Source organism: Microbacterium sp. NPDC055502 (assembly GCF_053643635.1).
In genome coordinates this window covers 1,015,604-1,070,420 of record NZ_JBSHKJ010000002.1, presented here as the reverse complement: position 1 = coordinate 1,070,420, position 54,817 = coordinate 1,015,604, and the positions used below count along the sequence as shown (strand labels likewise).

The window sequence follows — 54,817 nt, the reverse complement described above, 5'->3', positions numbered from 1 at the left end:
GCAGGAGACCGAATGACCGACACGACGAGTGCGCCCACGGCGCGGAAGACCGGTGCCGTGGCGCCGCGTCTGTCCGGCACCGTCCGCATCGTCGGTGCCGGCCTGCTCGGCGCGAGCGTCGGTCATGCGCTGCGGGCCAAGGGTGTCGATGTGGCGCTCACGGATGCCTCCCCGGCGCAGCTGCGACTGGCGGTGGACTACGGCGCCGGTCGACTCGCCGCCGACGACGACGCCCCCGCGCTGATCGTGGTGGCCGTGCCGCCCGACGTCACGGCCGACGTGGTGCAGGCCGAGCTGGAGCGGTACCCGCACGCGGTCGTGACCGACGTCGCGAGCGTCAAGCTCGAACCGTTCCGGACGCTGCGCGACCGCGGCGTCGACCTCGCGCGCTACATCGGCTCGCACCCGCTCGCGGGGCGTGAGCGCGGCGGCGCCATCTCCGCCCGCGCCGACCTCTTCATCGGGCGGCCCTGGGTGGTATGCCGCGACGAGGACACGAAGGCCACGGATCTCGCGCTGGTCGAGGCGCTCGCGCTCGACGTGGGCGCGATGCCGCTGGAGATGACGCCGGAGGAGCACGACCGATCGGTCGCGCTCACCTCGCACGTGCCCCAGGTCGTCGCGAGCCTGCTGGCCGCGCGGCTCGCGGGAGCCGAGGAGGGCGCGCTGCGCCTGGCGGGTCAGGGTGTGCGCGACACGACGCGCATCGCCGCCTCCGCCCCCGAGCTGTGGGTGCAGATCCTCGGCGCGAACGCGGGGCCCGTCGTGGAGATCCTCGACGCGCTGGCGGCCGACCTGGGCGATGTCGCGGAGGCGCTGCGGGCGCCGGCGGCCCCCGGCGCGCGCCGTGTGATCGCGGAGACCATCCGGCAGGGCAACGACGGCGTGGAGCGCCTGCCGGGCAAGCACGGCCAGAACCGGCGCTTCGAGACGCTCGTGGTGATGGTCGACGACACCGCCGGACAGCTTGGCCGCCTGTTCGGCGAGCTCGGCGAACTCGGCGTCAACGTCGAGGACCTGCGTCTGGAGCACTCGCCCGGCGCACAGTTCGGTCTGGCCGAGATCAGTGTCGACCCCGCGGCGCTGCACGGCGCGATCACCGGGCTCCAGGAACGCGGCTGGCGCATTGCAGGGAACACGAATGACTGACACCTCCACCGTCTCCGCCACGAAGTTCATCGCCATCGACGGGCCGGCCGGTTCCGGCAAGTCCAGCGTCTCCAAGGCGGTCGCGCGCCAGCTCGGCTACGGCTACCTCGACACCGGCTCGGCGTACCGGGCGCTCGCCTGGCATGTGCTGGAGCAGGGCGCCGACACCGATGACGCGGCCGCCGTGCGCGCCGCCGCAGCCGACTTCCCGGTCCGTCTCGGCCTCGACCCCGACGACCGCACGGTCCGGGTGGGCGACACCGACGTGACCGACGCCATCCGCGAACCGCGGGTCTCCGGCGCGGTGAGCGGCGTCGCCCGCGTGCCCGAGGTGCGCGCGCAGGTGAACGAGCTGTTCCGCGCGCTGGTCGCCGACGCTCCGTACCCCGCCGTGGTCGTAGAGGGACGTGACATCACGACCGTGGTCGCACCGGATGCCCCCGTGCGCATCCTCCTGACCGCCGCGCCCGAGGTGCGCGCCGCACGCCGTGCCGGCGAGCTCGCGGGGGAGAACGCCGCCGCCGTCGCCGCGGCCCTGCACCGGCGCGACGCCTCCGACAGCGCCGTCGTCGACTTCCTCAACGCCGCCGAGGGCGTCGAGGTCGTCGACTCGACCGAACTCGACTACCCCCAGACCATCGACGCCGTCCTCACGGTGATCGAACGACTCCGAGGAGCACACCGTGGCTGACGACGAATACGAAGGCGGCCCCGACCAGCTCGCCGAGAAGATGGAGAACCTCGACGAGCACCTCGCCGAGCAGCGCGCCGAGACCCTGCGCGCCGGTCTCGCCGACTACGAGCTGGACGACGAGGATGCCGCGCTCCTCGCGGGCGTCTCGCTGGGCGAGGACGGCATCGAGTTCCTGCCCGCACTGCCGGTCGTCGCGATCGTCGGACGGCCGAACGTCGGCAAGTCGGCGCTCGTGAACCGCATCCTCGGTCGTCGTGAGGCCGTGGTGGAGGACACCCCCGGCGTCACGCGCGACCGCGTCACCTACAAGGCCGAATGGAACGACCGGCGCTTCACGCTCGTCGACACCGGCGGCTGGGAGCCCGACGCCCGCGGCATCGACCGCTCGGTCGCCGCGCAGGCGGAGGTCGCGATCGACCTCTCCGACGTGGTGCTGTTCGTGGTCGACGCGATGGTCGGCGCCACCTCGACAGACGAGCACGTGGTCAAGCTGCTGCGCAAGAGCGGCAAGCCCGTGTTCCTGGTCGCGAACAAGATCGACGACGCCCGGCAGGAGCCGGAGGCCGCCGCGCTGTGGAACCTCGGTCTCGGTGAGCCCCACCCGGTCTCGGCCATCCACGGCCGCGGCGTGGCGGATCTCCTGGATGCCGTGCTGAAGAAGCTTCCCGAAATCTCGGCGGTCGCGAAGCAGGAGATCGGCGGGCCGCGACGTGTCGCGATCCTCGGTCGCCCCAACGTGGGCAAGTCCTCGCTGCTGAACACGGCCGCGGGGGAGGAGCGCGTCGTCGTGAACGACCTGGCGGGTACCACGCGCGACCCGGTCGACGAGGTCGTGGAGCTCGGCGGCAAGATGTGGCGTCTGGTCGACACGGCCGGTATCCGTCGCCGCGTGCACATGGCGCAGGGCGCGGACTTCTACGCCTCGCTGCGCACGTCGGCCGCGCTGGAGAAGGCCGAGGTCGCCGTCGTGGTCCTCGACGTGTCGGAGACGATCAGCGAGCAGGACGTGCGGATCATCGACCTCGTGCTGGAGTCGGGCCGCGCGCTCGTCCTCGCGTTCAACAAGTGGGACCGCCTGAACGACGACGACCTGGAGAACGCCGACCGCCGCCGGTACCTCGAGCGCGAGATCGAGCAGGACCTCGCGCACGTGGCGTGGGCTCCGCGGGTGAACATCTCCGCGAAGACCGGGCGACACCTCGACAAGCTGGTGCCCGCGCTGGAGACGGCGCTCGAGAACTGGGACCGCCGCATCCCGACCGGCAAGTTCAACGCCTTCCTCGCCGAGCTCGTGGCCGAGCACCCGCACCCGCTGCGCGGGGGCAAGCAGCCGCGCATCCTGTTCGGCACGCAGGCCTCGACGCGTCCGCCGACGTTCGTGCTGTTCACGACTGGGTTCCTCGACCCGGGCTACCGCCGGTTCATCCAGCGGCGCCTGCGCGAGCTCTACCCGTTCGAGGGGACGCCGATCGTCATCAACATGCGCGTGCGGGAGCGCCGCCAGCGCTGACGCGTTCCGGCGTGTGTCGCCGGGTGGCGCCGCGACCCCGATGCTGTGAAAAGCTGAGGGGGTGACAGTCGTACCCCCCGCGCCCGGCGAACCGCGTCGCCCCGAAGGACCGCGCAACCCTGGCGACGCCTGGGTGGTCGCAGACACGGGGGAGCGCTACTGGGGGCGGTTCGGCGCGGCCGGTCTGCTCGCGGTCGACACGACGCGCGGGATACTGCTGCAACACCGCGTGTCGTGGAGCCACTTCGGCGGCACGTGGGGGTTGCCCGGCGGTGCGCTGCACGAGGGCGAGTCGGCGATCGTCGGAGCGATCCGGGAAGCGCAGGAGGAGGCGGGCGTGCCGGACGGTGCCGTGCGTCCGCGCTTCACGAGCGTGCTCGACCTCGGCATCTGGTCGTACACGACGGTGGTCGCCGATGTGCGCAGCCCGTTCGACCCGGTGATCAGCGATCCGGAGAGCGTGGCGCTGGAGTGGGTCCCGGTCAACCGCGTGGACGAGCTGCCGCTGCACCCGGGGTTCGGGGCGGCGTGGCCGATGCTGCGTGCTCAGCTCGATGTGTTCCCGGCCGTGGTGGTCGACGGGGCGAACGTGGTCGGGTCGGTGCCCGACGGCTGGTGGAAGGACCGAGCCGGTGCGGCCGCGCGCTTGCGTGACCGGCTGGCCGGGCTGGCGGTGCCCGCGGACGACCTGGGGCTCGACGGAGACGACTGGTACCCGGAGGTGGCGCTCGTGGTCGAGGGTCGTGCCCGCGACATCGGGACCGAGGCCGCGGAGACCGGTGCCGCCGAGGCCGGAGTCGCGGAGCCGGCGCTGGCGGTCGTGCGGGCCGAGGCCGCGGGCGATGATGCGATCGTGGCCGAGGTCGAGCGTCGGGTCGCGGGGGCGCAGCGGGTGCTGGCGGTCACGAGCGACCGGGAGCTGCAGGCGCGGGTCGAGGCCGCGGGCGCGCAGGTGCGGTCGAGCGGGTGGCTGCGGAGGCTGCTGGACGCCTGACGCGTGCGGACGAGCGGATGCCGCGGGGTCAGTCGGACGGGGTGTCCCGGCCGCGGAGGCGGTCGATCTCGCGGCGCTCGCGTTTGGTCGGGCGACCGGCACCGCGGTCGCGCAGGCCGAGCGCGGCCTGCGGTTCGCGTTCGGGGGTGCGGTCTTCGTAGGCGAGGGCGGCGAGTGGGGCGCCGACGCGTTTGACGAGCAGCTGCCGGACGATGAGGATGCGGTCGAACCCCGAGATGCGGATGCGCAGCTCGTCGCCGATGCGGACCGTCTGGGCGGCCTTGGCCTTGTCGCCGTTCACGCGCACATGCCCCGCACGGCATGCGGTGGTCGCGGCCGACCGGGTCTTGTACACGCGGACGGCCCACAGCCAGCTGTCGACGCGGACGCTGTCGACCATCACGCGGCCTTCCGTGCGAGGACGACCAGGGTGCCCGCGATGAGGAGCCCCTGTCCGAGCGTGTAGGTCGCCATCACGGCGGGGCTGCTCCAGGCCGGGAGGGCATCGGGGAGGAAGAGCCGGAACGCGAGGATCGTGTCGCTGGCGAGGAAGAACGCGCCGCCCACCGCGACGAGGGGGTGGCAGCGGGCGGCCATCGCGGCCGTGCCGCCCAGCAGCAGCCCGTAGGCGGCGACGCCGATCAGCAGGGGGCCGGTGTGCGGCCCGAGCATGAGGATCATCGCGACCCACCACGCCGCGTACACCAGCGTCCACCAGGGCAGCCGACGCCGGGCGAGGTGCCTCGCGAACAGCACGATGTACGCCACGTGCGCGAGGCCGAAGAACCCGAGCATGAGCGGAAGCTCGGGGGCGGCGGGGAACAGCGCCCCCGCGCCGTCGCCCAGCCAGGAGAACAGCAGCGCCGCGAGCGCGAGCACGAGGGCGGAGCGCGGCCGGAGGCGTGGGGCGGCCACGAGCACCGGTACCGCGAGCAGCGGCATGAGCAGCAGCTTGGTCGGAGCGGCCAGGTCGTGGTCGAGCGCGAGCAGCACGACGTGCAGCAGCGACACCGCGACGTACGGCGCGAACGCCCACACGATCGGGCGGGGGAGGGTGCGGCGGCGCATCCCCTCATCGTATGGCCGCGGCGGTATATCCGGGGGCGCGGGGGTGTGCCGCGGGGTGGTGGTCATGCGTCGGTGCGGGAGGACAGGTCGAGCGTCACGAGAACCCGTCCGGGCTTCATGACCGTCTGCTCCGTGAAGCCTGCGCCGAGGAAGGTGTTCAGCGTGCCGTGGAACAGGTCGTTCGCGCGCTGCTTCTCGCCGCGGGTGTCGACCGGGTACCCCTCGACCAGACGCGCTCCGGAGGCCGCGGCGTAGTCGACCGCCGCCCGCAGCAGTGCCGCGTTGAGTCCGGTGCCCCGGTGCTCGCGGCGCACCACGAAGCACGTCACCGCCCACACGGACGGGTCGTCGAACGGCTCGGCGGACGACGCGGCGATGATGCGCGTGCGGGGGATGCGGGCCTGGGCGGTGCGCGGTCCGATACGGATCCAGCCCGCGGCCTCGCCGTCGACGTAGGCCACGAGCCCGGGCGGTGGACCCTCGTCGATCTCGGCCCGGAACATGTCGGTGCGCTGCGGCGTGGTGGTCGTGTTCCAGTCCTTGTTGCTCAGCATCGGCCAGATGCACTGGCAGCTCGCACCGTCGCCCCCGCCCGTGAGAGCGTGCTGCACGTCGTCCCAGCGGTCGGACGTGGCGAGTTCGGTGGTGATCGTCGGCATGACCGCGACGGTACGCGGTGGCTCCGACACCCCGCAACGCCCCGGTTCGCGAGAGGGCCGCGGGTACGGCTAAGATAGGGGAGTTGCCTGCGCGAGAGTGCAGAACAACGGGCTGTGGCGCAGCTTGGTAGCGCACTTGACTGGGGGTCAAGTGGGTTACGGCGGCGCAGTAGCTCGAAAACTAAACAACGGGATGTGGCGCAGCTTGGTAGCGCACTTGACTGGGGGTCAAGGGGTCGCAGGTTCAAATCCTGTCATCCCGACGGAAAAGCCCTGATGAGAAGCGATTTTCATCAGGGCTTTGTCATGTCTGGCGACGGGTTTTCGTTGGTCCCCCTCTGGTCCCCTCGCGATGGTATCGGCGCCAGCCCGTGTACGGCGGAGGCGTCGCTGGCTCTCTGGAAGTCGTCGCCTGTGGATAAGGGGACCAAAAGGGGACCAGAGCATCTGATCGTGGCTTCTGGCTACCCGTCACAGCGACCTCGACGCCTCGCGCCGGCTCGGTCTGCTTGCCTTGGAGGATCGGGCCAGGAAGGCGTTGGCTTGCTCCGCTGCTGATGCGAGGTGCCGGTCGTCGGGGTGCACGTATCCGCGGGTGGTCTCGACGGAGGCGTGGCCGAGGATGTCCTGGAGGACGTGCAGCGGGATGCCGGCGTCTGCCATCCAGGTCGCGCCGGTGTGCCGGAGGCCGTGCCGAGTGAGGTCGGGCAGGCCGAGATCACTGACGATCTGGTCCCAGTTCGTCGCGTCCCGCACGGTCGCCGTCGTGAGAGCGCCGCCCTTCGGGCCGACCAGCAGCCGGTCGTCGGGCTCCTTGCCTTCCGCGAGGCGTTCCAGGATCGGGCGGAGCGGGTCGAGGATCGGGACGCGTCGCTCTCTGCGGCCTTTGGTCTGCTTTTGTGATGAGCCCGCCTTTGCCGGGGTACGTCTGCCGGGCGATCACCACGATGTTCTTATCGAAGCGGACGTCACCGGCCTGGAGACCTGAGACCTCGGAAGAACGCGCGGCGAGGAGCGCTGCGAGCATGACGAAGTCGGAGTACGACTGGTGAATCTTCCCGCAGGCTTCCGCGAGCTTCGTCAGCGTGCCCATGTCCGGGATCGCATGGGCGCGTGGGGAAGCATCCTCCGCAGGCTGGAGACGGAAGGCGTTGCGGTTCAGGCTGCGCTTGGCACGGTTCTTCGCGGGGTTGATCGGGATGAGCCCATTGCGCACTGCTTCGTCGAGGACCCGCACGAGCGGGGCGATCGAGTTCTTATGGGGCATCCCCGTGATGCTCCTCGCCGTGCCGTACTTCCTCGCCGCGAACTACTGCCTCACCCTGATCGAGGACGGCGGCCCCGGCTGGCTGAACCTCTTCGTGCTCCTGTTCTGCTGGAACGCCGTCAAGTTCCTCATCATGGGCCCGATCAGCGTTGTCCTCCTCATCCGCGCTCGCCTTGAGGAGTCGGCAACCCGACGCCGCGACCGCCGTACACATCGGCCGATTGAGCCTGCTGAACCGGCAACGGCGCGCATGCCATAGGAACTGCATCGCGACCTCGCCCGCACCGTTCGAACAGCGACGCCGCAACGTCAGGCGCTGATTCGCGTGTCAGGCGGCGGGCAACTCGACGGGGGAGCAGGGCGGGAGAACAGACCCCGTCATCTGTCCTTCGAGACTGGAAGGATGAATCAACACCAGTCCAGCCCGCACGGCCCGGAACCGCTCCTGAACATCGATGAACTCGCCGACTACCTCGGCGTCCCGGTCCCCACCGTCTACGACTGGCGCACCAACGGCAAAGGCCCCGCGCCTACCGCTTCGGCAAGCGCATCATGTTCGGTATCACCGACATCCGCGCCTGGATGGACGCCATGCGCGAGCCCGCCGCCTCTATCGGGGCTGCCACCTTTCCCGAAGCAGGGGAGGGCGCGCGGGGGTAGGCCCCGCACACCCATCGGCACCTTCGGGATCATCGCCACCCGCGCCCAGCCGAACGGCAACCATGTGGCCCGCGCCCGTTACCGGGACTGGGACGGCACCAACCGACTCGTCCAAGCCACGGGCTCCTCACGGGCCGCCGCGGAGCGCAAGCTCAAGCAGAAGCTCGCCGAACGCTCCCTCTACCAGCCCGGATTCAACGGGATGAGCGCCGACAGCTCGTTCCCGGAGCTCGTCGCCTACTGACTGGAAGACCTGGAGATAGAAGACCGCCTCTCCCGAACCACGAGGAATCTCTACGAGCGTGACATGCGCGCCCTCGTCCTCCCCGCGTTCAAAGACCTCACCCTCCGGGAGATCGGGGTCGCCCGCTGCGACTACTTCCTCAAGCAACTCGCCAGACGCAGCTACAGCCGCGCCAAGCACGCCCGCGTTGTCCTCCGCCTCGCACTCGCACTCGCAGTCCGCCACGAGATTCTGCCCCGCAACCCGATGGATCACGTCTCCCGGCTCCACCGGACGAAGACCATCCCCGACGCGTTCACGATCGGCGAGGTGCAGGACATCCGGGCGGCGATAAAGGCTTGGGAGTCCCGGCGGGTTCTGGCGGGACCGAGGCCGGATCGGCAGTTCGGGCAGATCGTCGAAGTCATACTCGGCACCTCTGCGCGCATCGGCGAAGTCCTCGCCATCCGACTCCAGGATCTCGACGTGGACGGCCTGATCCCGACAGCGAGGATCGCCGGGACGATCATCAGTCGCAAGGGTGAGCCGACGCACCGGCAGGATCATCCGAAGACGGATCGCTCGGTTCGCCGCGTCGCGCTGCCGTCGTTCGCGCTGCAGGCGATCCGCTCACGCCTTCTCCGTACAGGAGACACAGAACCGGGTGCGCTCCTGTTCAGCACGCGGGTCGGGACGCCGCACACGACGAACAACATCCGCCGGCTCCTTCGCGACGTGATGGACGAGGCCGGGATCGAGAACGTCACCCCGCACCGATTCCGCCGCACCGTCGCGACCGTCGTCAACGACGCACAAGGCGCGCTCCTTGCCTCCGAACTCCTCGGGCACACCGACCCGAGGATCACGATGCAGCACTACATACAGCGCAACGAGACCGTGAACCCCGTCACGGCTGAGCATCTCGAGCGGGTGTTCGGGAGGGCTGGATGAGGGGAGGTCGCGAACGGGTGTGCCACCGTCAGAGTTGCTGCGGAAGTCGTCTGAATGTGTCGTTCTCGCGTAGTTGAGCGGGGCAGGAGTATGCCAAGGGCGCGGACGGCGGCAGAGCACCTACAAGGTGACGGCCCAGCGATCCTCCTGGGCTTGACCCGATGGAGGTGCGTGGGAGTGAGCGAACAGCCGAGTGTGCGACTGATGGTCGTTCCGATCTCGCTCGCTGATGCGAACGCATTCGTTGAGTCCCATCACCGGCACCACAAGAAGGTCGTTGGGCACAAGTTCTCGATCGGCGTTGTCGATGAGTCGGGCGAGATGAGAGGTGTCGCCATCGTCGGGCGTCCTGTCTCTCGGCATCGTGACGATGGATTGACCCTTGAAGTCACGAGGCTCGCAACTGACGGGTGTGCGAACGCGCCGTCATCGCTCTACTCGGCTGCGTGGCGGGCAGGTCGCGCGATGGGTTACCGACGAATCGGGACCTACACGCTCGCGACAGAACCCGGAACCAGCCTGCGTGCCGCGGGCTGGCGCATCGTGCATGAAGTGCGCGGAGCGTCGTGGAATCGGGACGGGAGGCCTCGCACCGACAAGCATCCCACCGTGGACAAACGTCTCTGGGAGCCGGATCTCCAACGACGATCCTCATCGTCGAGATCGATCGGCGCTCGAAGGAGTCTCTAGTCTTCAGCGCCGAGTGCTGCCACGCCTGCCGCTGTGACGTGCAGTTCGTTGGCATTCGGGTGGTCCGGGTGGTTACGGCGCTCCAGAAGGCCTTGCGCTTCGAGCGCCTCGACCTGACGCCGCGTCATGGCTGGCGTAGTGCGCAGCAGACGCGAGAGCTTGGATACCGCGATGCCAGGGCTGAGCCGCACGTAGGTCAACAGCCGGACCTGTTCCTCGTCGATCGACTCCATGCTCCTCAGCGTACCGACCGGGCTTTTTCCTCCTGTCCGGATGATCGGTGCGAGCCGTGACCTCTAGACAGTGAGGGCAGCACGATCTCCGCAAGGTTCATCGACTCTGTCGGAGGCCGCTGCTATCCTCAGACCTACAACTACAGACCAAGAGAGCCTTGGGTCCGAGCCGGCCAACAGCGCCGTCACGAACGCATCCTGAGACTTAACCTCTGTCGCGGCACCCGCCGTGAGGCTCTCCTTCCAACGAAAGGATTGAGCCCCGTGGGTGAAAACCATCATTTCGGCGATCTGACGATCGCTGACATCAAAAAGCTGTGCGCCATCGTGAAGCGCAAGTCGAATCGACTTCTCACCCGAGAAGACCGCGAAGACATCGTCTCCAAGATCCTCGAAGATGCCGTTCGAGGAAGTCGCAAGACAGGTACTCCGCTCGTGAAGCTCGCCTTCACCTACAGCCAGTACGCGAGCTACTACACACGACCGCTCAACGGCGTCATGGACGACATTCGCAACCAGCAGCCCCTCGTCTATGACGAGCACGGCTACCTTCTGGAAGAGATCGACGCTCCGGACAGCCGCATCGACTTCACGGGTCCGATCGTGACCGACCTGCTCAACAAGATCCCTGTCGCTGAGCGGTCCGCCTTCAGCCCCGTGCTCGACGGTGCGAGCGTCTCGGAGGTCGCTGCGGAGACCGGGATCTCCACCAGCACTACGCACGACCGGATCGTCCGCGCTCGTGCCTCACTCCGCCAGCTCTGGCTCGCGGCATAGATTTCACATGCCTGGGCCCAAGCCCAGCCCACGCGGCGCAACCGTCGCCGCGCAACAGAGAGAAAAGGAACACCATCATGAAGCAGCCCCTGAACACCGCAGCAGAGCATCTGGCAAGCCAGCGCGAGTACGTCAAGAAGCGGCATCTTGAAGACCAGAAGGCCGCCGCCCAGACCGGCGGCACCGCTGGCCTCGTCGACGAGAAGATGCTTGCCGAGTCCATGCGCTCCGTCCGTTACGCGGATGAAGCGCACGCCGCTGGCGACATCATCGACAACGCCATTGAAGCCGGCGCCTCACAGGTCCACCTCGTCTACCGCACCGAGGGTGCGAAGATCACCGAGATCGCGTTCATTGACGACGCGGCCGGCATCGACCCTGCCTTCCTCCCACACGCGGTTAAGTGGGGCGGCTCCTCGAACGAGGGCAAGCGGAACGTCTTCGGACGATTCGGCTTCGGCCTGCCTAGTGCCTCCGTCAACCGCGGACGCAAGTTCAGCGTCTATTCCCGCACGGGCGACGGCCAGCTCTTCGCCAAGGTGGCTGTCGATCTCGATAACCTCATCGTGGAAGGGCAGACCGTGCAACTGCCCGCCGTTACCGAGGAGCCGCTGCCGGGTTGGGTCGTTCAGTACATCGACTCCGGCAAGGTCGTTGACGGACAGGATGCGGTGCGTACCGTGGTCGTGTGGAGCACTCTCGACCGGCTCACGTGGCCGAACGTCCAGCAGTCCTCGGGACGCTTCCGGGAGCAACTGGGGATCACCTACGCGGGCTGGCTCGACGTATGCAAGCTCTACATCGACGGTGACCCGGTGGAGCCGGTCGACGTTCTCTTCACCACGCCCGGATACCGCTACTACGACATCCCCGGCTCTCCGAACGCTGAGTCGCACAGCCCTATCCGTTTCACGGCGAACGATCCGGACGGCAACGAGCACACAGTCACGGTCAGGTTCTCTCTGCTGGGTACCGCCGCTTACAAGGCCGCGGTCAACACCGGCGGCAAGGGTCGCCCCGCGCACGTGCGCCAGCGCATCCGCACTGCGTACAACGGCTTCTTTGTTACCCGGAACGGACGATTCATCGAACTCGCTCGCCCCGACGTCATCACCTGGAACAACTATGCCCGTCAGGTGGGGGTCGCCATCGACTTCCCGCCTGAACTGGATGAGTTGTTCGGCGTCACGCCTGACAAGCAGACGATCATTTTCACCGAGCGACTCGAGCGGATGCTCGACGCCGCAGGCGTGATTCGCGCGCACCGCGCCTTGGTGCGAGAGATCGATTTGCAGCGCAAACAGGAGAAGGCTGAACGCGACGCCGCCGCGAACGATGGCGAGGCCACTCGTGCCTCTGAAAAGACGATCGCCAAGGCCGTCGAGAAGGAGGTTCGGCGCACTCGCAAGGCGAGTAAGGAGTCGCAGGAGGAAGCTCAGCGAAACTTTGACGACACCGTCAAGCGACTCGCGAAGGAGACCGGCGTCGACGAGAAGGAGGTGGCCAAGGCTCAGGAGCGCAAGCACCGTGAGAAGCCGTACAGGGTGGAGTTCAGTACTGACGCCGAGGACGATCCGTTCTACACGCCGCTGATGGTCGGCAGCCAGACTGTGCTTCGCATCAACCAGGCACACGCCTGGTACCGCGAGCTCTACAGCAAGCTGAACGACGACCAGGCCGAGTTGCGCTCCGGACTCGAACTGATGCTCTGGGTACTCGCGACCAACGAACTGGATGCCACCGGTGATCAGAAGATCTTCTACCGCGCGGAGCGCCGGGCCTGGTCGCGGCAGTTGTCCACTGCGTTCGACCTTCACCCGGCCGTTTTTAACAACGCGACCTCCCGAGAGGATGTCGAGGAGGATGACCCGGCCGCGTGGGTCGAAGAAGAGTTCTCTGACGACGACGAGTTCGCCGACGACTTCGAGTCGGAAGACGAGGCCAAGTAGATGACGGAAGCAACGCCGGGCGGCGCAAGCTGCCCGGCGCAGCCCCGACTCGCCTATCCACCCTCCTACGCTGAAGAGCTCAAGCACCGAGTGCTTGACGAACTAGCGATGGTGCAGGGCCGGATCAAGGTCGCAGAGACCCTGGACCCGAACATGGCGAAGGAAGAGTTCCGGAAGGCGCACGGCAGCCAACGCGGCGCCCGCCTGCAGTCAGCTCGAAAGTGGCTGCTCGGGCGCGAAGACGACCTTATGCAGAACTTCGCGAACGGTGACGAAATCGATCCCGCTCGAATCGACCCGGTGGTCATTCCCGTCCGAACTCCGCAAGACGTCGACGTGTTCAAGTACGCCACCCTGCAGTGGTCAGTACCAGTCTCAAACGGGTACGGACGCCGCACTCGATTCCTCGTGAGGGACCGGCAGAACGGCAAACTCATAGCGATCTTCGCCCTAGGAGACCCAGTTATCGCCCAATCCGCACGCGACACCACCATCGGATGGAACACGGAGCAGCGAAACAACCGGCTCTACAACGTGTACGACGCATTCGTTCTCGGTGCCGTTGAGCCCTACCGGCAACTGCTGGGAGGAAAACTCGCCGCACTTCTGACGATCTCAAACGAGACCCGCGACTTCCTATTCCACAAGTACGACGGGCAAGAGACCGGCATCCGAAAGCAGATCAAAGACCCCACACCCGTCCTCATCACGACGTCCTCAGCACTCGGCAGGTCATCTGTCTACAACCGCATCACCTTCGAGGGTGCACTGATGTTCCGCTCGGTTGGCTTCACCAAGGGCTACGGTCACTTCCAGTTCTCTGACGAACTCTTCGTAGAACTGCGCGACTACGTCCGCGACGTCGTGCTCGACGACCCCAACGCGAAAGTCGGATCAACCGTATACGGAAGTGGTCCCAACTGGCGCTTCCGGATCATCCGTACGGCACTCACGCAACTGGAGATCCCCGCCGAGAACTTGCAACACAACATCAAGCGCGAAGTCTTTCTCGCCCCGACAGCAGTCGGGTGGGACGCCTACCTCCGCGGCGAGACCAACGAGATCGAGCCCTTCGACCTACCCACCGAACGAATCGGCGAGTACTACCGCAACCGCTGGGCGATCGGCCGCGCAGAGCGTCGACCCGGATTTGCTCTCTGGAACCGCGAAGAAGCCAGGCTCCTGCCCCGGGCCTCCCTAGGCTTCACCTCATCGGCAACTGCTCCGACTCCTGGGCGAGTGGACATGGGCGCGTACTCGCTCGCAATCGGCACCGCAGCTCGCGTTGTCCACGGTCGCACCCCTGCCGGGGCGGTCTCAGATGGTGTTGCCTATATCAGCCGTCTTGAAGGCCCCGGCCTCGCGATCAGCGCGGCCGACATTGCATGGGCCAATGGCGAACGCGAAGTACGAGGCTGGGACCGCCACGATTCCGATCCAGTGCTGGAAGACGTGATCGGCCGACTCCGAATCGGCATACATCCCGCCGAACGATTCAAGGCCCAGTCCGTCATGGAGCTACGTGCAGCGGTCCGCAAGACTGGAGTGCAGTCCAATGTTGCCAAGACCACCTCGGACGAACTCTCGGAATCAGTCGGTTTCGATGTCGCCTCGACGCTCGACAAGGTGACCGAAGCGATGGTCGGCACGCGCGAGTCCCTTCTCAAGGACACGGGCACGAGGCGTGGGCAGCTCTGCGTAGTCTTCGACAACTCAGACCGCGTCACGCCGGTGCTTGCATGGGCAATCACGAGACCGCTCAGTCTCTTGCTGTCTGACGGCCGGGAGAAGCCCACAGCTCCGGTGTTGCAGAGGAAGCCGCCCCGCTTGGAGGACATGAATGTCGACAGAAGCGCGATGGGCCCGGCATGACCTCCCTCTTCGGCTTGCGGTCATACGCCGCGATAGTTATGCATGTAACCACTGCGGGAACGTTGGCACGCTCTAGGAAATGGAAGTCGATCACATCCTCCCATGGTCGTGGGGTGGGTCCGACGAGTTCGACAATCTGCAGGCGCTCTGCGGACCGTGTATTCAGTGAAAGGGCGCTCGATACGAGGGATAGCCTGAGACGTTTCGGACGTAGGGTGGTGTTGTCAGATGCCTAGTTCACAGATACATCGAATCGCGATACTGCCATCAGTTCAGAACCGGGTATGGGCTCGTTCTGCAGGCCGTTGCGTGCTCTGTGCTGCCTACCTCATTGACACTAGAAGCTTCTTCCACTCCCGCTCCGTTGCAGAACTCGCCCACAACGTCGGAGCCACTGATGGCGCCAAATCGCCGAGAGGCAAGTCGTCTTTGTCGTTGCGAGAACGCTCGGCCGAAGAGAACATCCTTTTGCTCTGCCACGAATGCCATCGACGGATCGATGATCCTGAAATGGTCGGGTTCTTCACTGCCGAGTATCTCCGCGATGCGAAGATGACGCACGAACGCCGTGTCCGAGAAGTTACTGAGTTTGCGACCCTACGACCGGCTGCCGTCCTTAAAGTCACCGGGAAGATACGAGGAACGCTCGCTCCAGCTTCTGCCAGGCAGATTGCCGAAGCGCTCCACCCGCTCCATCTGACGGGCTTCGGCGAGGCCACCCGTACGGGTATGTACGAAGTCATGCTTGACGATCCTGAAGACGCCGACTGGTCGTGGACGAGGGGCATTCAGCGTATCGATCAGGCCGTAGATTCGCTTCAGGCCGCGATCGAGGCCAGCGACGTCGAGGTGGCAGCGGTGTTCGCGCTCGCCCCGATCCCTCTGCTCGTACACCTTGGCTCCCGCCTCGACGACAAGAGCGAAACTGTCCTCTTCCGCCGTGCGAGATCCGACGACGCGCGAGCATGGGCTTGGGCCACTGACGATGCGCATTCGCCCGCGTATGACGTGTCCACAACCAACAACGACTCAGCCACACAACCGTTCGACGAGATTCTCTTGACCGTGAACGTAACCGCGGACGTCAAACTTGACGAGATCCCTCCGCGGGTTCGCGGCCTGCCCCGTGTAGCGCTCAGTCTTGCGACTGAAACGCCCGGCCCCAGCGTGATCGACACCAGGGCCGCGCTCGACCGGTTTTCGGACGGCTGGCAACGAACTCTTTCCCTCGTGGAGAAAGAGTTCCCGACAGTCTCTCGCGTCCACGTCGTTGCAGCTGTCCCGGCGCCAGCGGCGATCCAGATGGGGCGACTCCACATGCGCGACGCCCAACCCGAACTAGCCATCTATCAACGAACGAGCGCACAAGGCTACGTGAACGCGCTCACGGTGCACTAAGAAACAAGGGAGGTCGCATGGAACTCGAGAACTACTTCACCGCCTTTCTTCAGAACACGGTGAACCTCAAGCAGTGGAAACTGAATCAGCTCGACGGTCGGGTGATCGCCATCGTGGATGCTCTAAAGAAAGACACGGTGATTGGTGCTCTCTACCAAGACCACATCCCGCAGGGATCATGGGCCCACGAGACGATCATCACGCCCGTCGGAACGCTAGACGAGTTCGACGCCGACTTTCTTCTCCACATCGAGGAAGTTCCTGAGTGGTCAGAGAGCCCAAAAGAGTACCTGCGAGAGGTGCGAGCCGCTTTCAAGCGGAACACGACCTATCAGTCGATGCTCCAGAGAAAGAATCGGTGCGTCCGGATCGACTACGCAAATGACTGCCATGTCGATGTGGTCCCATACCTCGTGCGCGATGACGGGTCACAAGTCATCGTCAACTACAAAGAGAACAAGTTCGAGGACACCAACCCCGCGGGGTTCACGTCATGGATGAAGGAAAAGGATGACATCACGAACGGAAACCTCCGTCGAGTCATCCGCCTTCTGAAATACATCCGGGACTACAAGAACACCTTCGACTGTCCGTCGGTTATCCTCACAACACTTCTCGGCGGACGAGTCCAGGCCTTCGACACTGAGGCTCGGTACGCCTCAGTCGGTTCAACTCTGGTCGCCCTTCTCGAAGACTTGGACTCTTGGCTGCGCTGGCACGAGCAGATGCCTGTCCTCGAAGACCCGAGCTGTCTTGGGACCTACTTCAACCACCGATGGACCCAGGAGAAGTACGCAAACTTCCGCGTGCAGGTACAGCGCTACGCCGAGTGGGCGAGAGAAGCGCTTGCCGAAGACGACGAAGACACGAGCGCCAGTCTTTGGCGCAAACTCTTCGGCGACACGTTTGTTGCTGAAGAGAACGTACGACTGGCGAAGTCGCTTGCGCACAGCGGACAGGAGAAAGCTCTCGTTCTTCGAGCTCCCGATGAGGAGTTCATTCACGAGCACTACGCATATGTTGGCGGCCATAGCGCGCGGATTGATGCTTTCGTACTTCGGGACTCTGGACGCGTGGCGCGCTCGCTCCGCGTCGACGGTCGAGTCCAGAAGAACCGGGACCTCCTCTTCCGAGTAGTGACTGATGTTCCTGGAGAGTTCGATGTCATCTGGAAGGTCCGCAACACAGGAGAAGAGGCAGAAAGAGTTGGGCAGCTCCGGGGGCAACTCCTCGAAGCTGACGGCACTCAGAGTGTGGAACATCGCGAATCCACCAGCTACGCAGGGAATCATTTCGTTGAGGTGTATATCCTGCAAGGTGGACGTGTTGTCGCCTCGGACCACCATGCAGTCGTCATCCGGTGAGCGAACCTCGCGCCATTGCCGGTGCGGTTCGCCTAGTGATCTCGCAAGTGGAGACTGTGGGGGCTGCGTGCAGGCGCGTCCTTGTCGCGCACGCCGATCCCGATCTTGGGACTCATGGGTCTGCGCCGCCTGCGGCGTAGTAGGTAGTTGTCGAGGTGGCGATCAGTCTGTGCCGGAACGGGGTGAGTTGGATTGCGGGCGCGTCAGCGCCTAGGACACCGAACAGACGATCTCTCCAGATCGCTGCCGAAATGTCAGACGCGGTCGCTACCCTTGAAGCATGACAGTACGGGCACCAGCGGAGACGGGTCTTGCCGAACTCACGGTCGCGCTGCGCAACGCGTGGTCGGCCGACACATCCGTTACTCCTGAAGCCTGGACGCCCTCACTTCCGTCGCAAGGGCAGTGTGCGGTCACGGCACTCGTCCTGCAGGACTACCTCGGTGGGGAACTTCTTCGGGGAATAGTGGACGGTGTCAGTCATTACTGGATCAAGTTGGCCTCGGGGAAAGAGATTGATTTGACTCTTGATCAGTTCCCAAACCCCACAATTACTTTGACTGGTGTTCGAGAACGCGACTATCTTTTGTCGAGCGCGTCGACCAGCCGTCGTTACAAATTTCTCGCTGACTCTGTAGCAAGACAGGTCCGTGAACATGGGCACGTCTGACCGCACCCTCTTTCTCTACACCTCTAACATCCGGGAGCGATACGTTGCGGACGCGCTCGCAGCCGTCGCGCATCCGAACGGTGCACGGATTCGGTTCCGCTATGACCGTCGGCATGTCTCTGAAGAGTTGCGCAGTGAATGGTTGCGCTCAACAGGATTGGGTGCGCTGATACACCTTTCGCTTCAGCACCCGCAGCGGTTTCATGAGTCTGCGTTCATCCCGTTGAGGTTAGCGACGGTAGTGGGCGCATCTGAACATGGTGAGATTCTGTCTATCGATCTCGAACTGGGGGATTACTTCACCTTTCTCGGATTGCCGGTCGGTGCCGAGCCCGACAAGACTCAACGGTTGGAACTTGGCCACCGAATTCGCGAGTACTCGAAATTGCTCAGAACGTCTAGTCAGTATCCATCACCCGACGATGATCTACCCCACTCAGCAGGCTTTGGTCCAGCAGCTTCATCATTCACTAATGACCTAGAGGAAGCGAAGCTCCCTCTGTCGTCTGGCAATGACGCTGCCTTCCGAGCGATCGTTGACTATCTTTCGTCCACGCTCACCAATCCAGAAAGGTTCTACTTTCGAGTTGTCGGAATACGTGACATCAGCACCGGTGAGTTCGTGGGTGCAAAGGATGGCGAGTTTTGGCTGACGACCGGGCACAGCTACATTCTGGAGATCTTCCACCGTCAGGAGAGCCTTGGGATGATCCCCGCGGAGCTAAGGCTCGCCGTGGGTGAAGGCCTGAGTGCTCGTGATGTTGAGAGCCTGACCCTCACATCAGCGTACGACGCGTTCTCAGTTTTCATTGATGTGCCCAACCGTCCTGACGTGACCCGCAGCTACCTGGAAGTTGGGCCCCGTATTCCCTCGGAGGCCGCATCAATCCGCCTGAACGTTGTGCTGACCCCCTCCAACGCGCAGAAGTACGCGATTCCAGTAGCCGGAGCGGTTGCTGCTGGCGCTGTGGCCTTCGCAGCGACCGATCTTGTGCCCAAAGATGGCTGGGGAGCTGGGTTTTCCGTTGCACTTGCTGGAGCGGTATTCGGGCTAGGGCTATGGCAGACGAAGCGCGGCCTAAAAATCCTTCCCTAAGTTCGAGGGGGACCAAAAGGGGACCAAAATCAAGCAAACCATGCATCTCGTGACGTGCTCTGCATAATCTGATCCGCGGAATCACGCGGTTTTCGGTGAGATTTGAATCCTCTGGACGCCTGGGGGTCAAGGGGTCGCAGGTTCAAATCCTGTCAGCCCGACCAGAAAGCCCCGGTGAGAGCATCCTTCTCACCGGGGCTTCGTCGTTTCCGCACGCGATCGCTGCGAGCTCTTCGTGCGCGGTGGCTCGGGCGTTGTGCTCGTGTTCGCGCTGTCAGCTCCTGCGACGGTGGCTCATCGTCTGGATGCCCCAGGCGATGAGCCCGCCGACGGCGCCGATCACCGTTCCGACGAACAGCCCGCTGGGGATGGCCGCGATGCGTGGGACCAGGCGCGCCCCGGCACCGTCGCCGAGGGACGGCGGAGTGCCGCGGTAGGCGACGTCCCAGAGGAGTTGATGCGTGATGACGAGCATCACTCCGAAGATCACCCCGATGACCAGCACCGTCAGGAACGGCTTGGGGACGCGCGCTACGACAGCGACGACGATCCACAGCACGACCGGGCCTATCGCGAGCACCCACGTGATCGGGCTGCCCTCTTCGATCACATGCAGGTCGTGGAGGATGACCCTGATGAGGGCGACGGCCGCGAGTCCGACGAGTGCCAGAGCCGACAGCCCGAGAGGGTTTCGTCGTGCGGTGGGAGAAGGAGGAGGTGGGTTCTCGGAGATCATGCGCCAACGGTAGGGGCGGGTGCCGCGGCGGATGGTCCGTACGGGGGCGACAATCGTGGTCGCATCAGGGCGACGTTCGGCGTGACGGACGGTTCCTCCGTCGCCGGCGACGGGCCCTCTGGATCGATTCGGCGACCAGGCCGCTGAGCGCACCGAACCCAGCGGATCGCCCGATCTCGATGGTGGCGGCGACGAGAGTCAGGCCGATGCCGTGGTCGGGCCAGTCGCCGATGGCCACGGTGGTCGCCCCGAGGAGGAGGGCGAAGAGAACCCCGGACAGGGTGAGCGTCAGAACCGGTCGCGGAACATGGCCGAAGCCGGCACCCAGGACCCAGATGACGAAGGTGGCGAGGAAGGCGACCATCACGGTCGTCACCCCGCCGACGACCGCTTCGAGACCGATCAGTCGCAGGAGCGGCCACAGAAGCCCCAGGATGCCGAAGCCCATGACGGCAGGCCAGCTCAATCGGGGACGTGGGCCGGGGATCTCTGGTGGCTGCGACGGCGTCGGTGACTCGCTCATCCTGTCAAAGTAGGCAACGGGCCCCTGGGGTCGCGTGCGCTCTGGATCAGTTGTGTTGTCGCTCTCGGACGACCGGGTCCTGCTCCTCCTGTCGCGCATCGCGACGGCTACCACCTCGAGCGGCGCGGGGGATGCGGGGCGCCGTGGGAGGACAGCGGGGTCGTCACGGGGCGATCCGAGAAGTCGATCGAGGCGAGCATTCGGCGACATCACCGTCGCGCCACCGTGGGGTGATGACCGCTCGACGACGAGGACTGCACCGATGAGACATCGCGAACCGTACCTTCACCTTCGTTCTCTGGACCGCGCCGATGTGGCGGAGATCGCGGCGCTGCTCGGGCGTGGAATGGCCGACAACCCGCTCCACGTCGCGGTGTATGGCGGCGATGAAGCGAGGCGGACTCGTCGCCATGAGTCGCTGATGAGTGTGCTCCTCTCCGGTTCGCCCTCGATGCGGGTCGACGGCGTCGAGCAGGGTGGGTCGCTGATCGGTGTCGCCGCGGCGGTACCCCCGGCGCGCTGCCGGCCCCCGGCGAAGACCCGGCTGCGGCTCCTCTCCCGTGCGCTGACCTTCGGCCCAGGCGCCGCTGCGCGCCTGCTGGCCTGGAACCGGGCATGGACAGCGCGGGACATCTCAGAACCGCACGTGCATCTCGGGCCGGTGTCGGTCGATCGGCACCTGCGCGGGCGGGGGATCGGCACTCTCCTGATGCTCAGACACACGAGCCATCTCGACTCCATAGGCGTGCCCGGCTACGCGGAAACGGATCGCCCGGAGGCAGTCGGCTTCTACCGGAGGCACGGATACGCGGTCATCGGAGAGGCAGATGTTCTCGGCGTTCCGAACTGGTTCCTGCGGCGCCCGCCTCGATGAGAGCTCACGACGTGACGAGCCCGGAACGGTGAGCGATCACCACGAGCTCTGGACGGTCACGCGCACCCACCTTCGCGAGGATCCGACTGACGTAGGTGCGCGCGGTCGCCGGGCTGAGGTGCAGGATGGCAGCGATCTCGTCGTTCGTGTCGCCGTGTCCGATCCGCGCAAGGACCTCGATCTCCCGGGCGCTGAGGACGGCGAGTCGAGGATCCGGGGTCGCGGCGGCCCGACCGGACGCGACCATGCCCATCAGTCGTTCGACGATCGCCGGTGAAAGCAGTCTTTCTCCCTGGCCGGCCCCCGTCACGGCGTCACGCAGGTCATCCCGCGGCGTGTTCTTCAAGAGGTAGCCGACCGCCCCTGCGCGGATGGCCTGAACGACGTCCGTGTCGTCGTCGAACGTCGTCAGGACGACGACACTGGTGTCGTGCAGCCGGTGGTCCGCGCGGATCACGCTCGTCGCCTCGATGCCGTCCATCACAGGCATCCGGAGGTCCATGAGGACGACATCTGGTCGGTACTTTCGGACCGCCTCCACGCCGCTCCTGCCGTCGGTGGCCTCGGCGACCACCCGGATGCTGCCATCCCGCGAGAGCAGCGTCCGCAGGCCGGCGCGGACGAGGTCCTGGTCATCGACGAGGACGACGGAGGTCATGCCCTCACCGCCAGGGGAAACGAGGCGTACACCGCGAAGCCGGCGTCGCGTGGACCTGCGGAGAACGTGCCGCCGAGCAGGTGAACGCGCTCTCGCATCCCCTCCAGCCCTCGCCCGGGCCGGACCGAGTCGTCGGACGGCTCCGTGGTGCGCGGCCTGCCGTCGTTGACGATGCTGACGGCGACAGCATCGTCCGCCTGCCTTATGTCGACGTCGACGCGCGCCGCGTCGGCATGTCGCACGACGTTGGTGATGGACTCCTGCACGATCCGGAACACGGCGGCTTCGACGGTCGATGGCAGCGCGGCGGAGATGGAGACACTCGCGCGCACCGTCAAGCCGGCCTGCGTCGCCGGGAGGATCGCTGACTCGAGGTCGTCGATTCCGAGCGGGGGGCGCGTCGCGCCCTCCTCCCTCCGCAGGTTCGCGACAGTACGGCGCAGATCCTCGAACGTCGCCGAAGTGGTGCTCGCGATGATCGCCAGCGCCTCACGCGCCGCCGCGCTGTCCTCGTCAGAGGCAGTACCGGGGTCCAGCGCTTCCTCCGCGATCTGCGCATGCAGAGTCACCACCGTCAGCGCGTGCCCCATCGAGTCGTGGAGTTCACGAGCGATCGAGAGCCGTTCGGACATCGCGCGTTTCTCTGCCTCCCGGGCGTACCGTTCGACGGTCAGGGCCGCGATCTGAGAGGACTTCTGGCGGAGCTCCCGCCGGGATCTCACGTTGTCTCCCAGGGCGATCGCCGCTGCGAGTAGGAGAGCGTGTCCAGGCAGTTCGTAACCCACGACCACGGCGGGGTCCTGTCCGATGGCGAGCCTGTACGCCACCGAGATGACCAGGACGGTCACGGACGTGGCGATCGATGCCCCTGTGCGACCGTATTCGGCGGCCGAGAACACCGCGGCCGCGAGAGGCACCGCGATCCCGATCGCCGGGTAACCGGACGCGTAGTAGGCGACGACCCCTGCCGCGGAGAGTACGACGACGACGACAGGGTGGCGTCGCCGGGCCAGCATCAGTGCACCGAGGCCGACCGCCCACAGATAGGCCCACCCGTCCGGTTCTGCCCCGTCGATATCCGCGGCGATGAAGAGCGACACGACGAGAGTCACGCCGATGCCGAGGAGGCCGTCGAGCACCCAGGGAGCAGGACGCGAACCTGCCTCCGCCGCGGGCGCGTTGTCGGTCATGCTGTCATGGTAGGTCGGTCCGCGCTGGTGTGTGAGTCGTTGGAAAGCGACATCTCGGCGACCGCGGGAGTGCGAGTCCGGTGCGGAGAACCTCGGTGTCGCCCGGAAGCGACTCGACTTGTCGACGGGGGAGGGACGGCTTCCTCTGCACGGATTCCTAGCTTTACTGGCATGACCAGGATCGCCCGTGGGGCCGAGCATGTCGCACGACGCTCTGCATCGAGCCGGGGACGGCTCCTCGGTCCGGCGATCCTCTTCGGCGCTCTGCTCCTGACCGCTGCCGTGACGTTCACCGCCTGCGTGTTCGACTCGGGGTTCGGCCAGGACACGTCCGTCTTCACGCCGACGAAGCCACCCGCGTTCGAGACTCCGCTACCGATCCCCCCGCTGGCGGAGTCGGAGGTCGTCGACGGTGTTCGAGTGTTCTCGCTCACCGCCCAGGAGGGTCAGATGCAGTTCCTGGAGGGGATGACCACCCCGACCTGGGGTTTCGACGGCGACTACCTAGGCCCCACACTCCGGGCGCAGCGTGGGGAGAAGGTGGCCGTCGAGGTCACCAACGCGCTCCCGGAGACCACGACGGTCCACTGGCATGGCATGCATCTGCCGGCTGCCATGGATGGCGGGCCGCACCAGCCGATCGAATCCGGCGGGCGCTGGCGGCCCGAGTGGCGGGTCGACCAGCCCGCCGCCACGCTGTGGTACCATCCGCACCCGCACGGCGAAACCGAAGAGCACGTCCTCCGCGGGCTTTCAGGCATGTTCATCCTCGACGATGAGCACAGCCAGAGCTTCGGGCTGCCCACGGAATACGGAGTCGATGACGTTCCGCTCATCGTGCAGGACAAGAAGTTCCGTTCCGACGGCGAGTTCCAGTTCGACTCTCAGGGCAATGAGGTCGGCCTTCTGGGGAACGTCCTGCTGACCAACGGAGCATGGGGCGCGGTCCTCGACGTCTCCACCGAGCTCGTCCGATTGCGGATCCTCAACGGGTCGAGCGCGCGCACCTACGACTTCGCGTTCGACGACCAGCGCGACTTCTCGCTGATCGCCACGGACGGCGGGCTGCTCGAGGCGCCGCACATCACCGATCATGTGCGTCTGTCGCCCGGCGAGCGTGCTGAGATCGTGGTGGCGATCGCCCCGGGGACGGAGACGATGCTGCGCTCGCTGCCGCCTGATCTCGGTGATGTCGCCGTGCCCGGTGCGTACGGAGGGTTGGACGAGTTCGACGTCCTCCTCCTGCGTGCTGCTGATCAGCTCCGGACGTCCCCGCCACTGGCGGAGCGGTTCGGCGACATCTCCCGCTTCACCGCGGTCGACGCCGACAACGCGCGCATCTTCGACGTGCAGAACCGCGAGATCAACGGCCGCCGCATGGACATGAATCGTATCGACGAGGTCATGCAGGTCGACTCGACCGAGCTGTGGGAGGTCACCAATCGAGACCTGTTCCCGCACAACTGGCATGTTCACGACGTGCAGTTCCAGGTCCTCGACATCGACGGGGAGACGCCGGGGCCAGAGCTCTCGGGATGGAAGGACACCATCTATCTGGAACCTCGTCGCGTCTACCGGATCATGATGCGATTCGAGGACTACGTCGATGACGAGAACCCGTACATGATCCACTGTCACCTTCTCCTTCACGAGGACGAGGGGCTGATGTCGCAGTTCGTGGTCAGCCGAGATGAAGCCAGCCGCAATGCGGAACCCGTCGATCCGAACGGAGGACACGGACATTGAGCACCCAGGAAGCCAGCGATGACCCGTCGGAGAGGGAGGCGGTGGTCTCACCGGGATGGCGGGACGGACGCACGGAGGGCGGGCCGAGGCGTGTGGCGATGTCTCGCCGCGCCCTCCTGGGCTCAGCGCTGGCCACCGCAGGTGGGGCGGCCGCGATGGGGTTCGCGACCGGGCGTCTCACGCTGCCGAACGCGGAGACTGCACGCCTCTCCGCAGATCCCGGGGCCGGGATGACGATCTCGCCGTTCGGTGCGCACCAGGCGGGAGTCGCCACCGCGCAGCAGCAGTATGTCACTCTTGTCGCGGCCGATCTGGCCGTGACGGACGCGGTGTCGCTTCGCCGCTTCTTGGCTGACGTCTCGCGCACGATCGTCGCCATCGTGCGTGGTGAGGACACTCCGCCCTCGTCGATGTATCCCGACGGCGCGGTGACCCCCACCGACTTCGCGACCGGGCTGTCTCCTGCGGGTCTGACGGTAACGGTGGGCGTCGGCCCTGGCGTCTTCGCCCTGCCCGGGGTCGCCGGCGAAGCTCCCCGACGGCTGCGGCCACTTCCCGAGTTCACCGGCGATCACCTCGACCCGCGCTGGGGAGGGGGTGACCTGCTGTTTCAGATCTGCGCCGACGATCCACAGGTCGTCAGTGCCGCGACGCGAGCTGTGCGCGCCCGAATGCCCGGATCTGCGGTCATCCGCTGGACGCAGTCCGGATTCCTCAGTTCCCCACACGACGGCGGCACTCCGCGGAACATGTTCGGTCACAAGGACGGAACGTCCAATCCCCGCATCGGAACCCGAGAGTTCTCGGACGTCGTCTGGGCGCTTCCCGACGAGCCATCGTGGTTCCGCGGGGGTACCTACCTCGTGTTCCGGAAGATCCGGATGCTGACGGCGAGCTGGGACCTCACAGCGCGCGACGAGCAGGATGCGGTGATCGGGCGCCGCCGCGGGGATGGCGCTCCGCTGACGGGGAAGGGCGAGTTCGACGCCCCCGACCTGGACGCCGTGGGGGCAGACGGCACCCCGGTGATCGCAGCGGACGGGCACATCCGCCGCGCTCATGGCTTTCCGATGCTGCGCCGCAGCTACACCTATGACTACGGATTCCTCACGGCGATGGCCGGCGGCAGCCCGGATCCGCTCGAGCATCCCGAGGACCATCCTCATGCTCCGGGAACGAAGGACCACCATCATGGCGGGCACGGAAAGCTCGACGTCGGGCTGCTGTTCTGCGCCTACGGCAACGACCCCGATCGTCAGTTCATCGCCGCGCAGACGCGTCTCGCCGAGAACGATCGGCTCAACCGGTTCATCCAGCACACAGGCAGCGCGATCTTCGCCGTCCTGCCCGGGTTCGGCGAAGACGGATACGTTGGCGACACGCTGGTGTGACGTCGTCACCCCCTTCCCGACCAAGGATCTGAGGAACGAGATGAAAGAGGAGATCGTCACGACATCCGCGGTGACCCCGTCGGATCGCGCCCACCTCGCCGAGTTGGGGCGGCGATCTCGACTGTGGTCGCCCGGCGACGAGCCGACGCTCGTGACTCGGGGAGCCGAGAATACGACGTTCGCTGTCGGGGACTACATCGTCCGACGTTCCGCGGACCTCGAAGCCGTCGATCGCGAGGTCGAGCTGCTCACGACGCTCGCCCGTGCGACGTCGGTGCCGACGCCGACACCGGAGTTGCATGAAGCAGAGCGCGGGACGTTCGCCTACCGACGGCTTCGAGGTACTCCGTTGATCCATCGGCGCGAACGGGACTCGAAGAACGTGCAACGGGCCCTCATAGACGTGTTGTCCGCGTTCCGGGAGGCTCTTCCGGTCACGCGGCTGCCCGTCGATCGGTACCCGAATGACGAGTGGCATCGGGACGCTGTGCAGACCTACCGGTCCGTGCGGAGTCACCTGAGCGCCGAGCAGGTTCGTCTCGTGCGCGCCTTCCTGGATGAGTCGCCGCCGCCCACACGATCGCTCACGATCGCTCAGCACAATGACCTGGGAGCTGAGCACATCCTCGTCGACGACCGGGGGCACGTGACCGGCGTCATCGACTGGACTGATGCGGCGCTGACGGACCCGGCACGCGACATCGGGTCGATCTACCGAGACCTGGGGCCCGACGCGGCGGTCCGGGTCGGAGAGGGACTGGACGGCACTCCGGCTGACGACGAGCTCCGTCGCATCCGCTTCCATGCCCGCTGCCGATGGCTCGAGGATGTCGCCTTCGGCATCGGAGACCCGCTGAGGCGCCGGCCCTATCTCGACAATGCCTGGACCACCTTCGACCACACGTTCGCGGGCGGATCATGAGGGGCTCGGATCGACCGGCCGGCCCGTTCCGGCCGCGGCCGCGACCGAAGGAGTACACATGGAACCGCAGACTGTCCGCTTCGACACACGGATCGCGGTACTGATCCACGACGGCCTGATGCCCTGGCAGGAGCTCAACGTCACGGCGTTCCTGATCAGCGGCATCGCCACCAGCGCCCCGGGTCTGATCGGCGATATCTACGCGGACGCGGACGGAAACGAGTACCTCCCCATGCTCCGCCAACCCGTGCTCGTGTTCACGGCGGACTCGGAGCAGCTCGCACGAGCTCGCGAGCGAGCCATCGAACGAGGCTTCGCGACGAGCATCTACACCCGTGACCTCTTCGCTACCGGAGACGATGCGTCCAACCGAAGAGCCGTGGCCGGGGTGTCCGCCGCAGATCTCGATCTGGTCGGTGTCGCGCTGCGCGGCCCCAAGAACCCGATCAACCGCATTACCAAAGGTCTGGGCAGACACATCTAGCCGCCTGATCGAGGAAGCGAGAGATCCGAAGGGTGGTCGACGAAGCCGAGCGTGCGTCCCGTCAGGGGAGGAGCGAGTGCGCGCCCAGGGCGTGCCACGTGCGGTCGTGGTAGACGAGGGCGCGCTCGGCGTCCCGGGCGATGTGCGCCTGCAGGCCGTGCGCGGCGATGACGGTCGAGCCGCCCGCCTCCATCCGGCTCACGACGGCGCAGCGCACCCAGGCGCGGGCTCCCGCGAACACGGGCTCCCCGGTGGCGAGCGGGGCCCAGGCGTTCGTATCGGCGAAGCGGTCGATGCCGCTGGTCGCCCCCAGACGCGCGAGCTCGATGTCCTCCGCATCCAGCAGGTGCACCACGACCGTCGCGGCCGAGGTCAGGGTCTCCGCCGCCGACGACAGCGCCGACACCGAGAACACCAGCAGCGGAGGATCCACGCTCACCGACGACACCGACGACGCCGTGAGCGCCACGGGGCCGACCGCCCCCTGCGCGGTGATCACGGCCACGCCTCCCGGATGCCCGCGGAACACGGCCTTGAACGTGTCGGCGCCGACCGACAGCCGGTCCAGCACGTCGGAGGCGGCACGCTCGCGGGCGGGGGACGAGGACGAAGCGGCGGGGGCGGTCATGCCACGACGGTACGCACGGCCCCCGCGACCGCGCACCCGCACTGCAACACGGCGACATGCGCCGCCACATACCGTCGCTCCGGGTAGCGCGTGGAAGACCGCTCCTCACACGGGCGTCTGCGTCGATCGTCCTCTCGGACCGGCCCTCGACCGCGGCACTCGCGTTCCGCTCGCGTCACCCGCCCCTGGTCAGTGCGCGAGCAGCGATTCCAGCGCCCGGCGGTGCGGGGCGAGCCACGCGGACACGAGGCGCGTGCGGTCGTCGACCTCGGCGGCCGGGAACGCGAGGCCGCGCACGGGCACCGTCGCGCCGAGCTCGACCAGCAGGGGGCGCAGCGTGTGCTCGACGGCGAGGGTGTGCGCGGGGGAGCCGATCGTGAGGACGGGCACGGCGACCACTCCGTCCAGCCCGCCCGTGTCGACGCGGTCGAGGAACGCCTTCAGCAGCCCGGTGTAGGCGGCCTTGTACGTGGGGCTCGCCACGACCACGACATCCGCCGTCGACACCTCCTCGACCAGGGCGTCGATCTCGGGGTCGGGCACGACGAAGACCCGGTCCGCATACGCCGCGAGCTCGATGGTGGGCAGCACCTCGGCGCCCGTGAGGTCGGCGAGCTGTGCCGCGACCTCCTCCGCGACGCTCGTGGTGCGGGAGGACGGGTGGGGGTTCCCCACGAGGACCGCGATCGACGTCATGAGTCGATTCCAGCCCGGCGGGCCTGGCCCGGGCAAGCGCGGCGACGCGTAGCGTCACGAAACCCGAGGACGCGCCCAGGTCCCGGGCGCGGGTCAGCGGTCGCGGGCGTCGTCCGTCGTGAAGCCCTCGCGCGCCGCGCGCTCCTCCAGCGTCTCCAGCTCCTGGAACAGGGTGATCGGCCACCCCGCTGGGCCCTGGATGCGCGCGTTGAGGCTCCGGAACGGCGTCTGCACGGGTGGCGCGATCACGGCGGCACCACCCTCCTCGGCGGCCGCGACGGCCTGGGCCGTGTCGTCGACCTCCAGGGCGATGCGCAGCGCTCCGGGCGTGTGCGGTGCGCCCTCCACCTCGTCGATGTTCGCGGCGTGCGTCGGCGTCGCGAGCTCGATGGTGGCGATGCCTGCGTGCAGGATCGCCACGCGGTCGTCGCCGTCGGTCGCGTAGGCGAGCTGCTCGGGCATGCCCAGCACGTCGCGGTAGAACCGGAGGGCGGTGTCGAAGTCGTCGGTCTCGATGATCAGCCGCAGCTGCGTCGGGGTGGGGGCGGGGGTGGTCGCTGTCATGCCCTCATCCTGCCCCCGTCGAGACGGTGCCGGGGCCGAAACGGGCGCTCGCCGGGGCGATGGCCAGACACGCTAACGTCGTGAGCGGCGCGACGAGGAGGCTCGGCGTGAACGCGGGCAGCGGCGCCGTGACAGAGGCGACCACGCATGAGCGTCGACACGACCGGGCTGCTGCCGCCTGAACCGTCGAGGGGACTGGCGGTCTGGCTGGGCGACGACGAGGACGAGCAGATCTCGCAGCTCCTGTGCCTCGGGTTGTGGCTGTCGGGCCGGATGGAGGGGGACGACGAGGCCGCCGAACAGGCCAGGTTGCTCGGTGTGCCCGTGGTTCGCACCGCAGGCAAGACAGCGCGGTCACGGCCTCTTCCCTGGCTCGCCGATCGTGCACTCCAGCGTGTCGAGCCACGTCGGCACGACGGCGGGGAGGTCGTCCTCGTCGTGGACTCCGACCAACTCGCGCGAACCCGGGTCGATTCATCCGGCGAGGGCAACGAGGGGTCACCGGCGTCAACGGCCGACCTGGAGACGCTGTGGCGGAACATGACGGGATGGCGATCCGCGCGTTCGGCGGTCGCCTTCGTCTCGTTGGCCCTCCACGGCCGGAGGCCGGCGGTTCGGGCGATGGCTGCGGCCGTGCTCACGGGCGTGCGCACCGAGAACGACGACGAGGTCGAGCGCGTGCGCACCGAGCTCCGCGATGCAGAAGGCTATGCGGCGGTGTTCGCGCGGATGGCGGGTGTCCATGCATCCGGTCAGGAGGTTCCGGACGATCTCGACGCGGCCGACGAGTCAGCGGATGGTGCAGACGACGCGGATGTCCACGGCCTGACGGACGGGGAGACGGACGCCGCGGAAGAGGTGACGGCCACGAGCATCGTCGTGCACGGCACTTTCGCCCGGCTCATCCCCGTTCCCGCGCGCTGGTATGCGCCCTCCGCCGCACTTCCCGCTCGGATCCGCCGAGGATGCACACCGAGTCTGTACCGCCGCGGTGACTACTTCCGCTGGACCGGTGCCTACAGGGCTGTTGCGCGTGCCGAGGGCGCGGCCGATCTCCTCGAGTGGTGCCGGCTACGCGGGATCGCAGAACTCGACACCGTCTTCGCGCACAGCCACGGCGGCAGCATCGTCCTCGAGGCGATCGCGCAAGGTCTGCGTGTGAAGCTCCTGGTCCTGCTGCACACCCCGGTCATTCCCCGACCGGACAGTGAGTGGAGGGACATGCGGACGCGCGTCGGGCGGATCGTCGAGCTGCGCACCCCGCTCGACTGGGTCGTCCACCTCGACCGCCTGTTCACCAACGCGCGCAACGCGATGCCCACGGCGATGAGCGCGATCTCACGGACGCTCACGCCCGCGGTCACCGGGAGTCTTCGGTTCAGCCACACGCGCTACGTCGAGGACGACGTGTGGAAGTCGCTCGGTCTCACGAACGACATCGCGTTCGAGCGCACGTACGTCTGACGCTTCCCGGACGCGAACGTAGCCGCTGTCCGTCTCCTGCTCAACCCCCTCGGCACCGGGAACCCCGGGCGGCACACTGGGCGGACCGATCGAAGGAGGAGACATGGCATCGACACCCGACGACGTCGGCGGTCAGCCGCTGCGCGACGGCGACGCGACCACCGAAGCAGACCCGCGGGACGATCCGGCGCAGGCGGAATGGGAGCGCACGGAGGCCCTCGACGACGGCGCCTCCGCCGACGAGCTCGACACGGCGACCGCGACCGGGCGCGACCCGGACGAGATCCCCGATCCCGACGACGAGGTCCCCGCGGACGACCTGCCCGGCTCCGGCCCGCAGCCCGAGAGCCAGGGCGAGGACCCGGTGCTCGCCGACCTCGGCGACGAGGGACAGGGCGACCTGGGCCCCGGTGACGTGTGATGGCCGTCACCGCCGTGGTCACGCGGTCGAAGAACGGCCAGTGGGTGAACGAGGCCGAGGGTGCCCCCGAGCTCTCGCGCAGCTACGCCAGCCGGGATGAGGCGATCGAGGAGGGCGAGGCGCTGGCGTCGGAGCACGGCGTGCGCCACACGGTCGAGATCAGCGAACCGACCGGCACGATCGTCGACCAGGACGACAGCGTCTGAGCCCTCAGCGCAGGCGGCCGAGGTCCTCGCGGTCCCGCGGCTCCTCGCCGTCCTGCGGCTGCTGGAGGTGCCCGCACTCCGGGCACCTCCAGCCGCCGGGCACCGCGAGCATCACCACGTCGTCCTCGGGACAGTGCGGTGCCGTGCGCGCGGCGTTCGTCATCGTCTCAGGGTAGAACCGGCGGCCCGCGGCGGATAGCGACCTTCGTCCGGGATCACCCGAGCAGGATGAGCTCCCGCGTGCTCCGGGTCATCGCGACGTAGCGGTCCACCGCGCCGGTCAGGTCCTCGCCGAACCGCTCGGGGTGCACCAGCACCACGAGGTCGAACTCCAGTCCCTTGGCCGAGGTCGGCGTGAGCGAGCGCACGCGGGCGGTCGGGGCGAACGAGGAGTCCCCGATCACGCAGGCCACACCGTCGGGGTTCGCCGCGAGCCAGTCGTCGAGCACGGCGGGCAGCTCGGCCACGGCACCGGTCCGCACCGGGATGCCGCTCTCGCGCACCGAGGTCGGGACGTTCGCGTCGGGCAGCGCCGCGAGGATTCCGGGGGCCGCGACCGCCATCACCTCCGCGGGGGTGCGGTAGTTCACCCCGAGGTGGGCCACGCTCACCTCCCGTACGCCGACCCGGGCGAGCCGCTGCTGCCAGGTCTCGGTGAAGCCGTGTCTCGCCTGGGCGCGATCCCCGACGATCGTGATGCTGCGCGAGGGGCACCGGGCGAGCAGCATCCGCCACTGCGCATCCGTGAGCTCCTGCGCCTCGTCGACCACGATGTGCCCGAACGGCCCGGCGAGCTCGTCCGGCGGCAGCACGGGCGGTGCGTCCACGCCCACGAGCACGTTGCGGGCGTCCTGGCCGCGCAGGATCGACATCACCTTCATCTCGCTGTCGTCGTCCTCGATCAGGTGGTCGACCACGTGCGACATCTGCTCCTGCGCCGAGGCGATCACGGCGTCGCGGCGGTGGGCGGCACGCACGGCCTCCGGGTCACCGATGCGCCGGTGCGCCGCGTCGAGCAGCGGAAGGTCGGCGTCGGTCCAGGCATCCGGACGCTCGCGTTGGAGCAGCGTCACCTCGTCGGGGGTCAGCGCGGGGGCGCACGCCCGCAGGAACTCGGGGGAGCTCCACAGTCGAGCCACCACCTCGCCCGGTGTCAGCAGGGGCCACGCGCGCACGAACGTGCCGGTCAGCTCGTCGTCCTGCCGCAGCCACCGTCGCACCGCGTGGGGCGGCACCTCGTCGTCGTCGACCTGTTCCACCAGCAGTTCCAGCAGCTCTTCCCACACCTCGTCGCGCGCCTCGTTGTGGGTCGCGGCGGGGTCGGCACCCGCGAACACCTCCGCCCACTCCTCGCGGCTGAGCCACAGGTCGGCCCACGGGGAGTCGAGGCGCGTCGCGTGGCCGGGCGGCCGCTCGAACGCGGCGGCCGCGGCGGCGAGCACGGCCTCGGGGTCGAGCGCGGCCTTGAGCGCGGCGATCCTCTGGTCAACTTCGGGCGGGGCCGTCGCGCCTTCCGGGGTGAGGTCGCGGAGGGTGCACAGCCGTACGGTGTCCTCGCCGAGGCTCGGCAACACGTCTTCCACGTAGGCGAGGTAGTGCGGGTTCGGGCCCACGAGCAGCATCCCGCCCGCGCTCGCGGTGAGGTGCGGTTCGGCGTAGAGCAGGTGGGCCGCGCGGTGCAGCGCCACCACGGTCTTGCCGGTGCCCGGACCACCGTCCACCACGAGGGCGCCGCGGGACGGGGTGCGGATGATCGCGTCCTGGTCGGCCTGGATGGTCGCCAGCACGTCGCGCATGCGGGCGGTGCGGTGCGTGCCAAGGCTCGCGATGAACGCGGACTGGTCGTCGAGGGAGGCCGCGCCGTCGAAGCCGTCGGCGGTCAGGGCCTCGTCCCAGTAGTCGCTGATCCGGCCGTCCGTCCACCGGTATCGGCGGCGGGAGATCAGACCGCGGGGGTCCTCCAGTGTCGCGGCGAAGTAGGGCTCGGCGGCGGGCGCACGCCAGTCGATCAGCAGCCGGGTGCCGTCGGAGGCGGCGAGCCCGGTGCGGCCGATGTAGACGGGCTCGCCGTCGGCGGGGGTCATGCGGCCGAGGCACACGTCGATGTCGAAGCGTTCGAGCACGCGCAGGCGCGACGACAGCCGCCGGATCTCGAGGTCGCGGTCCACGGCGGCGCCCCCGGAGCCGGCGCGCACGCGACGGACGTCGTCGAGCCGTCGGGCGACGTCGGCGCGCTGACCGTCGAGTTCGGCCGCGATGCGCTGGAGGTGTCGGCGATCGGCGTCGATGAGGGCGGGAGCGGTCTTGGCCTGTTTCTCGGGGGAGAGGTGGAAGGGGTCGATGGGCATGAATCTCCTTCGCGTTCCACGCGCCGGAGCGCGCGCAGACCGTCGATTCTGCCCGCGGGGTGGGGCCTTGCGGCAAGCCCCCACCGCGGAGATATCCTGGAAATGCAGGGAGAGACGGGGGACTCACCATGGCCCATCGGATCGGCTACCTCATCGGCAGCCTGGCGTCGGACTCGATCAATCGCACCCTCGCGAGGGCGCTGGTGCGCCTCGCGCCGCCCAGCCTGGAGCTGGAGGAGATCCCCATCCGCGGCCTTCCCCTCTACAACCGCGACGACGAGCTCGAGCCGGTCGAGGCGGTCACGGAGTTCAAGCGCGCGGTGGAGAGTGCCGAGGGCCTGCTGTTCGTGTCGCCCGAGTACAACCGGTCGATCCCCGGCGCGCTGAAGAACGCGATCGACTGGGGCTCGCGCCCGTGGGGTCACAACTCGTTCGCCCGCAAGCCGAGCGGCATCATCGGTGCGTCGACCGGGGCGATCGGTACGGCCGTCATGCAGTCGTCCATGCGCAGCGTGCTGAGCTTCCTCAACGCCCCGCAGCTGAACGCGCCGGAGGCGTACATCACGTTCCGGCCCGAGGTGTTCGGTGCGGACGGCGAGGTGCACGACGAGGGCACGAGAGACTTCCTCGCGCACTACATGGAGGAGTACGGGGCGTTCGTCGAGCGGGTGCTGTCGCTCACCGCGCCGGGACACGTCGGCGACCGCTGACGCCCGCCTCCGTCAGATCGGCGGGGCGTCCACGAGGGCGCGCAACGCCAGGGCGTCGTGCGGGGCGTGACCGCGGGCGTCGTTGTCGAAGTACACGAACACGTCGCGCGGGCGGCCGTCCGCGGCGCCCGACCCGTCTGCCCACGCCCGGATGAGCGTCGCCCACTCGCGCAACTCGGCGCCGGTGTACCCGCTGTGGTACAGCATGCGCGCGCCGTGGAGTCGGATGTACACGTGGTCCGCGGTGAGCGCGTCGAACCTCGGCCATCGCCCCGCGGTGTCGGCAACCACCAGCGCGGTGCCGTGCGCCTGCAGCAGCGTCAGGCTCGCGGGGTCGGCGAAGGTGGCGGAGCGCGGTTCGAGCGCGTAGCGCAGCGGCCGGTCGGCGTCGATGTCGAGCCACGCGCGGTCACGGAGGCGTTCGTCGTGGCCGCGGGCGAGTTCGAGCGCCTCCCCGGTGGTGCGGGGGAGGCTGTCGAGGAACGACTCCAGGAGCGCCGGCACGAACTTCTGGCGCTCCGGCAGCTGCCACAGGATCGGCCCGAGCCGTTCGCCGAGCGCCAGCACGCCCGAGGCGAAGAAGTTCGCGAGGGCCTGGTCGACCGCGCGCAGGCGCAGCATGTGCGTGACGTAGCGCGACCCCTTCACGGCGAACACGAAGTCGTCCGGCACGCTCGACGCCCACGTGCGGTAGCTCTCCGGTCGTTGCAGCGAGTAGAACGAGCCGTTGAGCTCGACCGAGGGGAACTGCTCCCCGATGTACTCGAGCTCGCGGCGCTGCGGCAGGCCGCGGGGGTAGAAGTCGCCCCGCCAGCGGGCGTAGCGCCAGCCCGAGACGCCGATGCGGACGCGCCCGGTGACGGGTCCCCCGGTCACGGTGCCGCCTCCGCGAGGGGGTGCGTAGCCGTCAAGCCCCTTGCCGCTGGCCGACGGGCGTTACAGGGTGGGAGCATCCGCCGAACGAGAGGAGACGCGATGTCCCTGAGCGACCAGCCGATCGACGAGGTCAAGCCGGAAGCCGACCTGCAGGAGCAGGAGCGGCCCGATCTGGAGGTGCCGGACGACCCGGAGGTGACGACGACCGGTGAGCCGGACGTGCACTCGGTCGAGGCCGACCCGGCCGATGCGGCCGAGCAGCGGCACGAGGTGCCACTGGACGACGACGACCTCGACGACGCCGACGCCGACGACGTGCTGTAGGGCGATGCGGCACGCGCGGCGTCCCCCGGGTGCGCGCGGTGAGCGGGTGCCGAGTCTGTGGAACGCGCCGGTGGGACGAGAGGCGGCGCGAGAGCGGTGAAGGCCCCGCGGGTGCCTCCCGTCCGACGCGGGGCGCGAGTCGTTCGGAACACGGTCGTCATGGGGGGCGACGCTAGCCCCGCGGCGGCGTGTGCGGGCCGGGGTTGACCGCGGCCCTGTCGACGGCTAGTTGGGGACGGCTGACGGGCGAGGATGTGGGGTGCCGTGGCGCGGGGTATGCCCTCTCGACCGGACCGCCCCAGCACGGTGCTGTCGAGAGGGCTCACCGTCCTTCCCGGACGGTTGGGGAGGCGGCGAAACTTCCGCTGCTCTCGACGGCTGATTCCCCAGTTCCTCAGCCTGTAGCCCCCGCTACGAAGAGCAGAATATCGCTTAATCGCCGTGTCCGCCATTTGGGGGACAAAGAAAGTTGCGAAGAGGTTTTCGCCCGGGGTGTCTGTCGGGTCCGGTGGCGGTTTCGTAGGGTGGGGGAATGGACAGGATGCTCGTGTTCGCCGGTCAGGTCGCGCTCCCGCTCGGGCATCGGATCGAGGTGACCGAGCACGATGAGGGAGAGGGCCGAGAGCCGATCGTGCTGGCGGTGGTCGACCTCGACACGGGGATCCGGTACCGGCGCGGCGAGGAGGCGCGCGGCGCGCTCTCGCGCTGGATCGGACGGGTTCTGGAGTGCACGGTCACGGTCAGCGGCGGCGTGACGCGCACGGCGCTGCTCGTGGACCCCGTCGGGCCTGCGGCGAGCGAGGCCGGGGTCGCGCTGCGGGGAGCGGATGCGGCGGTGGAGGCGGCGAAGGCGGAGGCCGACCGCTGGGGTGGCACCGACCGCCCGCCGGCCGAGGAGCCCGAGCGCTTCTGGTGACGCACGCGGGCCGCGCGGGGCCGGGGCGGGTGCCTGGTGCGGTCGGCGGACGTCCTTCGCTTCTGAGGGGCCTGCGCTGTCGGTGCCCGGGTCATCGGAAGTCCCGCGATCGGTGGGCCACGCCGGTCTGCAGATCCTCGAAGGCGTCGGCGAGCACGTTGACCACACCCTCGGGTGAGCGTTCGAGGATGCCGCGGATGATGAGTGCCGGCGACTCGCGGGCGATCCGGCCGAAGCGGCCCCAGACACCGGTGGAGCAGATCACGTTCACCAGACCGCTCTCGTCTTCGAGGTTCACGAAGGTGACCCCGGCCGCTGTCGCCGGTCGCTGTCGGTGGGTGACCAGCCCGGCGACCTCGATGCGTCGTCCCGTCTCGTGCTTCTGCAGATCGGCCGCGGTCAGCACCCCGCGGGTCTGGAGGGCTGCGCGGAAGTGTGCCATGGGGTGGTCGTCCGTCGAGATGCCCGTGGCCCAGAGATCGGCCGAGAGCCGTTCGTAACTCGTCTGGTCGGCGAACAGGGGAGGCTGCACAGCCACGGTCGTCCCCGGCAGGAAGCGGGAGCGGTCGTCGGCCGCGGCCCCGGCGAGCCAGATCGCCTCCCGCCGTTCGAGGCCGAGGCACGCGAAGGCGCCGGCGGTGGCGAGGGCTTCCAGCTGCGCCGCCGTCGCATCGGTCCGCCGCACCAGGTCGTGGAGATCGCGATAGGGGCCGTGGGCCTCACGCTCGGCGACGATCCGTTCCGCCAGCGGCACGCCGATGCCGCGGATGCCGCTGAGCCCGAGTCGCACCGCGAACCGCCCGTCCCTGCGGTGTGCCGCCGACTCGTCCGGCGCGCTCCGGTCGAAGCGCAGGACTTCCGGTTGCGGATCCGCCAGGCAGCTCTCCCTGCCCGTGGGCCCGGTGCCGCCGTCCGCGGCGACGGGTTCGAGCAGCTCGGTGGCCCCGGACAGGTGCAGATCGGGGCGGCGCACCTCCACCCCGTGCCGGCGGGCATCCGCCGTGAGTGTCGCGGGGGAGTAGAACCCCATCGGCTGCGACCGCAGCAGCCCGGCGAGGAAGGCCGCCGGGTAGTGCAGCTTCAGCCAGGAGCTCGCGTAGACGAGGAGCGCGAACGACAGCGAGTGCGACTCGGCGAAACCGAAGTTCGAGAACGCCTGGATCTGCGCGTAGATGCGGTCGGCGTCGTCGTCCACGAGTCCTCGCCTGGCCATCCCTGCGTAGAGCTTGCCCCGCACCTTCTCGATCTTCTCCAGCCCTCGTTTGGACCCCATCGCCCGCCGCAGCAGGTCCGCCTCGTCGGCCGTGCAGTCGCCCACCGCCGTGGCCATCTGGATCAGCTGCTCCTGGAAGATGGGGATCCCCAGGGTGCGCTTCAGGATGTCCTCCAGGTCGCTGTGCGGGTAGGGGATCGGGAAGTCCACCGGCGCCTCGCCCCTGGCCTCCCGCTCCCTGTTCTCCTCGTCCGTCCGGTCCTTCGCCATCTTGCGCCGCACGAACGGATGCACCGCGCCACCCTGGATGGGTCCGGGGCGGATCAGGGCGATCTGGATCGCGAGGTCGTAGAAGCGGCGGGGCTGCAGGCGGGGCAGCAGGCCGATCTGCGCTCGGGACTCGACCTGGAAGACGCCGATCGAGTCGGCGCGGCACAGCATGTCGTACACCCCGGCCTCCTCCTTCGGCAGGGTCTCCAGCGTCCATTCCTCGCCGGTGGCCTCGCGCACGAGGTCGAAGCAGTGCTGCAGGGCCGCGAGCATGCCGAGGCCGAGCAGGTCGAACTTCACCAGCCCCATGAAGGCGGCGTCGTCCTTGTCCCACTGGATGACCGTCCTGTCCTCCATGCGGGCGTGCTCCACCGGGACCACCTCGCCGACCGGGCGCGCGGTGAGCACCATGCCGCCGGAGTGGATCCCCAGGTGACGGGGGGCCTTGAGCAGCTCGGCGGCGTAGTCGAGCACGGTGTCCGGGATGTCGTGGCCCTCGACGGGTTCGAGCCCCGACCCCCACCCGTCGACCTGCCGTGACCACGAGTCCTGCTGGCCCGGCGAGTACCCCAGGGCCCTGGCCATGTCGCGGACCGCGTTCTTCGGCCGGTACTGGATGACGTTCGCCACCTGGGCCGCCCGCTCTCTTCCGTACTCGCGGTACACCCACTGGATGATCTCCTCCCGGCGCCGCGAGTCGAAGTCCACGTCGATGTCGGGCTCCTCCGTGCGCGTGGTGGCGAGGAACCGCTCGAACGGCAGCCGGTAGAGGATCGGGTCGACCGCGGTGATGCCCAGCAGGTAGCACACCGCGCTCGCCGCAGCGGAGCCTCGCCCCTGGCAGAGGATCCCGCGGCGACGGGCCTCGGCGACGATGCCGTGCACGATCAGGAAGTAGCCGGGGAAGTCCTTCTCCTCGATCACGTCGAGCTCGCGCTCGATGCGGCGGTGGCCGTCGGCGTCCAGCCGGGGGTACTTCGTCGGCACCGCCGCCCACACCAGGTGTCGCAGCCAGCTCATGGGCGTGTGGCCCGGCGGCACGTCCTGCCGAGGGAGGGCCGGGCGTGCCATGCGCAGCGGGAAGGCGGAGGCGGCGGCGATCTCCAGCCCGTGTGAGATCGCTCCGGGGTAGCGCGCGAAACGTGCCGTCATCTCGGCCCCGCTGCGCAGGTGGGCTCCGCCGTGCGCGGGCAGCCAGCCGTCGAGCTCGTCCATGCTGCGCACCGCCCTGACCGCGGCCACGGCCTCCGCGAGGGGAGCCTGCATCGGCCTGGCGTAGTGCACGTTGTTGGTCGCCACGACCGGCAGGCGCATCCGCCGCGCGAGGTCGGCGAGAGCGTCGTTGCGCCGTGTGTCCAGGGGCTCTCCGTGGTCGAAGAGCTCGACGGCCACGCTGTCGCTGCCGAACAGGTCGACGAGTCGTCGGAGCGGGGTGGCGGCGTCGCCGGCGTCGAGCCCTCGCCGGACCGCGCCCTTGCGGCAGCCGGTCAGGATCGTCCAGTGTCCGTCCGCGCGGGCGGCCAGGTCGTCGAGGTCGTACACGGGGCGTCCCTTCTCCCCGCCCCGCAGCTGGGCGGCGGTGATCGCCCCGGACAGCCGGTGGTAGCCCTCCATGCCGCGGGCGAGCACGAGCAGATGCTCGCCGGGCGGGTCGGCGGCGCCCTGCGGGGCGAGCGGCAGGTCGAGCGACAGTTCGGCTCCGAACACGGTCTGCAGCTGCACCTCCATGTGCTCCGCGAGCTCGGCGAAGCGCGCGGCGCCGTAGAACCCGTCGTGGTCCGTGAGGGCGAGTGCGCTCAGGCCCAAGCGTTCGGCTTCGGCCAGAAGGTCTTCGGGGGAGGAGGCGCCGTCGAGGAAGGAGTAGGAGGAGTGCGCGTGCAGCTCGGCGTAGGGCACGGCGTCGTCCGGCCGCTTCGGCAGGGCGGGAGGGAGGCGCTTGCGGCGTCGGCTCACGGGTCCGGGGTCCGCTCGTCGCCCGGGGGTCGCGGACGGCGGGGCCGGATCGCCGCTGAGGGTGCGCTCGAGCTGATCCCAGCTCAGCGGCGGGTTGTGCCATCCCATCAGCGATACCTCCCTTCGGCCCACCAGCGCTCGCCGGCGTGGAAGACGAGCCAGGCGCGGTCGCGGTCGTCGACGATCTGGAGCCGATGCCCCCGCTTGCCGCCCCCCGGAGCCCACCGGCGTTCCTGCACCGGCCACGGCCCCGCCCAGGCCTGCACTCCGGCACCGTCGATGCGGGCGGGGTCGTTCGACAGCGCCCCGCGGTCGTCCACCGTGAGGACGCTCCCGTCAACCCCGACGACGCCGACCGGGCGGGGAGGGCGGAAGACCTCGGACGGCAGCGGATCGGGGAGGCTGCCCGGCCAGGGCGACCCGGGGTCCCGCGGGGGCACCACTCGTTCGCCCCACGGGGTGAGCACCTGACGGTCGGCCAGCCAGCGCCCACCCGACACGGCCGCCGTGACCACGCCCTGATGTCCGAGCATGGTCTGCACCCGGGAGACCGCGTGGTGCAGGCGCTCGTCGGTGCCCGATCCGAAGAGGCCGGGCTGATGGTGTGCCGCGTCGTCCACGGCGACGGGGAGGATGCGGACCGCCGCGATGCCGCCGAACGCCCTCGCCTCGTCCACGGGTTCCTTCGCGGTCAGCGCCGCCAGGGACTCCAGTTGCCAGCGCACCCGGTCGACGAGGTCGGAGGCGTCGAAGCACGTCGGGTGCAGCCAGGTGCGGGAGAAGACCTCGCCGCCATCGTCCGTCAGATCGATCCGCACCTCGGTGCAGACGACGGAGGCATCGGCGAGGGCGAGCAGTACGGCGTCGGCCGTCTGCCGCACGGCGAAGGCCACCTGGTCGGCGCCGCCCAGGGGGGTGTCGAACTCGATGCTCCGCGCCAGCTCGGGGTCGGGCGGACGCGGGGTCAGCGGGCGGGAGTCGGCGCCGGAGGCGAGGGCGTGCATCCGGGCTCCCTGTTCGCCGAAACGGTCGCGCACGTCGAGCGGGTCGAGGGCGGTGAACGCGCCGAGGGTGCGCACCCCGAGTCGCAGGAGGAGCCCGCTGAGCTGCTCGTCGCGGAGCACCTGGACGGGGTACGGTGCCAGGAAATCCCGGGAGGCGCCGGGCGGGACGACCGTGCAGGGGGCCGTTCCCCGTGCGGCGATCTCGGCCGTGAAGGGACCGTCGGCGACCCCGATGCGCACCTCGGGGTAGCCGGCGTCGGCCAGGATCGCGGAGAGCGCCGCCGCCGCCTCCGCCTCGCCCCCGTGGTAGCGCGAGATTCCCCTGGCTCGCAGGATCGCGAGGCCCGGGCGCAGGAGCGTGACCCCGGGGGCGTGTCTCTCGATGACCTGCAGCACCGGGGCGAAGGCCCGTTCGTCCTTCCCCGGGTCGTGCGGGAGGACCCGGAGCGAGGAGAGCAGTCCCTGGGCGACGCGGCGACGTTGGCCGATGCGGACGCCGTGCGCTCGGGCCGAGGCGGTGCACGCGACGACCGTGTTCGCCTGCACCAGGGCCGTGGGCGGATGCGGCTGCCCGCCACCCAGGGTCGCCCGCAGGGGCCAGTCCGGGAACCACAGCACGAGGACGCGGAGGGGAGCGTTCATCCTGCCTCCGCCCAGAAGAGGAGCTCCGACGGGGCGGAGGTGCCCGACGCCTCCGGTTCGACGGAGAGCGGGGGCAGTGCGGTCAGCTCGGCCACCGCCGTCTCGACGGCACCGTGTCCGCCGGGGAGCCGCACCCGCACACTCGAGGCGCGCGGGCTGTGCCTGGTCCGGGCCGTGACCGTCACCGTGCAATCGGAGAGCAGGCCCCACCCCTCTCCGAGCCCGTGCCAGTCGGGGTCGTGCAGGCGGATGGTGCCCTCGCTCTGCGCCCACCGCCCCGCGCCCGGTTCCTCGGCGACCAGCAGGGTGGAGCCGCGGTCGCGCAGTCGAGCACTCAGCCGTGCGACATCCGCATCCCGGGCCCTCGACTCCGGTTGGACGACGATCAGCGGCACCACTTCGGCGAGGGCGGAGGTCACTGCGAGCCAGCGGTCTCCGGGAGACGGGACGAGGATGAGCCTGGTCAGGTCGATACCGTAGGCGGCGGCGGCCTCCACCCCGAGGGTCGGCATGCCGATCACCGCGCACCAGTGCCCTTTGCCCGAGGCGGCACTGAGCAGCGCCAGCACGAGGGCTGGGGAGGGGGAGACCGTGTAGGAGGTGCCGGTCTGGAGTCCCTCCTCGGGCAGCAGCGCAGCGAAGGCGGGGTCGAGGGGGAGCAGGGTGTGCTCGCTGCGCCGCCGCTGCATCCGGCTGATCTCGCGGCGCAGCCGCAGCACCTCTCCGGCGCGGTTGTCGCTGGTCGGAGAGAGCGCGGTCATCGCATCGAGCCCGATCCCCATGCATCCATCCTCGAAGATATGTACGAATAAAGCAAGTGACGTGAACGACGCTAATTCGTACATCGGACATCCGCGAAACCCTGTCCACAGGGGGTCATCGGCGCGCATGCTGCTCGCCTAGCCTGCCCGGATGGATCTCCGACTTGCCCTCATCGGCCTGGTGCACGGCGCCCTCCTCGGCGTCGGCGGATGGCTGGTCGTGATCGACGCCCGCACGCACCGTCTCCCCAACCGCATCGTGCTGCCCACGCTCGCCGCCCTGCTCCTGCTCGTCACCGGGGATGCCGTCGCGACGGGTCGGCCCGAGCCGATGATCCGTGCCCTGCTCGGCGGCGTCCTGCTCGGTGGCTTCTACCTGGTGCTGCGCGTGATCAGTCGCGCCGGCATGGGCGGGGGAGACGTCAAGCTCGCGGCGGTCATCGGGCTGCTGCTTGCGTGGCACGGCTGGACGGCGCTCGCGCTCGGCGCGGCGTCCGCATTCGTCCTCGGAGCCCTGTACGCGCTCGTGCTGATGGCGCTGCGGCGCGCCGACCGGGCGACCAGGATCGCGTTCGGACCGTGGATGATCGCGGGAGCCGTCCTCGGTGTCCTGCTCGGCTGAGCGGCCGGGCGCCGCGCGGATGGGGGAGGTCGGGTCTACTCTGGGCACATGGCACTCGCACGACTCCACGGCGGCCCGCTGGACGGGCAGATCATCCCCCTCGGCGATGCGGACGACAAGCTGATCGTCCCCTACAGCGAGACGCAGGTGGTGTACAACCGCCGCGGCGAGCCGCAGAACACGGGCGAGGGCGACGGCCCGACCGAGGTCGACTACTGGTTCGAGGAGTCGCTCGAAGACCTCACGCTCGAGGATGACTGAGCCCTCCCGCACGGTCGAGGTCGAGCGCACGTACGACGTCGACGACGACACTCCGCTCCCGCGGTGGGAGGCGATCCCGGGGGTCGATGCCGTGTCGTCCGGTGAGCACCGTGCCCTGGACGCGCACTATCTCGACACCGACGACGGCGCCCTCGCGCGCTCGGGCGTCGCGCTGCGTCGCCGCATGGGCGGCCCGGACGAGGGCTGGCACGTGAAGGGGCCGCGGCAGGGCGACGGACGCCTGGAGCTGGGGTGGCCGCTCGGCGACACCGGAGAGACCGTTCCCGCCGTGGTCGTCGAGGCGATCTCCGGCTGGACGACGGCGCCGCTGACCCCCCTCGCGCGCATCGAGAACGACCGCACGGCCTACCTGCTCACGGGGCCGCGCGGCGTCGTGGCGGAGTTCGTGGACGATCGCGTCCGTGCGACCGACGTCCGCCGTGGCACGCGCCGCGCGTGGCGTGAGTGGGAGGTGGAGCTCGGTCCCGCCGCTCCCGCCGATGAGGCAGGACGCGCAGCCCTGTTCGCCGCGGTCGAGGGCGTGGTGCGTGCGGCCGGCGCCCGTGAGGCGTCCTCCGAGTCGAAGCTCGCCAGAGCGCTCGGGTTCTAGGCGCGCGACGGCCACGACGCAACCCCTTTTCCCCGGAGCTCGCCGGGTGGTTGAGTGGGCCCATGAGCCGACCGCCTGTGCTTCGATCGCTGCAGACGATCGTCCCCGAGACCGTTCTCGTGCAGGAGCAGGTGCGTGAGGTCTTCGCCGCCCAGCCCGGTCTCGGTCGGCTGGCTCAGCGCATCGTGTCGACCTCCTTCCGCGTGTCGGGGATCGACACACGGCACACCGTGATCGATGAACTCGCCGAGGGGGCGGAGCCGGACGAGCCGCTGTTCTACGACCGCCGCTCCGGTCGACTGCTCGCACCGGGCACGAAAGCACGCAACGACTACTACACGCGGGAGGCCTCGCGGCTCTTCGTCGAGGCCGCCCGTCGCGCGCTCGACGCGGATCCCGACGTGACCGCCGCCGATGTCACGCACGTGATCACGGTGTCGTGCACGGGCTTCCACGCACCGGGACCGGAGTACGAGATCGTGCGGGGGCTCGGCCTGTCCGATGCGGTCCAGCGCTATCACCTGGGCTTCATGGGCTGTTATGCCTCCATGCCGGCGCTGCGGGCCGCTGCTCAGTTCTGCGCGGCCGATGAGAACGCGGTCGTGCTGGTCGTGAGCGTGGAGCTCTGCACCCTGCACCTGCGCTCCTCGGAGGATCCGGACACGATCGTGGCCTCCTCGCTCTTCGCCGACGGCGCTGCAGCGGGCGTCGTCACCGCGCGTGACCTCCCCTCGTCCGTTCCCGCGCTCCGCCTCGACGGCTTCCACACCGCGATCGTCCCGGAGGGCGTGGACGACATGGCCTGGACGATCGGCGACTCGGGGTTCGAGATGATCCTGTCGACCGCGGTGCCGCAGATCATCGGCGCGTCCATCATCGGGGCGCTGGGCCCGCTCTACTCCCGGGAGGACGGCCTCGCGGAGGCGTTCGCCGCCGGACGGGTGGGTGAACAGGTGCGGCACTGGGCGATCCATCCCGGCGGGCGGAGCATCCTCGACAGGGTGCAGGAGCGGATGGCGCTGAGCGACGCACAGCTGCGACCGGCGCGCGAGACGCTGCGCGAGTACGGCAACATGTCGAGTGCGACCGTGTTGTTCGTGCTGAAGCGGATCCTGGAGCGCGAGGGGGCCGAGCCGGGCGACCGCGTGGCGGCGATGGCGTTCGGCCCCGGTCTCACGGCGGAGAGCGCGCTGCTGACCGTGGTCGCCCCGGCGGCTTCATGAGTGTGGATCTCCGGGTCCGCGCGACCGACGTGCAGGAGCTGATGGACGACCCGCAGGCCGATGAGGAGATGCTCGGTCGCACGTACCAGCGGTTCGGTGCCGTGAACGCGGTGGTCTCCCGGCCCGGACGCCTCTACCGTCAGGACATCCGCCCGCGCGCGCCCGCCCGCCGGATCCGCATCCTGGACATCGGCGCGGGCGGCGGAGATCTGTGCCGCCTTCTCGTGCGGCGGCTGCGGCGGGACGGGCTCGAGGCCGACGTCACGGCGCTGGATGCGGATGAGCGCGCGATCCGGTGGGCGTCAGCGCACGACGCGGGGCTGGGCATCCGCTACCGGTGTGCGCTGTCGTCCGAGCTGGTCGAGGAGGGCGATCGGTACGACGTGGTGCTGTCGAATCACGTGCTGCATCACCTGGATGCCGGGGAGTTCGACGCGGTGCTGCGCGACTCGCAGGCCCTCACCGCTCCGGGCGGGCTGGTCTCGCATCACGACATCGCGCGCGGCCGCCTGGCCTACACGGCTTTCGCGGGTGCCACGTGGCCGCTCTCCCGCACACTGCTCGCCGGTTCCTTCATCCGCGTGGACGGTCTGCGCAGTATCCGGCGCTCGTACACCGCGCGGGAGCTCGCCGCACTGGCGCCGTCGGGATGGAGCGTGCGCAGTCGTCTTCCCGCGCGACTGGAGCTGCGGTGGGAGGCGCCGCGTGCCGGGACATGACGTGCTCGTGGTCGGCGGCGGCCCCGTCGGGCTGCTCGTGGCGTGCCTGCTGGCACAGGACGGTCGGCGGGTGCGCGTGCACGAGCAGCGCGCGGAGCCCGGACGGCGCACGCGCGCGATCGGCATCCACCGTCCGGGGCTCGATGCCCTCGACGCGGCAGGGGTGGGCACAGCAGTGCGAGCGGAGGCGCTGCGACTGACGGGCGGCGAGGTGCGCAGCAGGGGGCAGCGCCTCGCGTCACTGGACTTCACCGCGGAGCGACCCGTCTACACACTGCCGCAGCCGCGGACGGAGGGGCTGCTGCGGGAGCGGTTGCAGCGTCTGCAGGGGGATGCGCTGCGCCTGGGCTCGACCGTCCGCTCGGTGCGCGACGACGGCACGGTCGTGCGCGTGGGCGTCGACGGCACCGACGGGCGGCGCGAGGAGACGGCGTCGATGGTCGTGGTCGCCGACGGTGTGCGCAGTCGTCTGCGTCGCGCGTTCGGGGTGGACTGGGCGCGCCGACCGGGGCGGGCGTGCTACGCGATGCTCGACGTGGAGGCGCCGACGACCGACGACCGCGCGGTGCTGTTCTTCGAGCCGGACGGCCTCGTGGAGTCGTTCCCCCTCCCGGGCGGCCGTCGGCGGTGGGTGGTGCGCGAGGGTCAGGGTGGTCCGGTGGCGTCCGCGGCCGAGCTCGCGGCGGTCGTCGCGGCGCGCACCGGGCAGCGGCTGGTCGTGGACGACCGCGCCACGGTGTCGTCCTTCGTCGCCGCGCAGCATGTGGCGGAGCGGGTGCACCGGGGGCGCGTGGTGCTCCTGGGCGATGCGGCGCACGAGGTGAGCCCGATCGGGGGTCAGGGCATGAACCTCGGCTGGACGGCTGCGCTCCGGCTTGCCGCCGTCCTGCGCGACACCGAGCCGGGCGACAGGCCCGACCTCGACGCCTTCGCCCGTCGCACGCGGACGGCCGCCGCGCGGGCCCAGCGGCGCTCGGCGTTCTTCATGGCGATGGGCGCCCCCGCGCCGGTGCCGGTCGTCGCGGGCCGGGAGTCCCTGGTCCGCACGCTCGGCTCACCGGCGCTGCGCGCATGGACGACCGGCCTCCTCACGATGCACGGTCTCTGACGCACGAAGGCCCGGTCCGTGAGAGCGGACCGGGCCTTCGTGTGCGTGCGATCAGAAGTTGATCATGTGGCCGGCGAGGCCGTGGAAGCCCTCCTGCAGGGCCTCCGACAGCGTCGGGTGCGTGTGCACGTTGCGTGCCAGCTCGAGCGCCGTGAGGTCCCACTTCTGGGCGAGCGTGAGCTCGGGCAGCAGCTCCGACACGTCGGGGCCGATCATGTGCGCACCGATGAGCTCGAGGTGCTCGGCGTCGGCGATGAGCTTGACGAAGCCGACCGGCTCGCCGAGGCCGTGCGCCTTGCCGTTGGCCATGAACGGGAACGTCGCGACCTTGATCTCGCGCCCCTCGTCCTTCGCCTGCTGCTCGGTGAGCCCGAACGACGCGACCTGCGGCGAGCAGAACGTCGCGCGCGGCATCATCCGGTAGTCGCCCAGGGTCATCGTCTCCGCGCCGCCGATGGTCTCGGCAGCGACCACGCCCTGCGCCTCGGCCACGTGGGCGAGCTGCAGCTTGGCCGTCACGTCGCCGATGGCGTAGATGCCCTCGACGTTGGTGCGCATGTGGTCGTCGATGTCGATCGCGCCGCGCTCGGTGAGCTTCACGCCCGTGTTCTCGAGCCCGAAGCCCTCGACGTTCGGGGCGAACCCGACCGACATGAGCACCTTGTCGGCCTCGATCGAGCTCTGCTGGCCGTCCTTGCCCGTGTACGACACGGTGACGGACGAGCCGTTGTCGACGACCGACTCGACCTTGGTGGAGGTGAGGATGTCGACGCCGTAGTTCTTGTACTGCTTCGTGATCTCCTTCGACACATCGGCGTCCTCGTTGGGGAGCGCACGGTCGAGGAACTCGATGATCGTGACCTTCACGCCGTAGTTCGTCATCACGTAGGCGAACTCCATGCCGATCGCGCCGGCGCCGACGATCACGATGGACTTCGGCAGCTCACGGGAGAGGATCTGCTCCTCGTACGTCACCACGTTGTCGCTCAGCTGCACGCCCGGAAGCAGACGCACCTTGGAGCCCGTCGCGATGATCGCGTTGTCGAACGTGACCTCTTCGGTCGTGCCGTCGGCCTTGGCCACCGAGATGGCCTTTGGGCCGGTGAACGTGCCGCGCCCGTCGTACTCGGTCACCTTGTTCTTCTTCATGAGGAAGTGGATGCCCTTGACGCGCCCGTCGGCCACGACGCGGCTGCGGTCGAACGCCTTGCCGTAGTCGATGGTGAAGTCGCCGGAGATGCCGAAGAAGTCGGCCTTGTGCTTCAGAGTGTGCGCGAGCTCCGCGTTCTTCAGGAGCGCCTTGGAGGGGATGCAGCCGACGTTGAGGCACACACCACCCCAGTACTTCTCCTCGATGATCGCGGTGGACAGGCCGAGCTGTGCGCTGCGAACCGCAGCGACGTATCCGCCAGGACCTGCACCAAGGATGACGACGTCGTAGTGTGGCATGCCTTAAGCCTATCGCTCGGTGGGGGCGTCGGAATCGGACGGAGCGGTGCCGCCGCGACGGCGCATCGTCAGCCACACGGCGACGCCGATCACGATCAGGACGGCGAGGACCACGAGCACCCAGATCCACGCCGATGCGCCCGCGTCGTCGGGTGCCGTCGGGGCGGGGGATGCGGGCGTCGGGGTCTGGTCGGTCGGGGCCGCGGTGGCGGGAGCGGTGGTCGCGGGGGCGGTGGTCGGCGCGTCGGTCGCTGCCTCGTCGCCGACGGTGACCGTGAAGGAGAACTCGCCGGAGGTGGGGTGACCGTCGCTGGACACGACCTTCCACACCACGTGATAGGCGCCGGCGGGGCCGCTGCCGCTGAGCGGCTGCGTGACGATCGCGCCGTCCACGGTCGCCGGCCCTTCGGTGACCGTCGCGCCGGAGGGGTCGGTCACGACCACCTCGGTCGCGCCCTCGCCGTCGATCAGCTTCGCGCTGAAGGTGAGGGTGAGCTCGGAGGGAACCGTCTCGACCGAGGAGTCCGCTGCGGGCGACGACGACACCAGGGCGTCGTGTGCCGAGGCGGAGAGGGGGGAGAAGAGCACGAGGAAGGCGGCGAGGAGGGCCGCGGCGAGGGCGATCGGGGTGGCCGGGTGGCGCAGGGCTTTGGTCTTCACCCCTCCACCCTATGAATCACCGGTATGCGACGGCTGAGTGCGAAAGCGACCTCCCCGGGGGCCTGCGGCATCCGTTAGTCTGGACAGTCAGGAGGGCACAGTGACAGACAGCGACAGCCGACCGGCCGGTGAAGCCGCCATCCATCGCTCCGGCGACCAGAAGCACGATGTGACGCAGACGTTCGGACACGACTCCGACCTGTCGTTCGTGCCGTTCGGCGTGGAGTTGACAGATGTCGAGCAGTCGGCCATCTCGGCGCTGCCCTCCGGCTCGGCTTTGCTGCTGGTCCGTTCGGGCGCCCTGGCCGGGGCACGCTACCTGCTCGACACCGACGTGACCACCGTCGGCCGCCACCCCGAGGCCGACATCTTCTTCGATGACGTGACCGTGTCTCGTCGGCACGCGGAGATCACGCGCAACGGCGCCGCGTTCGAGATCATCGACCAGCGGTCGCTCAACGGCACCTACGTGAACGGGGAGCGCGTCGACCGCAGCACGCTCACCGACGGCGCCGAGCTCCGTGTCGGCAAGTTCCGGCTGAACTTCTTCGCCTCGCCCCTCGATCGTCCGGCGGCGAACGCCTGATGGCGGCGACTTCCGCCCGCGAACGCTCGTCGTCCGCGGGCCTGCTGAGTATCGGTCAGGTGCTCGCTCGCCTCACGCCGGAGTTCCCCGACCTGACCTCCAGCAAGCTGCGGTTCCTCGAGGTGCAGGGCATCGTGCGCCCGTCGCGCACCGAGTCGGGGTACCGCAAGTTCTCCACCGCCGACATTGAGCGGCTGCGCCTCGGGCTCACGCTCCAGCGTGACCACTACCTTCCACTGAGCGTGATCCGCGAGCAGCTCGATCAGGCCGAGGCGACCGGCGATGCCGCTGCCCTCGTCCCGCCGCCGTCGATCTCACCCGCGCCGCGTCGCTACCGCCGCGATGAGCTCCTCGCTGCCGCCGGCGCCGGGCCGCAGCTGCTCAACGACGCCATCAGCACCGGCGTCATCACCGCGCAGGAGACCTATCCGGAGAACACGGTGGCGCTCCTGCGGGGACTCGTGGCGCTCGACCGGCACGGCATCGAGCCGCGTCACCTGCGTTCGCTGCGCCAAGGGGCGGAGCGGGAGGTGTCGCTGATCGAGTCGGCACTGTCGACACTGCTCCGACGCACGGACGCGCCGTCGCGCGCGCGAGCGAGCGAACTGGCTCCGGAGCTCGCGTCACGGATCGACGACGTGCGGGCGCTGTTCGTGAAGGACGCGCTGTCGCGCATCCTTTCGTAACGAACTGATTGCGACACACCTTCGGCCCCGCGCGGATGTCGTTGCCGGTGCCGGGGCACTGCTCTACCGTGGAGATAACCGTTCCAGGGAGGATTTCAGATGAATGCGGATGAGCTCGCAGGCGACCCGCGGTTCGTGACCGAACTCCTCTTCACCGACGGTCTCCCGGCCATGGATGACGAGGTCGGCTACCGCGGCGCCGTGGCCGCTCGCGCCGCCGGCATCACGTATCGCCAGCTCGACTACTGGGCCCGCACCGAGCTCGTCGTGCCCACCGTCCGTGGCGCCAGTGGCTCCGGATCGCAGCGTCTGTACGGCTTCCGTGACATCCTCGTCCTCAAGCTCGTCAAGAGCCTGCTCGACACCGGCATCTCCCTGCAGCAGATCCGCACCGCGGTGGAGGAGCTGCGCCGGGCCGGTATCCGCGACCTCGCGGGAACCACCCTCATGAGCGACGGCGCCTCGGTCTACCTCTGCACGTCCAACGACGAGGTCATCGACCTGGTCAGTCGCGGGCAGGGCGTGTTCGGCATCGCCGTCGGCAAGGTGCTCCGCGAGGTGGAGTCGACACTGGTCGCATTCGACCCGACCGCACCGGACCCCGTCGACGAACTGTCGGCACGCCGGGCGAAGCGCACCGCCTGAGCGGCGCCCCCGCACGCCAACGAAGAACGGCCACCCTCGAAGAGGATGGCCGTTTCGTCGTTCGTGCGTGTGTCAGCTCTGCGGACCGCTCTCCGGGACGGGGATCCGTCCGGTGCGGATGATGCGGTCGAGCAGCTGATCGAAGTCGGCCGCAAGCTCCTGTGCGGAGTCGCCCGGCCAGATGTGCAGCGGCTTCGCCGCGCCCTGCGCCTGCTGCAGCGACGTGCGCTCGGGCAGCTGGGGGGAGAGCACGAGGGGACCGAACATGTCGCGCAGCTCCTTGATGCGGAACTGGTGCTCGATGGACTGCGGGCGCACGCGATTCACCACGATGCCGAGCGGCTGGAGGCGAGGCGACAGGCCGCGACGGATCTCTTCGATGGCGCGCAGCGCGCGGTCGGCCGCCGCCACGGAGAAGAGCCCGGGCTCGGTCACCACCATCACGCGGTCGCTCGCCGCCCACGCGGTGCGGGTCAGCGCGTTCAGCGACGGGGCGCAGTCGATGAGCACGAGGTCGTAGTCGGCCTCCACGGCCGCCAGCGCCTCCTCGAGCTTCCAGACGTCGCGGACGCTCGGGTGCGGTCCGTCGAAGTTGATGGCGGACGGGCTGCCGATCAGCACGTCGATGGTCCCGGGGTGGACCTTGGCCCAGCCGCTGGAGGTGATCGCCTGACGGACGGTCTTCTCCTTCGGGTTGGCCAGGACGTCGGCGACGTTGAGTCGCCCGGCGACCTGGATGTCCATCCCGGTGGAGACGTCGGACTGCGGATCGAGGTCGACGACGAGCGTCCGGACGCCCCGAGCGAAAGCCGCGGAGGCCAGCCCGAGTGTCACGGTCGTCTTGCCGACGCCCCCCTTGAGAGAGCTGACGCTGAGTACGTGCACGGACACCACGTTACCTTCCCCTAGGCTGGGGGAACACTCAGCCCCGCCCATGCGCGTGCGTCGACGCCGCGCATCGAGCTCTCAGAGGTGTGCATGTTCCAGAAGATCCTTGTGGCGAATCGCGGCGAGATCGCGATCCGGGCATTCCGAGCGGCAGTGGAGGTCGGGGCCCGCACCGTCGCGGTCTTCCCTCATGAAGATCGCGGTTCGGTGCACCGGCTGAAGGCCGACGAGGCGTACGAGATCGGTGAACGCGGCCACCCCGTCCGTGCGTACCTGGACGTCGACGAGATCATCCGCGTCGCCCGCGAGTCGGGCGCCGACGCGATCTACCCCGGCTACGGCTTCCTGTCCGAGAACCCGGAGCTGGCGGAGAAGGCTGCCGCGAACGGCATCGTCTTCATCGGGCCGCCCGCGAAGGTCCTGGAGATGGCGGGCAACAAGGTCGAGGCCAAGCGCCACGCGATCGAGGCCGGGGTGCCGGTGCTCCGATCGACCGAGGCCTCCGACGACGTCGACGCCCTGGTGGCGCAGGCGGAGGACATCGGGTTCCCGCTGTTCGCCAAGGCGGTCGCGGGTGGCGGCGGTCGTGGCATGCGGCGCGTCGAGACCCTGGGTGACCTCGCTCCGGCGCTGGCCGAGGCGATGCGCGAGGCCGGCAGTGCCTTCGGCGACCCCCGCATGTTCCTGGAGCAGGCCGTCGTGCGGCCACGCCACATCGAGGTGCAGATCCTGGCGGACAAGACGGGCGAGACCGTGCATCTGTTCGAGCGCGACTGCTCGGTGCAGCGACGCCATCAGAAGGTCGTCGAGATCGCCCCCGCGCCGAACCTCGACGACGACGTCCGGCACGCTCTGCACGGGTACGCCGTGGCCTTCGCACGCTCGATCGGCTATGAGAACGCCGGCACGGTGGAGTTCCTTCTGGAGACCGCGGGGGAGCGGGCCGGGGAGGTCGTGTTCATCGAGATGAACCCGCGCATCCAGGTCGAGCACACCGTGACGGAGGAGGTCACCGACGTCGACCTCGTGCAGAGCCAGCTGCGCATCGCCGCCGGCCAGACCCTGGCCGAGCTCGGTCTGCAACAGGAGAACCTGCACCTGCGCGGTGCGGCGCTCCAGTGCCGCATCACGACGGAGGACCCGACGCAGGGCTTCCGTCCCGACACCGGGAAGATCACCACCTACCGTTCGCCCGGTGGTGCGGGGATCCGGCTCGACGGGGGAACCGTGCACCAGGGCGCGCAGATCAGTCCGCACTTCGACTCGATGCTGGCGAAGCTCACCTGCCGCGGCCGCGACTTCCCCGCGGCGGTGGCCCGTGCCCGTCGCGCGCTCGCGGAGTTCCGCATCCGCGGGGTGTCGACCAACATCCCGTTCCTGCAGGCGCTGCTCGACGACGCCGCGTTCGTGCGTGGCGACGTCAGTACCTCCTTCATCGACGAGCGCCCCGAGCTCCTGCGCGGACGCGTGTCGAAGGACCGTGGCACCAAGATCCTCAACTGGCTCGTCGACGTCACGGTCAACAAGCCGCACGGCGCGCATCCCGGGGTCGTCGACCCGGTGACGAAGCTCCCCGTGATCGACCTCGCCGCGACGCCGCCGTCCGGGTCGAGACAGCGTCTGCTCGACCTCGGCCCCGAGGGGTTCGCCCGCAGCCTCCGTGACCAGACGGCACTCGCGATCACCGACACCACCTTCCGTGATGCGCACCAGTCGCTGCTGGCCACCCGGGTGCGCACGAAGGACCTCGTCGCCGCGGCGCCCTACCTCGCCCGGCTCACGCCCGAGCTGCTGTCGGTCGAGGCCTGGGGCGGTGCGACCTACGACGTCGCGCTGCGGTTCCTCGGCGAAGACCCGTGGGAGCGGCTCGACAAGCTGCGTGCCGCCCTGCCCAACGTGGCGATCCAGATGCTGTTGCGAGGACGCAACACGGTCGGCTACACCCCGTACCCGACCGCGGTGACACAGGCGTTCGTGGCGGAGGCGGCGGCGAGCGGCGTCGACATCTTCCGCATCTTCGACGCCCTGAACGACGTCGAGCAGATGCGTCCGGCGATCGAGGCGGTACGCAGCACGGGCACGGCCGTCGCGGAGGTCGCGCTGTGCTACACCGGCGACCTGCTCGACCCGGCGGAGGAGCTCTACACCCTCGACTACTACCTCGGCCTGGCGGATCAGATCGTCGCCGCGGGTGCCCACATCCTCGCGATCAAGGACATGGCGGGCCTGCTGCGACCGGCGGCCGCGGCGAAGCTCGTGACGGCGCTGCGCGATCGGTTCGACCTCCCCGTGCACCTGCACACCCACGACACCCCGGGCGGGCAGCTGGCGACGCTCCTCGCGGCCAGCGCGGCGGGCGTCGATGCGGTCGATGCGGCTTCCGCACCGCTGTCGGGAACCACGAGCCAGCCGTCGCTGTCGTCGCTGGTGGCCGCGCTCGCGCACACCGAGCGCGACAGCGGGCTGTCGCTCGCGGCGGTGTCCGACCTCGAGCCGTACTGGGAGGCCGTGCGGCGGCAGTATGCGCCGTTCGAGTCCGGGCTGCCGGGACCCACGGGGCGGGTCTACCACCACGAGATCCCGGGCGGTCAGCTGTCGAACCTGCGACAGCAGGCG

60 protein-coding genes, 1 tRNA gene and 1 pseudogene (2 of these 62 cut by a window edge) are annotated in these 54,817 nt (G+C 68.8%); 40 read left to right on the top strand and 22 right to left on the bottom strand.

Features of this window, described 5'->3' with window-relative positions:
- From ACWH95_RS16245 to ACWH95_RS16225, 5 genes are all read left to right on the top strand, one after another.
- Positions 1-16 carry the final stretch of a pseudouridine synthase gene (locus tag ACWH95_RS16245; RefSeq protein WP_136031213.1) on the top strand. It extends 782 nt beyond the left edge of the window, so only the last 16 of its 798 coding nucleotides appear in the window; the start codon falls outside the window, past its left edge; it ends in the stop codon at positions 14-16.
- The gene (locus ACWH95_RS16240) at positions 13-1,149 is read left to right on the top strand and encodes a prephenate dehydrogenase (RefSeq protein WP_447653054.1); all 1,137 of its coding nucleotides are present in this window, start codon (positions 13-15) and stop codon (positions 1,147-1,149) included. The genes ACWH95_RS16245 and ACWH95_RS16240 overlap by 4 nt, the downstream gene beginning before the upstream one ends.
- The gene (gene cmk / locus ACWH95_RS16235) at positions 1,142-1,840 is read left to right on the top strand and encodes a (d)CMP kinase (protein WP_136031217.1); all 699 of its coding nucleotides are present in this window, start codon (positions 1,142-1,144) and stop codon (positions 1,838-1,840) included. The genes ACWH95_RS16240 and cmk overlap by 8 nt, the downstream gene beginning before the upstream one ends.
- A gap of 40 nt (positions 1,841-1,880) precedes the next feature.
- Positions 1,881-3,353 (top strand): ribosome biogenesis GTPase Der, encoded by a 1,473-nt coding sequence (der, locus tag ACWH95_RS16230; protein WP_454121010.1) that lies wholly within the window; start codon positions 1,881-1,883, stop codon positions 3,351-3,353.
- Positions 3,354-3,414: 61 nt separating this feature from the next.
- Positions 3,415-4,347, top strand: coding sequence for an NUDIX domain-containing protein (locus ACWH95_RS16225; RefSeq protein WP_454120992.1), 933 nt, complete (start codon positions 3,415-3,417; stop codon positions 4,345-4,347).
- A 28-nt stretch (positions 4,348-4,375) separates the two neighbouring features.
- Here ACWH95_RS16225 and ACWH95_RS16220 read toward each other — a convergent pair whose 3' ends face one another.
- The 3 genes from ACWH95_RS16220 to ACWH95_RS16210 form a co-directional block, all read right to left on the bottom strand.
- Positions 4,376-4,747 (bottom strand): RNA-binding S4 domain-containing protein, encoded by a 372-nt coding sequence (locus ACWH95_RS16220; protein ID WP_136031223.1) that lies wholly within the window; start codon positions 4,745-4,747, stop codon positions 4,376-4,378.
- Positions 4,747-5,415 (bottom strand): lysoplasmalogenase family protein, encoded by a 669-nt coding sequence (locus tag ACWH95_RS16215; RefSeq protein ID WP_454120991.1) that lies wholly within the window; start codon positions 5,413-5,415, stop codon positions 4,747-4,749. The genes ACWH95_RS16220 and ACWH95_RS16215 overlap by 1 nt, the downstream gene beginning before the upstream one ends.
- A gap of 62 nt (positions 5,416-5,477) precedes the next feature.
- Positions 5,478-6,074: a GNAT family N-acetyltransferase gene (locus tag ACWH95_RS16210; RefSeq protein ID WP_378803822.1), complete on the bottom strand. Its 597-nt coding sequence runs from the start codon at positions 6,072-6,074 to the stop codon at positions 5,478-5,480.
- A 189-nt stretch (positions 6,075-6,263) separates the two neighbouring features.
- On the opposite strand from ACWH95_RS16210, the gene ACWH95_RS16205 reads away from it, so the two are divergent.
- A tRNA-Pro gene (locus tag ACWH95_RS16205) sits at positions 6,264-6,337 on the top strand.
- Between the two features lie 208 nt (positions 6,338-6,545).
- Here ACWH95_RS16205 and ACWH95_RS16200 read toward each other — a convergent pair.
- Positions 6,546-6,911 carry a tyrosine-type recombinase/integrase gene (locus ACWH95_RS16200; RefSeq protein WP_454121009.1) on the bottom strand — a complete coding sequence of 122 codons (366 nt, stop codon included), beginning with the start codon at positions 6,909-6,911 and terminating at the stop codon, positions 6,546-6,548.
- Positions 6,793-7,341, bottom strand: coding sequence for a hypothetical protein (locus ACWH95_RS16195; RefSeq protein WP_454120990.1), 549 nt, complete (start codon positions 7,339-7,341; stop codon positions 6,793-6,795). The genes ACWH95_RS16200 and ACWH95_RS16195 overlap by 119 nt, the downstream gene beginning before the upstream one ends.
- Positions 7,342-7,345: 4 nt before the next feature.
- On the opposite strand from ACWH95_RS16195, the gene ACWH95_RS16190 reads away from it, so the two are divergent.
- The 5 genes and pseudogenes from ACWH95_RS16190 to ACWH95_RS16170 all read left to right on the top strand — a co-directional run bounded on the left by ACWH95_RS16190 (position 7,346) and on the right by ACWH95_RS16170 (position 9,865).
- Positions 7,346-7,600 (top strand): hypothetical protein, encoded by a 255-nt coding sequence (locus tag ACWH95_RS16190; protein ID WP_454120989.1) that lies wholly within the window; start codon positions 7,346-7,348, stop codon positions 7,598-7,600.
- A 144-nt stretch (positions 7,601-7,744) separates the two neighbouring features.
- Positions 7,745-7,831 (top strand): annotated as a pseudogene (locus tag ACWH95_RS16185) (hypothetical protein); the annotation flags it as partial.
- Between the two features lie 234 nt (positions 7,832-8,065).
- A complete protein-coding gene (locus ACWH95_RS16180) occupies positions 8,066-8,245 on the top strand; it encodes a hypothetical protein (protein WP_454121011.1) in 180 nt (59 codons plus the stop codon).
- Between the two features lie 63 nt (positions 8,246-8,308).
- Positions 8,309-9,175 carry a tyrosine-type recombinase/integrase gene (locus ACWH95_RS16175; RefSeq protein WP_454120988.1) on the top strand — a complete coding sequence of 289 codons (867 nt, stop codon included), beginning with the start codon at positions 8,309-8,311 and terminating at the stop codon, positions 9,173-9,175.
- A gap of 54 nt (positions 9,176-9,229) precedes the next feature.
- Positions 9,230-9,865 carry an XF1762 family protein gene (locus tag ACWH95_RS16170; RefSeq protein ID WP_454120987.1) on the top strand — a complete coding sequence of 212 codons (636 nt, stop codon included), beginning with the start codon at positions 9,230-9,232 and terminating at the stop codon, positions 9,863-9,865.
- Here ACWH95_RS16170 and ACWH95_RS16165 read toward each other — a convergent pair.
- Complete coding sequence (locus tag ACWH95_RS16165; RefSeq protein WP_454120986.1) at positions 9,862-10,098, bottom strand: MarR family transcriptional regulator; 237 nt, start codon at positions 10,096-10,098, stop codon at positions 9,862-9,864. The two genes, ACWH95_RS16170 and ACWH95_RS16165, sit on opposite strands and share 4 nt — an antisense overlap.
- A 264-nt stretch (positions 10,099-10,362) precedes the next feature.
- On the opposite strand from ACWH95_RS16165, the gene ACWH95_RS16160 reads away from it, so the two are divergent.
- The 8 genes from ACWH95_RS16160 to ACWH95_RS16125 all read left to right on the top strand — a co-directional run bounded on the left by ACWH95_RS16160 (position 10,363) and on the right by ACWH95_RS16125 (position 19,224).
- Positions 10,363-10,875: an RNA polymerase sigma factor gene (locus ACWH95_RS16160; protein ID WP_454120985.1), complete on the top strand. Its 513-nt coding sequence runs from the start codon at positions 10,363-10,365 to the stop codon at positions 10,873-10,875.
- 77 nt (positions 10,876-10,952) lie between these two features.
- Entirely contained in the window at positions 10,953-12,824 is a 1,872-nt protein-coding gene (locus tag ACWH95_RS16155) for an ATP-binding protein (protein WP_454120984.1), read from the top strand.
- A complete protein-coding gene (locus ACWH95_RS16150; protein WP_454120983.1) occupies positions 12,825-14,696 on the top strand; it encodes a Druantia anti-phage system protein DruA in 1,872 nt (623 codons plus the stop codon).
- A gap of 79 nt (positions 14,697-14,775) precedes the next feature.
- On the top strand, positions 14,776-14,865 hold the full coding sequence (locus tag ACWH95_RS16145) for an HNH endonuclease (protein WP_454120982.1): 90 nt from the start codon (positions 14,776-14,778) through the stop codon (positions 14,863-14,865).
- A 140-nt stretch (positions 14,866-15,005) separates the two neighbouring features.
- The gene (locus tag ACWH95_RS16140; RefSeq protein WP_454120981.1) at positions 15,006-16,094 is read left to right on the top strand and encodes an SAVED domain-containing protein; all 1,089 of its coding nucleotides are present in this window, start codon (positions 15,006-15,008) and stop codon (positions 16,092-16,094) included.
- A gap of 17 nt (positions 16,095-16,111) precedes the next feature.
- A complete protein-coding gene (locus ACWH95_RS16135) occupies positions 16,112-17,458 on the top strand; it encodes an SMODS domain-containing nucleotidyltransferase (RefSeq protein ID WP_454120980.1) in 1,347 nt (448 codons plus the stop codon).
- 280 nt (positions 17,459-17,738) lie between these two features.
- Positions 17,739-18,128, top strand: coding sequence for a YunG family protein (locus ACWH95_RS16130; RefSeq protein WP_454120979.1), 390 nt, complete (start codon positions 17,739-17,741; stop codon positions 18,126-18,128).
- Positions 18,109-19,224 (top strand): hypothetical protein, encoded by a 1,116-nt coding sequence (locus ACWH95_RS16125; protein WP_454120978.1) that lies wholly within the window; start codon positions 18,109-18,111, stop codon positions 19,222-19,224. Before ACWH95_RS16130 ends, ACWH95_RS16125 begins: the two co-directional genes overlap by 20 nt.
- Positions 19,225-19,498: 274 nt before the next feature.
- Here ACWH95_RS16125 and ACWH95_RS16120 read toward each other — a convergent pair whose 3' ends face one another.
- Positions 19,499-19,960: a hypothetical protein gene (locus ACWH95_RS16120; RefSeq protein WP_454120977.1), complete on the bottom strand. Its 462-nt coding sequence runs from the start codon at positions 19,958-19,960 to the stop codon at positions 19,499-19,501.
- Positions 19,961-20,024: 64 nt separating this feature from the next.
- Positions 20,025-20,426, bottom strand: coding sequence for a hypothetical protein (locus tag ACWH95_RS16115; RefSeq protein ID WP_454120976.1), 402 nt, complete (start codon positions 20,424-20,426; stop codon positions 20,025-20,027).
- 319 nt (positions 20,427-20,745) lie between these two features.
- On the opposite strand from ACWH95_RS16115, the gene ACWH95_RS16110 reads away from it, so the two are divergent.
- Entirely contained in the window at positions 20,746-21,357 is a 612-nt protein-coding gene (locus ACWH95_RS16110; RefSeq protein ID WP_454120975.1) for a GNAT family N-acetyltransferase, read from the top strand.
- A gap of 4 nt (positions 21,358-21,361) precedes the next feature.
- Here ACWH95_RS16110 and ACWH95_RS16105 read toward each other — a convergent pair whose 3' ends face one another.
- Entirely contained in the window at positions 21,362-22,015 is a 654-nt protein-coding gene (locus tag ACWH95_RS16105; protein WP_454120974.1) for a response regulator transcription factor, read from the bottom strand.
- A complete protein-coding gene (locus tag ACWH95_RS16100; RefSeq protein ID WP_452313072.1) occupies positions 22,012-23,205 on the bottom strand; it encodes a sensor histidine kinase in 1,194 nt (397 codons plus the stop codon). The genes ACWH95_RS16105 and ACWH95_RS16100 overlap by 4 nt, the downstream gene beginning before the upstream one ends.
- 171 nt (positions 23,206-23,376) lie before the next feature.
- On the opposite strand from ACWH95_RS16100, the gene ACWH95_RS16095 reads away from it, so the two are divergent.
- The 4 genes from ACWH95_RS16095 (at position 23,377) to ACWH95_RS16080 (ending at position 27,748) form a co-directional block, all read left to right on the top strand.
- Positions 23,377-24,951, top strand: coding sequence for a multicopper oxidase family protein (locus ACWH95_RS16095; protein WP_454121008.1), 1,575 nt, complete (start codon positions 23,377-23,379; stop codon positions 24,949-24,951).
- 155 nt (positions 24,952-25,106) lie between these two features.
- Positions 25,107-26,342 carry a Dyp-type peroxidase gene (locus tag ACWH95_RS16090; protein WP_454120973.1) on the top strand — a complete coding sequence of 412 codons (1,236 nt, stop codon included), beginning with the start codon at positions 25,107-25,109 and terminating at the stop codon, positions 26,340-26,342.
- 40 nt (positions 26,343-26,382) lie between these two features.
- Positions 26,383-27,264 (top strand): phosphotransferase family protein, encoded by an 882-nt coding sequence (locus ACWH95_RS16085; RefSeq protein WP_136045532.1) that lies wholly within the window; start codon positions 26,383-26,385, stop codon positions 27,262-27,264.
- Positions 27,265-27,322: 58 nt separating this feature from the next.
- Positions 27,323-27,748, top strand: a complete 426-nt coding sequence (locus ACWH95_RS16080) for a DUF2000 family protein (RefSeq protein ID WP_454120972.1) — start codon at positions 27,323-27,325, stop codon at positions 27,746-27,748.
- A 61-nt stretch (positions 27,749-27,809) separates the two neighbouring features.
- Here the strand turns inward: ACWH95_RS16080 and ACWH95_RS16075 are convergent, their stop codons facing one another.
- From ACWH95_RS16075 to ACWH95_RS16065, 3 genes are all read right to left on the bottom strand, one after another.
- Positions 27,810-28,376 carry a flavin reductase family protein gene (locus ACWH95_RS16075; RefSeq protein ID WP_454120971.1) on the bottom strand — a complete coding sequence of 189 codons (567 nt, stop codon included), beginning with the start codon at positions 28,374-28,376 and terminating at the stop codon, positions 27,810-27,812.
- A 189-nt stretch (positions 28,377-28,565) separates the two neighbouring features.
- Positions 28,566-29,072, bottom strand: coding sequence for an NADPH-dependent FMN reductase (locus ACWH95_RS16070; RefSeq protein ID WP_136031247.1), 507 nt, complete (start codon positions 29,070-29,072; stop codon positions 28,566-28,568).
- 93 nt (positions 29,073-29,165) lie between these two features.
- The gene (locus tag ACWH95_RS16065) at positions 29,166-29,636 is read right to left on the bottom strand and encodes a VOC family protein (protein ID WP_454120970.1); all 471 of its coding nucleotides are present in this window, start codon (positions 29,634-29,636) and stop codon (positions 29,166-29,168) included.
- Positions 29,637-29,783: 147 nt separating this feature from the next.
- On the opposite strand from ACWH95_RS16065, the gene ACWH95_RS16060 reads away from it, so the two are divergent.
- The 3 genes from ACWH95_RS16060 to ACWH95_RS16050 all read left to right on the top strand — a co-directional run bounded on the left by ACWH95_RS16060 (position 29,784) and on the right by ACWH95_RS16050 (position 31,727).
- Positions 29,784-31,100, top strand: coding sequence for a hypothetical protein (locus tag ACWH95_RS16060; protein WP_454120969.1), 1,317 nt, complete (start codon positions 29,784-29,786; stop codon positions 31,098-31,100).
- Positions 31,101-31,203: 103 nt separating this feature from the next.
- The gene (locus tag ACWH95_RS16055; RefSeq protein WP_136031249.1) at positions 31,204-31,521 is read left to right on the top strand and encodes a sugar ABC transporter ATPase; all 318 of its coding nucleotides are present in this window, start codon (positions 31,204-31,206) and stop codon (positions 31,519-31,521) included.
- Complete coding sequence (locus ACWH95_RS16050; RefSeq protein ID WP_136031250.1) at positions 31,521-31,727, top strand: DUF2188 domain-containing protein; 207 nt, start codon at positions 31,521-31,523, stop codon at positions 31,725-31,727. The genes ACWH95_RS16055 and ACWH95_RS16050 overlap by 1 nt, the downstream gene beginning before the upstream one ends.
- Before the next feature lie 4 nt (positions 31,728-31,731).
- Here ACWH95_RS16050 and ACWH95_RS16045 read toward each other — a convergent pair whose 3' ends face one another.
- Together ACWH95_RS16045 and helR are read right to left on the bottom strand one after the other, a co-directional pair.
- Positions 31,732-31,890 (bottom strand): hypothetical protein, encoded by a 159-nt coding sequence (locus tag ACWH95_RS16045; protein ID WP_168442822.1) that lies wholly within the window; start codon positions 31,888-31,890, stop codon positions 31,732-31,734.
- Between the two features lie 52 nt (positions 31,891-31,942).
- A complete protein-coding gene (helR, locus tag ACWH95_RS16040) occupies positions 31,943-34,075 on the bottom strand; it encodes an RNA polymerase recycling motor ATPase HelR (RefSeq protein ID WP_454120968.1) in 2,133 nt (710 codons plus the stop codon).
- Positions 34,076-34,203: 128 nt separating this feature from the next.
- Between helR and ACWH95_RS16035 the strand changes: the two genes are divergently transcribed.
- Positions 34,204-34,785: an NADPH-dependent FMN reductase gene (locus ACWH95_RS16035; RefSeq protein WP_136031252.1), complete on the top strand. Its 582-nt coding sequence runs from the start codon at positions 34,204-34,206 to the stop codon at positions 34,783-34,785.
- A gap of 12 nt (positions 34,786-34,797) precedes the next feature.
- Here the strand turns inward: ACWH95_RS16035 and ACWH95_RS16030 are convergent, their stop codons facing one another.
- Entirely contained in the window at positions 34,798-35,661 is an 864-nt protein-coding gene (locus tag ACWH95_RS16030; protein WP_454120967.1) for a DUF72 domain-containing protein, read from the bottom strand.
- A 99-nt stretch (positions 35,662-35,760) separates the two neighbouring features.
- Here ACWH95_RS16030 and ACWH95_RS16025 point away from each other — a divergent pair, with 99 nt between their 5' ends.
- Positions 35,761-35,985 (top strand): hypothetical protein, encoded by a 225-nt coding sequence (locus tag ACWH95_RS16025; protein WP_454120966.1) that lies wholly within the window; start codon positions 35,761-35,763, stop codon positions 35,983-35,985.
- 532 nt (positions 35,986-36,517) lie between these two features.
- A complete protein-coding gene (locus ACWH95_RS16020; RefSeq protein ID WP_454120965.1) occupies positions 36,518-36,901 on the top strand; it encodes a hypothetical protein in 384 nt (127 codons plus the stop codon).
- Positions 36,902-36,992: 91 nt separating this feature from the next.
- On the opposite strand, the gene ACWH95_RS16015 is transcribed toward ACWH95_RS16020, so the two are convergent.
- The 3 genes from ACWH95_RS16015 to ACWH95_RS16005 are packed head-to-tail and all read right to left on the bottom strand — an operon-like array spanning position 36,993 to position 42,765.
- Entirely contained in the window at positions 36,993-40,445 is a 3,453-nt protein-coding gene (locus ACWH95_RS16015; protein WP_206253270.1) for an error-prone DNA polymerase, read from the bottom strand.
- Entirely contained in the window at positions 40,445-41,983 is a 1,539-nt protein-coding gene (locus ACWH95_RS16010) for a DNA polymerase Y family protein (protein WP_454120964.1), read from the bottom strand. Before ACWH95_RS16010 ends, ACWH95_RS16015 begins: the two co-directional genes overlap by 1 nt.
- On the bottom strand, positions 41,980-42,765 hold the full coding sequence (locus tag ACWH95_RS16005; protein ID WP_136035397.1) for a hypothetical protein: 786 nt from the start codon (positions 42,763-42,765) through the stop codon (positions 41,980-41,982). The genes ACWH95_RS16010 and ACWH95_RS16005 overlap by 4 nt, the downstream gene beginning before the upstream one ends.
- A gap of 130 nt (positions 42,766-42,895) precedes the next feature.
- Here ACWH95_RS16005 and ACWH95_RS16000 point away from each other — a divergent pair, with 130 nt between their 5' ends.
- From ACWH95_RS16000 to ACWH95_RS15975, 6 genes are all read left to right on the top strand, one after another.
- Positions 42,896-43,366: a prepilin peptidase gene (locus ACWH95_RS16000; protein WP_136035398.1), complete on the top strand. Its 471-nt coding sequence runs from the start codon at positions 42,896-42,898 to the stop codon at positions 43,364-43,366.
- A 48-nt stretch (positions 43,367-43,414) separates the two neighbouring features.
- Positions 43,415-43,627: a hypothetical protein gene (locus tag ACWH95_RS15995; RefSeq protein ID WP_046749348.1), complete on the top strand. Its 213-nt coding sequence runs from the start codon at positions 43,415-43,417 to the stop codon at positions 43,625-43,627.
- A complete protein-coding gene (locus ACWH95_RS15990) occupies positions 43,620-44,237 on the top strand; it encodes a CYTH domain-containing protein (RefSeq protein WP_454120963.1) in 618 nt (205 codons plus the stop codon). Before ACWH95_RS15995 ends, ACWH95_RS15990 begins: the two co-directional genes overlap by 8 nt.
- A gap of 62 nt (positions 44,238-44,299) precedes the next feature.
- The gene (locus ACWH95_RS15985; protein WP_136045486.1) at positions 44,300-45,460 is read left to right on the top strand and encodes a type III polyketide synthase; all 1,161 of its coding nucleotides are present in this window, start codon (positions 44,300-44,302) and stop codon (positions 45,458-45,460) included.
- Positions 45,457-46,179: a methyltransferase domain-containing protein gene (locus ACWH95_RS15980; protein WP_454120962.1), complete on the top strand. Its 723-nt coding sequence runs from the start codon at positions 45,457-45,459 to the stop codon at positions 46,177-46,179. Before ACWH95_RS15985 ends, ACWH95_RS15980 begins: the two co-directional genes overlap by 4 nt.
- A complete protein-coding gene (locus tag ACWH95_RS15975) occupies positions 46,166-47,287 on the top strand; it encodes an FAD-dependent oxidoreductase (RefSeq protein ID WP_454120961.1) in 1,122 nt (373 codons plus the stop codon). The genes ACWH95_RS15980 and ACWH95_RS15975 overlap by 14 nt, the downstream gene beginning before the upstream one ends.
- A gap of 51 nt (positions 47,288-47,338) precedes the next feature.
- On the opposite strand, the gene lpdA is transcribed toward ACWH95_RS15975, so the two are convergent.
- Positions 47,339-48,736 carry a dihydrolipoyl dehydrogenase gene (lpdA, locus tag ACWH95_RS15970; protein WP_136031272.1) on the bottom strand — a complete coding sequence of 466 codons (1,398 nt, stop codon included), beginning with the start codon at positions 48,734-48,736 and terminating at the stop codon, positions 47,339-47,341.
- Between the two features lie 9 nt (positions 48,737-48,745).
- A complete protein-coding gene (locus ACWH95_RS15965) occupies positions 48,746-49,396 on the bottom strand; it encodes a copper resistance CopC family protein (protein ID WP_454120960.1) in 651 nt (216 codons plus the stop codon).
- Positions 49,397-49,496: 100 nt separating this feature from the next.
- Here ACWH95_RS15965 and ACWH95_RS15960 point away from each other — a divergent pair, with 100 nt between their 5' ends.
- The 3 genes from ACWH95_RS15960 to ACWH95_RS15950 all read left to right on the top strand — a co-directional run bounded on the left by ACWH95_RS15960 (position 49,497) and on the right by ACWH95_RS15950 (position 51,313).
- Positions 49,497-49,982: an FHA domain-containing protein gene (locus tag ACWH95_RS15960; RefSeq protein WP_136031276.1), complete on the top strand. Its 486-nt coding sequence runs from the start codon at positions 49,497-49,499 to the stop codon at positions 49,980-49,982.
- Positions 49,982-50,668: a transcriptional regulator FtsR gene (gene ftsR, locus ACWH95_RS15955; RefSeq protein ID WP_136031278.1), complete on the top strand. Its 687-nt coding sequence runs from the start codon at positions 49,982-49,984 to the stop codon at positions 50,666-50,668. Before ACWH95_RS15960 ends, ftsR begins: the two co-directional genes overlap by 1 nt.
- Positions 50,669-50,767: 99 nt before the next feature.
- Entirely contained in the window at positions 50,768-51,313 is a 546-nt protein-coding gene (locus ACWH95_RS15950) for a MerR family transcriptional regulator (RefSeq protein WP_136031281.1), read from the top strand.
- Positions 51,314-51,385: 72 nt separating this feature from the next.
- Here ACWH95_RS15950 and ACWH95_RS15945 read toward each other — a convergent pair whose 3' ends face one another.
- The gene (locus tag ACWH95_RS15945) at positions 51,386-52,198 is read right to left on the bottom strand and encodes a ParA family protein (RefSeq protein ID WP_136031283.1); all 813 of its coding nucleotides are present in this window, start codon (positions 52,196-52,198) and stop codon (positions 51,386-51,388) included.
- Positions 52,199-52,291: 93 nt separating this feature from the next.
- Between ACWH95_RS15945 and ACWH95_RS15940 the strand changes: the two genes are divergently transcribed.
- Positions 52,292-54,817: the 5' portion of a pyruvate carboxylase gene (locus ACWH95_RS15940; RefSeq protein WP_136037277.1), read on the top strand. 882 nt of this gene lie beyond the right edge of the window; 2,526 of the gene's 3,408 nt are visible here — the first part of the coding sequence; it begins with the start codon at positions 52,292-52,294; its stop codon lies off the right edge, out of view.

Coding starts and splice junctions, on each gene's coding strand:
- ACWH95_RS16135 (WP_454120980.1), top strand. CDS start 16,112: ATGGAACTCGAGAACTACTTCACCGCCTTTCTTCAGAACACGGTGAAC.
- ACWH95_RS16065 (WP_454120970.1), bottom strand. CDS start 29,636: ATGACAGCGACCACCCCCGCCCCCACCCCGACGCAGCTGCGGCTGATC.
- ACWH95_RS16215 (WP_454120991.1), bottom strand. CDS start 5,415: ATGCGCCGCCGCACCCTCCCCCGCCCGATCGTGTGGGCGTTCGCGCCG.
- ACWH95_RS16080 (WP_454120972.1), top strand. CDS start 27,323: ATGGAACCGCAGACTGTCCGCTTCGACACACGGATCGCGGTACTGATC.
- ftsR (WP_136031278.1), top strand. CDS start 49,982: ATGGCGGCGACTTCCGCCCGCGAACGCTCGTCGTCCGCGGGCCTGCTG.
- ACWH95_RS16120 (WP_454120977.1), bottom strand. CDS start 19,960: ATGATCTCCGAGAACCCACCTCCTCCTTCTCCCACCGCACGACGAAAC.
- ACWH95_RS16015 (WP_206253270.1), bottom strand. CDS start 40,445: ATGGGATGGCACAACCCGCCGCTGAGCTGGGATCAGCTCGAGCGCACC.
- lpdA (WP_136031272.1), bottom strand. CDS start 48,736: ATGCCACACTACGACGTCGTCATCCTTGGTGCAGGTCCTGGCGGATAC.
- ACWH95_RS16025 (WP_454120966.1), top strand. CDS start 35,761: ATGTCCCTGAGCGACCAGCCGATCGACGAGGTCAAGCCGGAAGCCGAC.
- der (WP_454121010.1), top strand. CDS start 1,881: ATGGAGAACCTCGACGAGCACCTCGCCGAGCAGCGCGCCGAGACCCTG.
- ACWH95_RS16045 (WP_168442822.1), bottom strand. CDS start 31,890: ATGACGAACGCCGCGCGCACGGCACCGCACTGTCCCGAGGACGACGTG.
- ACWH95_RS16035 (WP_136031252.1), top strand. CDS start 34,204: ATGGCCCATCGGATCGGCTACCTCATCGGCAGCCTGGCGTCGGACTCG.
- cmk (WP_136031217.1), top strand. CDS start 1,142: ATGACTGACACCTCCACCGTCTCCGCCACGAAGTTCATCGCCATCGAC.
- ACWH95_RS16095 (WP_454121008.1), top strand. CDS start 23,377: ATGACCAGGATCGCCCGTGGGGCCGAGCATGTCGCACGACGCTCTGCA.
- ACWH95_RS16090 (WP_454120973.1), top strand. CDS start 25,107: ATGGGGTTCGCGACCGGGCGTCTCACGCTGCCGAACGCGGAGACTGCA.
- ACWH95_RS16130 (WP_454120979.1), top strand. CDS start 17,739: ATGACAGTACGGGCACCAGCGGAGACGGGTCTTGCCGAACTCACGGTC.
- ACWH95_RS16175 (WP_454120988.1), top strand. CDS start 8,309: ATGCGCGCCCTCGTCCTCCCCGCGTTCAAAGACCTCACCCTCCGGGAG.
- ACWH95_RS16050 (WP_136031250.1), top strand. CDS start 31,521: ATGGCCGTCACCGCCGTGGTCACGCGGTCGAAGAACGGCCAGTGGGTG.
- ACWH95_RS16020 (WP_454120965.1), top strand. CDS start 36,518: ATGGACAGGATGCTCGTGTTCGCCGGTCAGGTCGCGCTCCCGCTCGGG.
- ACWH95_RS16100 (WP_452313072.1), bottom strand. CDS start 23,205: ATGACCGACAACGCGCCCGCGGCGGAGGCAGGTTCGCGTCCTGCTCCC.
- ACWH95_RS15990 (WP_454120963.1), top strand. CDS start 43,620: ATGACTGAGCCCTCCCGCACGGTCGAGGTCGAGCGCACGTACGACGTC.
- ACWH95_RS16165 (WP_454120986.1), bottom strand. CDS start 10,098: ATGGAGTCGATCGACGAGGAACAGGTCCGGCTGTTGACCTACGTGCGG.
- ACWH95_RS16075 (WP_454120971.1), bottom strand. CDS start 28,376: ATGACCGCCCCCGCCGCTTCGTCCTCGTCCCCCGCCCGCGAGCGTGCC.
- ACWH95_RS15980 (WP_454120962.1), top strand. CDS start 45,457: ATGAGTGTGGATCTCCGGGTCCGCGCGACCGACGTGCAGGAGCTGATG.
- ACWH95_RS16110 (WP_454120975.1), top strand. CDS start 20,746: ATGAGACATCGCGAACCGTACCTTCACCTTCGTTCTCTGGACCGCGCC.
- ACWH95_RS16220 (WP_136031223.1), bottom strand. CDS start 4,747: ATGGTCGACAGCGTCCGCGTCGACAGCTGGCTGTGGGCCGTCCGCGTG.
- ACWH95_RS16085 (WP_136045532.1), top strand. CDS start 26,383: ATGAAAGAGGAGATCGTCACGACATCCGCGGTGACCCCGTCGGATCGC.
- ACWH95_RS16150 (WP_454120983.1), top strand. CDS start 12,825: ATGACGGAAGCAACGCCGGGCGGCGCAAGCTGCCCGGCGCAGCCCCGA.
- ACWH95_RS16105 (WP_454120974.1), bottom strand. CDS start 22,015: ATGACCTCCGTCGTCCTCGTCGATGACCAGGACCTCGTCCGCGCCGGC.
- ACWH95_RS16070 (WP_136031247.1), bottom strand. CDS start 29,072: ATGACGTCGATCGCGGTCCTCGTGGGGAACCCCCACCCGTCCTCCCGC.
- ACWH95_RS15985 (WP_136045486.1), top strand. CDS start 44,300: ATGAGCCGACCGCCTGTGCTTCGATCGCTGCAGACGATCGTCCCCGAG.
- ACWH95_RS16170 (WP_454120987.1), top strand. CDS start 9,230: ATGTGTCGTTCTCGCGTAGTTGAGCGGGGCAGGAGTATGCCAAGGGCG.
- ACWH95_RS16000 (WP_136035398.1), top strand. CDS start 42,896: ATGGATCTCCGACTTGCCCTCATCGGCCTGGTGCACGGCGCCCTCCTC.
- ACWH95_RS16005 (WP_136035397.1), bottom strand. CDS start 42,765: ATGGGGATCGGGCTCGATGCGATGACCGCGCTCTCTCCGACCAGCGAC.
- ACWH95_RS16240 (WP_447653054.1), top strand. CDS start 13: ATGACCGACACGACGAGTGCGCCCACGGCGCGGAAGACCGGTGCCGTG.
- helR (WP_454120968.1), bottom strand. CDS start 34,075: ATGCCCATCGACCCCTTCCACCTCTCCCCCGAGAAACAGGCCAAGACC.
- ACWH95_RS16210 (WP_378803822.1), bottom strand. CDS start 6,074: ATGCCGACGATCACCACCGAACTCGCCACGTCCGACCGCTGGGACGAC.
- ACWH95_RS16145 (WP_454120982.1), top strand. CDS start 14,776: ATGGAAGTCGATCACATCCTCCCATGGTCGTGGGGTGGGTCCGACGAG.
- ACWH95_RS15950 (WP_136031281.1), top strand. CDS start 50,768: ATGAATGCGGATGAGCTCGCAGGCGACCCGCGGTTCGTGACCGAACTC.
- ACWH95_RS16195 (WP_454120990.1), bottom strand. CDS start 7,341: ATGCCCCATAAGAACTCGATCGCCCCGCTCGTGCGGGTCCTCGACGAA.
- ACWH95_RS16060 (WP_454120969.1), top strand. CDS start 29,784: ATGAGCGTCGACACGACCGGGCTGCTGCCGCCTGAACCGTCGAGGGGA.
- ACWH95_RS15995 (WP_046749348.1), top strand. CDS start 43,415: ATGGCACTCGCACGACTCCACGGCGGCCCGCTGGACGGGCAGATCATC.
- ACWH95_RS16055 (WP_136031249.1), top strand. CDS start 31,204: ATGGCATCGACACCCGACGACGTCGGCGGTCAGCCGCTGCGCGACGGC.
- ACWH95_RS16010 (WP_454120964.1), bottom strand. CDS start 41,983: ATGAACGCTCCCCTCCGCGTCCTCGTGCTGTGGTTCCCGGACTGGCCC.
- ACWH95_RS16155 (WP_454120984.1), top strand. CDS start 10,953: ATGAAGCAGCCCCTGAACACCGCAGCAGAGCATCTGGCAAGCCAGCGC.